At 43.0% G+C, this 57,671-nt stretch carries 44 protein-coding genes (2 of these 44 cut by a window edge); 20 read left to right on the forward strand and 24 right to left on the reverse strand.

The window, feature by feature from the left end:
* From ABMY41_RS02485 to ABMY41_RS02500, 4 genes are all read right to left on the reverse strand, one after another.
* A protein-coding gene (locus tag ABMY41_RS02485) for an SMP-30/gluconolactonase/LRE family protein (RefSeq protein ID WP_239962205.1) crosses the window boundary here: on the reverse strand, positions 1 to 315 show its 5' portion. Its footprint begins 570 nt before the window's first position; the window shows 315 of its 885 coding nt (coding positions 1-315); its start codon is at positions 313 to 315; its stop codon lies off the left edge, out of view.
* Positions 316 to 342: 27 nt separating this feature from the next.
* Positions 343 to 1,050, reverse strand: coding sequence for a sulfite exporter TauE/SafE family protein (locus ABMY41_RS02490; RefSeq protein ID WP_054562976.1), 708 nt, complete (start codon positions 1,048 to 1,050; stop codon positions 343 to 345).
* Between the two features lie 128 nt (positions 1,051 to 1,178).
* Entirely contained in the window at positions 1,179 to 1,958 is a 780-nt protein-coding gene (locus ABMY41_RS02495) for an SDR family oxidoreductase (protein ID WP_175082635.1), read from the reverse strand.
* Between the two features lie 45 nt (positions 1,959 to 2,003).
* Entirely contained in the window at positions 2,004 to 2,726 is a 723-nt protein-coding gene (locus tag ABMY41_RS02500; RefSeq protein WP_063527568.1) for a FadR/GntR family transcriptional regulator, read from the reverse strand.
* 261 nt (positions 2,727 to 2,987) lie between these two features.
* Between ABMY41_RS02500 and ABMY41_RS02505 the strand changes: the two genes are divergently transcribed.
* Complete coding sequence (locus ABMY41_RS02505; protein ID WP_055020596.1) at positions 2,988 to 4,616, forward strand: sodium:solute symporter; 1,629 nt, start codon at positions 2,988 to 2,990, stop codon at positions 4,614 to 4,616.
* Between the two features lie 43 nt (positions 4,617 to 4,659).
* Here ABMY41_RS02505 and ABMY41_RS02510 read toward each other — a convergent pair whose 3' ends face one another.
* Positions 4,660 to 5,688, reverse strand: coding sequence for a family 43 glycosylhydrolase (locus ABMY41_RS02510; RefSeq protein ID WP_251602819.1), 1,029 nt, complete (start codon positions 5,686 to 5,688; stop codon positions 4,660 to 4,662).
* 133 nt (positions 5,689 to 5,821) lie between these two features.
* On the opposite strand from ABMY41_RS02510, the gene ABMY41_RS02515 reads away from it, so the two are divergent.
* Complete coding sequence (locus ABMY41_RS02515; RefSeq protein WP_287204829.1) at positions 5,822 to 6,796, forward strand: arabinan endo-1,5-alpha-L-arabinosidase; 975 nt, start codon at positions 5,822 to 5,824, stop codon at positions 6,794 to 6,796.
* Positions 6,797 to 6,879: 83 nt separating this feature from the next.
* Here the strand turns inward: ABMY41_RS02515 and ABMY41_RS02520 are convergent, their stop codons facing one another.
* The 4 genes from ABMY41_RS02520 to ABMY41_RS02535 form a co-directional block, all read right to left on the reverse strand.
* Positions 6,880 to 7,305 (reverse strand): FKBP-type peptidyl-prolyl cis-trans isomerase, encoded by a 426-nt coding sequence (locus ABMY41_RS02520; RefSeq protein WP_175082638.1) that lies wholly within the window; start codon positions 7,303 to 7,305, stop codon positions 6,880 to 6,882.
* A gap of 10 nt (positions 7,306 to 7,315) precedes the next feature.
* Positions 7,316 to 9,760, reverse strand: coding sequence for a glycoside hydrolase family 127 protein (locus tag ABMY41_RS02525; RefSeq protein WP_289096911.1), 2,445 nt, complete (start codon positions 9,758 to 9,760; stop codon positions 7,316 to 7,318).
* A 77-nt stretch (positions 9,761 to 9,837) separates the two neighbouring features.
* Positions 9,838 to 11,175, reverse strand: coding sequence for an MFS transporter (locus tag ABMY41_RS02530; RefSeq protein ID WP_054562984.1), 1,338 nt, complete (start codon positions 11,173 to 11,175; stop codon positions 9,838 to 9,840).
* 272 nt (positions 11,176 to 11,447) lie between these two features.
* Positions 11,448 to 14,264, reverse strand: a complete 2,817-nt coding sequence (locus ABMY41_RS02535) for a TonB-dependent receptor (RefSeq protein ID WP_349274069.1) — start codon at positions 14,262 to 14,264, stop codon at positions 11,448 to 11,450.
* Positions 14,265 to 14,862: 598 nt separating this feature from the next.
* Between ABMY41_RS02535 and ABMY41_RS02540 the strand changes: the two genes are divergently transcribed.
* From ABMY41_RS02540 to ABMY41_RS02565, 6 genes are all read left to right on the forward strand, one after another.
* Positions 14,863 to 15,825: a glycoside hydrolase family 43 protein gene (locus ABMY41_RS02540; RefSeq protein WP_054562986.1), complete on the forward strand. Its 963-nt coding sequence runs from the start codon at positions 14,863 to 14,865 to the stop codon at positions 15,823 to 15,825.
* A 354-nt stretch (positions 15,826 to 16,179) separates the two neighbouring features.
* Entirely contained in the window at positions 16,180 to 19,599 is a 3,420-nt protein-coding gene (locus ABMY41_RS02545) for a LamG-like jellyroll fold domain-containing protein (protein ID WP_349274070.1), read from the forward strand.
* Positions 19,600 to 19,729: 130 nt separating this feature from the next.
* Positions 19,730 to 19,885 carry a hypothetical protein gene (locus tag ABMY41_RS02550; RefSeq protein ID WP_349274071.1) on the forward strand — a complete coding sequence of 52 codons (156 nt, stop codon included), beginning with the start codon at positions 19,730 to 19,732 and terminating at the stop codon, positions 19,883 to 19,885.
* A gap of 10 nt (positions 19,886 to 19,895) precedes the next feature.
* Entirely contained in the window at positions 19,896 to 20,030 is a 135-nt protein-coding gene (locus tag ABMY41_RS02555) for a hypothetical protein (protein WP_349274072.1), read from the forward strand.
* A gap of 468 nt (positions 20,031 to 20,498) precedes the next feature.
* Entirely contained in the window at positions 20,499 to 20,933 is a 435-nt protein-coding gene (locus ABMY41_RS02560) for a DUF4019 domain-containing protein (RefSeq protein ID WP_289096916.1), read from the forward strand.
* Positions 20,934 to 21,097: 164 nt separating this feature from the next.
* Positions 21,098 to 21,493 (forward strand): DUF4019 domain-containing protein, encoded by a 396-nt coding sequence (locus ABMY41_RS02565; protein WP_289096917.1) that lies wholly within the window; start codon positions 21,098 to 21,100, stop codon positions 21,491 to 21,493.
* 490 nt (positions 21,494 to 21,983) lie between these two features.
* Here ABMY41_RS02565 and ABMY41_RS02570 read toward each other — a convergent pair whose 3' ends face one another.
* The 6 genes from ABMY41_RS02570 to ABMY41_RS02595 all read right to left on the reverse strand — a co-directional run bounded on the left by ABMY41_RS02570 (position 21,984) and on the right by ABMY41_RS02595 (position 29,817).
* Positions 21,984 to 23,933: a family 43 glycosylhydrolase gene (locus ABMY41_RS02570; protein ID WP_235576231.1), complete on the reverse strand. Its 1,950-nt coding sequence runs from the start codon at positions 23,931 to 23,933 to the stop codon at positions 21,984 to 21,986.
* Positions 23,934 to 23,945: 12 nt separating this feature from the next.
* Complete coding sequence (locus tag ABMY41_RS02575; RefSeq protein WP_235591851.1) at positions 23,946 to 25,013, reverse strand: aldose epimerase family protein; 1,068 nt, start codon at positions 25,011 to 25,013, stop codon at positions 23,946 to 23,948.
* 215 nt (positions 25,014 to 25,228) lie between these two features.
* On the reverse strand, positions 25,229 to 25,813 hold the full coding sequence (locus tag ABMY41_RS02580) for a beta-phosphoglucomutase family hydrolase (RefSeq protein WP_287242025.1): 585 nt from the start codon (positions 25,811 to 25,813) through the stop codon (positions 25,229 to 25,231).
* Between the two features lie 136 nt (positions 25,814 to 25,949).
* Positions 25,950 to 27,449 carry an L-arabinose isomerase gene (gene araA / locus ABMY41_RS02585; RefSeq protein ID WP_237120212.1) on the reverse strand — a complete coding sequence of 500 codons (1,500 nt, stop codon included), beginning with the start codon at positions 27,447 to 27,449 and terminating at the stop codon, positions 25,950 to 25,952.
* Positions 27,450 to 27,472: 23 nt separating this feature from the next.
* Positions 27,473 to 28,168, reverse strand: coding sequence for an L-ribulose-5-phosphate 4-epimerase (locus tag ABMY41_RS02590; protein ID WP_063528078.1), 696 nt, complete (start codon positions 28,166 to 28,168; stop codon positions 27,473 to 27,475).
* Complete coding sequence (locus tag ABMY41_RS02595; RefSeq protein ID WP_349274073.1) at positions 28,165 to 29,817, reverse strand: ribulokinase; 1,653 nt, start codon at positions 29,815 to 29,817, stop codon at positions 28,165 to 28,167. Before ABMY41_RS02595 ends, ABMY41_RS02590 begins: the two co-directional genes overlap by 4 nt.
* Positions 29,818 to 30,048: 231 nt before the next feature.
* On the opposite strand from ABMY41_RS02595, the gene tal reads away from it, so the two are divergent.
* Positions 30,049 to 31,002: a transaldolase gene (tal, locus tag ABMY41_RS02600; RefSeq protein WP_349274074.1), complete on the forward strand. Its 954-nt coding sequence runs from the start codon at positions 30,049 to 30,051 to the stop codon at positions 31,000 to 31,002.
* Positions 31,003 to 31,121: 119 nt separating this feature from the next.
* Here tal and tkt read toward each other — a convergent pair whose 3' ends face one another.
* Complete coding sequence (tkt, locus tag ABMY41_RS02605; protein WP_289096920.1) at positions 31,122 to 33,122, reverse strand: transketolase; 2,001 nt, start codon at positions 33,120 to 33,122, stop codon at positions 31,122 to 31,124.
* A 426-nt stretch (positions 33,123 to 33,548) separates the two neighbouring features.
* On the opposite strand from tkt, the gene ABMY41_RS02610 reads away from it, so the two are divergent.
* From ABMY41_RS02610 to ABMY41_RS02630, 5 genes are all read left to right on the forward strand, one after another.
* Positions 33,549 to 34,364: a MipA/OmpV family protein gene (locus ABMY41_RS02610; protein WP_349274075.1), complete on the forward strand. Its 816-nt coding sequence runs from the start codon at positions 33,549 to 33,551 to the stop codon at positions 34,362 to 34,364.
* Entirely contained in the window at positions 34,364 to 34,747 is a 384-nt protein-coding gene (locus tag ABMY41_RS02615) for a DUF3019 domain-containing protein (RefSeq protein ID WP_165385111.1), read from the forward strand. Before ABMY41_RS02610 ends, ABMY41_RS02615 begins: the two co-directional genes overlap by 1 nt.
* Positions 34,747 to 35,286, forward strand: a complete 540-nt coding sequence (locus ABMY41_RS02620) for a response regulator transcription factor (protein WP_349274076.1) — start codon at positions 34,747 to 34,749, stop codon at positions 35,284 to 35,286. Before ABMY41_RS02615 ends, ABMY41_RS02620 begins: the two co-directional genes overlap by 1 nt.
* Before the next feature lie 198 nt (positions 35,287 to 35,484).
* The gene (locus ABMY41_RS02625; RefSeq protein WP_349274077.1) at positions 35,485 to 36,648 is read left to right on the forward strand and encodes an ATP-binding protein; all 1,164 of its coding nucleotides are present in this window, start codon (positions 35,485 to 35,487) and stop codon (positions 36,646 to 36,648) included.
* Between the two features lie 169 nt (positions 36,649 to 36,817).
* Positions 36,818 to 41,755, forward strand: a complete 4,938-nt coding sequence (locus ABMY41_RS02630) for a S8 family serine peptidase (RefSeq protein ID WP_349274079.1) — start codon at positions 36,818 to 36,820, stop codon at positions 41,753 to 41,755.
* A gap of 63 nt (positions 41,756 to 41,818) precedes the next feature.
* On the opposite strand, the gene ABMY41_RS02635 is transcribed toward ABMY41_RS02630, so the two are convergent.
* Positions 41,819 to 42,964, reverse strand: coding sequence for a heparan-alpha-glucosaminide N-acetyltransferase domain-containing protein (locus ABMY41_RS02635; protein ID WP_349274080.1), 1,146 nt, complete (start codon positions 42,962 to 42,964; stop codon positions 41,819 to 41,821).
* Complete coding sequence (locus tag ABMY41_RS02640; RefSeq protein WP_349274081.1) at positions 42,954 to 45,038, reverse strand: TonB-dependent siderophore receptor; 2,085 nt, start codon at positions 45,036 to 45,038, stop codon at positions 42,954 to 42,956. Before ABMY41_RS02640 ends, ABMY41_RS02635 begins: the two co-directional genes overlap by 11 nt.
* Before the next feature lie 177 nt (positions 45,039 to 45,215).
* Here ABMY41_RS02640 and ABMY41_RS02645 point away from each other — a divergent pair, with 177 nt between their 5' ends.
* A complete protein-coding gene (locus tag ABMY41_RS02645; RefSeq protein ID WP_349274082.1) occupies positions 45,216 to 45,680 on the forward strand; it encodes an energy transducer TonB in 465 nt (154 codons plus the stop codon).
* A gap of 85 nt (positions 45,681 to 45,765) precedes the next feature.
* On the forward strand, positions 45,766 to 46,011 hold the full coding sequence (locus ABMY41_RS02650; RefSeq protein ID WP_171037140.1) for a DUF3297 family protein: 246 nt from the start codon (positions 45,766 to 45,768) through the stop codon (positions 46,009 to 46,011).
* Between the two features lie 60 nt (positions 46,012 to 46,071).
* Here ABMY41_RS02650 and ABMY41_RS02655 read toward each other — a convergent pair whose 3' ends face one another.
* Genes ABMY41_RS02655 through ABMY41_RS02665 form a run of 3 tightly spaced genes read right to left on the reverse strand, consistent with a single transcriptional unit; the run spans position 46,072 to position 47,486 of the window.
* Positions 46,072 to 46,473: a MerC domain-containing protein gene (locus ABMY41_RS02655; protein ID WP_063530310.1), complete on the reverse strand. Its 402-nt coding sequence runs from the start codon at positions 46,471 to 46,473 to the stop codon at positions 46,072 to 46,074.
* A 45-nt stretch (positions 46,474 to 46,518) separates the two neighbouring features.
* Positions 46,519 to 46,986, reverse strand: coding sequence for a transcriptional repressor (locus ABMY41_RS02660; RefSeq protein ID WP_058586015.1), 468 nt, complete (start codon positions 46,984 to 46,986; stop codon positions 46,519 to 46,521).
* Entirely contained in the window at positions 46,983 to 47,486 is a 504-nt protein-coding gene (locus ABMY41_RS02665; protein WP_063530274.1) for a DUF2796 domain-containing protein, read from the reverse strand. The genes ABMY41_RS02660 and ABMY41_RS02665 overlap by 4 nt, the downstream gene beginning before the upstream one ends.
* Positions 47,487 to 47,624: 138 nt before the next feature.
* Here ABMY41_RS02665 and ABMY41_RS02670 point away from each other — a divergent pair, with 138 nt between their 5' ends.
* From ABMY41_RS02670 to ABMY41_RS02680, 3 genes are all read left to right on the forward strand, one after another.
* Positions 47,625 to 50,039, forward strand: a complete 2,415-nt coding sequence (locus tag ABMY41_RS02670) for a TonB-dependent receptor (protein WP_349274084.1) — start codon at positions 47,625 to 47,627, stop codon at positions 50,037 to 50,039.
* A 28-nt stretch (positions 50,040 to 50,067) separates the two neighbouring features.
* Positions 50,068 to 51,435 (forward strand): 5-methyltetrahydrofolate--homocysteine methyltransferase, encoded by a 1,368-nt coding sequence (locus ABMY41_RS02675; RefSeq protein ID WP_349274086.1) that lies wholly within the window; start codon positions 50,068 to 50,070, stop codon positions 51,433 to 51,435.
* 157 nt (positions 51,436 to 51,592) lie between these two features.
* On the forward strand, positions 51,593 to 54,808 hold the full coding sequence (locus ABMY41_RS02680; RefSeq protein ID WP_349274087.1) for a S41 family peptidase: 3,216 nt from the start codon (positions 51,593 to 51,595) through the stop codon (positions 54,806 to 54,808).
* Positions 54,809 to 54,875: 67 nt separating this feature from the next.
* Here the strand turns inward: ABMY41_RS02680 and ABMY41_RS02685 are convergent, their stop codons facing one another.
* The 3 genes from ABMY41_RS02685 to ABMY41_RS02695 all read right to left on the reverse strand — a co-directional run bounded on the left by ABMY41_RS02685 (position 54,876) and on the right by ABMY41_RS02695 (position 56,936).
* Positions 54,876 to 55,046, reverse strand: a complete 171-nt coding sequence (locus tag ABMY41_RS02685) for a hypothetical protein (RefSeq protein ID WP_349274088.1) — start codon at positions 55,044 to 55,046, stop codon at positions 54,876 to 54,878.
* Between the two features lie 82 nt (positions 55,047 to 55,128).
* Complete coding sequence (gene prfH, locus ABMY41_RS02690; protein WP_349274089.1) at positions 55,129 to 55,788, reverse strand: peptide chain release factor H; 660 nt, start codon at positions 55,786 to 55,788, stop codon at positions 55,129 to 55,131.
* Positions 55,785 to 56,936: an RNA ligase RtcB family protein gene (locus tag ABMY41_RS02695; RefSeq protein ID WP_175082664.1), complete on the reverse strand. Its 1,152-nt coding sequence runs from the start codon at positions 56,934 to 56,936 to the stop codon at positions 55,785 to 55,787. Before ABMY41_RS02695 ends, prfH begins: the two co-directional genes overlap by 4 nt.
* A 404-nt stretch (positions 56,937 to 57,340) precedes the next feature.
* Here ABMY41_RS02695 and ABMY41_RS02700 point away from each other — a divergent pair, with 404 nt between their 5' ends.
* Positions 57,341 to 57,671: the 5' portion of a serine hydrolase domain-containing protein gene (locus ABMY41_RS02700; protein WP_349274090.1), read on the forward strand. Its footprint extends 818 nt past the window's final position; the window shows 331 of its 1,149 coding nt (coding positions 1-331); its start codon is at positions 57,341 to 57,343; its stop codon lies beyond the right edge, outside the window.

The following is a 57,671-nucleotide window of genomic DNA, read 5'->3' on the forward strand; positions in this document are numbered from 1 at the left end:
TAAGCGGTTTTGTGAGGGTTCGTGATCGATTGAGTAAAGAAGTTCGCGGCTAAAGTCTTCACTATTGAGCTTATAAATGCCTTTGGCAAAGCCTGCGATTAATTCAGCTTGCTCGGTTTCCATCACCCAGCAAATCGGTTCTGGCATAGTAAACTGGCTAACTCGCATCGATTGACACTGCAAACGAAACAAACGCTGCCCTAAAATATCGACCCAAAATAAACAGTTATGTGCCTTAGCAAAATAGGCACCTTCGCCCAATTGGCATTGGCTAGAAATGATTACTTTAATGGTGTCATCGAGCATAGGCTTCATTACACAAACTGCTGAACTATTCTCATTCTATCTGTGTATGAAAATAAGTGCTAGACCAGATAAGCCAGCAACCAGCAAGATTATGCCGCGAATGGCCTTTTCATTGAGGTTATTGTTGATCACAAACGACAAGCCCCAGCCAATTAAAATAGCGGGTAAGCAGAAAAAGAACAGCTTCACATCGCCCATATCGGCAGAGCCTGTCAGCATCAATACAATAATGCCAAACAAGTTTATAAATACAAAAAAGGCACTCAGGTTTGCTTTAATTTTGTCTTTATCTTCAGCTTGATAGAGTAGCCCCATCGGCGCGCCACCGGCTGACGTTGTGGTACCTAAAAAGCCCGACGACATTGACGCAAGTAAGCTTGTAATGGTGGAAATTTTCGGTTTCATACCTATGATAGACAATGCCACCACTACCAAAATACTCACTCCTAGCAAGAGTTGATACTGCTTCGCATTGACATACCACATCACCACAGCAGCAAGGATAACTCCCACAGCACCACCAATAATGGAAATGCCTGTTTGTTTCATGTCTATCGCGCCGCGGTGTTTAATCATTAACACCGACGTTAAAAACAGCGCATTCAGAATCATTGGCCCAGGCACCAGCTCTGGCATCAGCCAGTAAAGTACAGGCACACATAGCATGCCTAAACCAAAGCCAATAACACTTTGCAGGCAAGCGCCAATAATCAGAATTAAATAAACAAGTACAAAGTCGGTCAAACTTTCTTACCACCTTCCTAAGTATGAGCTCTGTTGATTCTATAACCCATATTTTATTATTATAGTATCATTTGAATTATGTAAAAATTTTTATTGCAAGCTAGTTGTTTTGCGATTGTTTCGCAAAATTATGTCCAACCTGCATCCACTATCAATGATTGTGCTGTCATCATTCGGCTGTCATCAGCGGCCAAAAACAATGCCGCATTTACCACATGGTCTGGTTGAATTGTTTCGTTAATACACTGACTTAAACGAACATCTTCAATCATTTCTGGGGTTAGCCAATGAGTAATTTGGCGCTCTGTCATCACCCACCCCGGAACCAGTGAATTCACACGAATATTGTCTTTACCATATGAAGCAGCCAATGAACGGGTTAAACCTTCAATTCCTGCTTTAGCAGTTGTATAGGCTGGCATACCTGTTTGCTTAATGCGCCAGCTTACCGACCCCATATTGATAATGCTACCACCGCCTAAACGCTGCATGTGTTCAACCACAGCTTGCGATGAAAAGAAACATGGGCGCAAGTTAACGGCAAACTTATCTTCCCAATATTTCACATCCATATTTTCAGCGGCATGACGGGTGTCATCGGCTGCGTTATTAATTAACACACCTATGTCACCCTGTTGCTGACGAGTTTGCTCAATGGCCGCTTTTAAGGCTTCAACATCACGAATATCGCAATGGATAAACTGCGGGTCAAACTCATATTTGCCAGCTAATTTTGCGCATAACGCATCGCTTTGCTCAGTTGCAATATCAACAAAGGTGACTTTCGCGCCCTGCTCGCAGAACCGCGTTACCATTACTTCACCAATTCCCGATGCACCACCAGTAATAAACACACTCTTACCAGCAAGGCTTGGGTAAACTGTTTTTAGCTCGTTCGAATTTGGCATGATAACCTTTTGTTTTAAAGTAATTACAACGTCAAAAAGTGATACTTATTGAGCCGCTTCTTTTTCGGCGATTTCTTTTTCAATAAACGCCATTGCTTCATCAATCATGTACGTCATCATGTTTTTAGCACGCTCAGGGTCGCCGCTCGCAATCGCGTTATACACTTTAAAGTGCTCTTCAGCGATTGCCTTTTTATTGCCCTTAGCAGGTGTAGTATGCTGAATACTTACATGCAGAGCCGTGCTAATAAAATCACGTAATTGATAGAAAAAACGGTTACCACTGGCATGCAAAATAGCTGTATGGAAAGCAAGGTCTGGCTCATGCATTACGCCTTCTGGCTCTTCTGCTGCCGCTTGCATTTTATCGAGTGCCATTTTAATTTCTGCAATGGCTGCTTGGTCGCCTTTTCTTGCTGCAAGTGCTGCTGCTTGTGGCTCAATCGCCAAGCGCACTTGTAGAAATTCTTTAAGTACGTAAAGTGATGGGCTGCTTTCCAACAACCATTTTAATACGCTTGTGTCGTATAAGTTCCAGTTCTCCGCCGACTCAACACGAATACCTTGTCGTGGACGAGAAGAAATCAGTCCTTTTGCAGCAAGCATTTTCACTGCTTCACGAACAGCTGTGCGGCTAATACCATACACTTCACAAAGTTGTGCTTCGGTTGGTAGCCCCGTTTCAGTGTTATAATCACCAACAATAATTGCTTTACCAAGCTCATTGGTAACTTGTTGTGATAGGTTTAAATTTTCTAAACGCGCCATGTGTGTTCCTCAAAAGATCTGAGTAATATGATACATCTATAAAGCTATTCCGTCATCCTGGAAATAATTGATTAAAATCAATAACAAGCAAAAAACGACCTAATACAAGTGTCTGTATTTCGAACAATACAGTCACCATTTAACCTACAGACTGTCACCTTATTTTAACAAATCTCTTTCACTTAGCTTATTTATAATATAATATTTTTATTTAACAACTAAAAAAGCAAAATTCTCTTTCAAAATTAGGTGGAACACACGATGGTCGAACTAAGTACCTTAGACTGGGCAGTGCTAGCAGGATTTTTTGTCCTGTTACTAGGCGTTGTCGTGATGTCTATGCGACAAAAAGAAGAAGACACCGCTGATTACTTTTTAGCGGGTCGTAATGCAAGTTGGTTAGTGATTGGTGCCTCTATTTTCGCATCGAACATTGGCTCGGAACATTTAGTGGGCCTTTCAGGTTCAGGTGCACAATCGGGTATGGCACTGGCTCACTGGGAGATGCAATCGTGGATCATTCTACTGCTCGGTTGGATTTTCGTACCTTTCTATTGGAGTAGTAAAGTTTACACCATGCCTGAATTCTTAGAGCGCCGCTTTAACTCTAAATCACGTACCTTCTTATCTGTTATCTCATTGATTAGTTATGTACTAACCAAGGTTGCGGTAACGGTTTATGCCGGCGGTATCGCATTTAAAACAATCTTAGGTATTGAGAGCATTTGGGGCATCGATTTCTTCTGGATTTCAGCTATTGGCCTTGTCGTTATCACCGGTATTTATACGGTACTTGGCGGTATGAAAGCCATTATGTGGACCTCGGTGTTGCAGACCCCTGTACTCATTATTGGCTCCTTAGTCATATTAGTTGTTGGTCTAGATAAAGTAGGTGGCTGGGCAGAAGTTGAGCGTATCAACGATGCTAATATGCACCTTATTCGCAGTGCTTCAGATGCTGAGTTCCCATGGCCTGGCATTGTATTTGGTTCATTCATTATTGGTTTTTGGTATTGGTGTACCGACCAATACATCGTACAACGTGTTTTATCTGCAAAAGGCATTAAAGAAGCGCGTCGCGGTACCATGTTTGCTGGTTACCTAAAATTACTTCCTGTATTTATCTTCTTAGTACCAGGCATGATTGCATACGCATTGAATGTTAAAGGTATTATTAGCTATGAAAGTGCTGACCAAGCTTTCCCAACTTTAGTTGCTGAGCTATTACCAGCCGGCGTAAAGGGGATTGTAATCGGTGGTTTAGTAGCGGCTCTTATGAGCTCTTTAGCATCATTATTTAACTCATCAGCAACCTTATTTACCATTGATTTCTATAAGAAATTTAAACCTGAATCATCTGAGAAGCACCTTCTGAAAGTAGGCCGTATTGCCACTATCGTGATTGTTGTATTAGGTCTTCTGTGGATACCCGTCATGAGCTTAATTGCCGATGTGCTTTATGAATATCTGCAAAGTGTGCAGTCTCTTATTGCACCAGGTATTGCTGCGGTATTTTTACTAGGTTTATGTAGTAAACGCATCACTCCAACAGCGGGTTTTGTGGGCTTAGTATCAGGTTTTGTGCTTGGTATGATCCGCTTAGTGTTACTGCCATTTAAAGATGATTTAACAGGTTCATCATTTGCGTGGATCACCACAATGAACTGGTTATATTACTGTATTCTGCTATTTGTCGTGGTCGTTGCGATTATGATTGTGGTAAGTATTTTCACCAAACAAGCAGACGAAGAACAATTGAAAGGTCTTACTTTCTCAAGCCTAGATAAAGCAACTATGAAAGAAGTAGCTGCCGGCTTAGATAAGTGGGATTACATTCATACCGCGGGTATTATTGGTATTACTGCCTTTATTTACTACCGCTTCTGGTAATCGTTCGTTCCCAAAGTTGTAGGGCGCCAATTGGCGCCCTTTTTTAATCAGCGAGTTCTGGTGAAAACACTGGAAAACCGTTTTTATCCCACGTAATAATGCGTGCTCGCGCATGGCGATTTGGGTCTGTAAGCGGTGAGCCTTTCAGCTCTTTATAGTCACGGCTGTGATAAATCATTAAATCGGTTACACCATCTTCAGCTTTTACAAAACTGTTATGCCCAGGGCCAAAACGACCTAGCTCAGCATTGGTGGTGAACACCGGCTCAGCCTTTTTATGCCAGCTAGCAGGGTCAAGTAAGTCAGCATTCACATCTGCCCATAGCAAGCCCATCGCATATCGATGATCGGTGGCACTGGCTGAATAAGTGACAAATATTTTATCGCCATGAGTGATAACAGCAGCACCTTCGTTCACCTTATAGCCTTGCACTTCCCAATCAAGGGTTGGCTCAGTAATCGCGATAATGGGTTCTTTAATTGATGTTGGTGAGTCCATTTCAGCTAACCATAAAGCTGAGTTGTAAGTTGCAGGCTGGTTCTGCTGCGCCCAAATCATGTAGCGCTTACCCTTGTGCGTAAAACTTGTGGCATCAAGCGAAAAACTATCAAGGTGGCTAGTTACTTGCCCCATTTCTTGCCACTCACCTTGCATCGGATTAGCACTGTCGTTTTTAAGTGCATACATGCGAATACTGAACGGTTTTTCGATATCACCTGCGGCGAAGTAGATATACCAACTGCCATCAATCTTATGTAGCTCAGGGGCCCAAATATTGACACTCATTGGGCCTTTATCGCGCTTTTGCCAAATAACCTTCGGCTCAGCTAATTTCAAATCGTTTAAACGACAAGCTTGGCGTAGCTCAATTTCATCAAATTTCGGCGAACTACCTATAAACGTGTAACAGCCACTTTTATCATCACGAACTAACCAAGGATCAGCACGTTTGAGTACAATGGGGTTATCAATTGGCGCTAAAGTCTTGCTACTATTAGCATCAGCAAGGGCTGACAATGGCGAGGCACTTAACGCACTAAGAAGCGTTAGCCGAGATAATTTTTTGAGCATAATGTGTCCTGTATTTCGTCTCGATTTTATTGTTAATATTGTATTACATATTATATAGTAGCTGAATGAACACAAGAGTTAAAACAACAAAAGGTATTCAAGCATGAGACCCGTAAGTAAGGTGACACACGCAATGAAGTGGCTTTCAACAGGGCTACTTTTTTCTGCCGCAGCCGTTTCTGCAAAGCAAGTTGAAGTACACGATCCGGTGATGACCAAAGAAGGCGACACGTACTATGTATTTAGCACAGGCCCTGGTATTACCTATTATGAATCGAAAGATTTAACCAACTGGAAACTCACAGGCCGCGTTTTTAAAGACGAGCCAAGTTGGGCAAAGCGTATTTCACCAAGCTTTGATGGCCACTTATGGGCACCCGATGTGTATGAGAAAAATGGTAAGTTTTACCTTTATTACTCAGTCTCTGCATTTGGCAAAAACACTTCGGCAATTGGTGTAACGGTTAACGAAACCCTTGACCCATCATCACCTGATTACAAGTGGATTGACTACGGCATAGTGGTTGAATCAGTACCTGAGCGTGACGATTGGAACGCTATCGACCCTGCGATTATCGAAGATGACAATGGCACACCATGGATGAGCTTTGGTTCGTTCTGGGGCGGCCTTAAACTAGTAAAACTTGATGATGACATGGTGCGCTTAGCAAAACCTGAAAAGTGGCATCACATTGCGAGTCGTCCAAACACGGAACATGGCCCGATTGAAGCACCTTATATCTTTAAAAAGAACGGCTATTACTACCTATTTGTTTCGTTTGATAAATGCTGCCGTGGCGTAGAGAGTACTTACAACGTACGCGTAGGTCGAAGCAAAAACATCGAAGGCCCATATTTAGATCAACAAGGTCGCTCTATGGTTGATGGCGGTGGCAGTTTAGTTATTGAAGGTAATAAAGACTGGGCTGCTCTTGGTCATAATGCTGCGTACACTTTTGATGGTAAAGACTATTTAGTATTACACGCCTACGAAACAGCCGATAACGGCGTGCAAAAGCTACGTATTTTACCTATGAGTTGGAAAAACAATTGGCCGGTTGTTAACCCAGCTGACCTAAATAAGCTTAAAACCAAGCTTAAGAAGTAATTATTCAACACACAAAAAACCTGCAAAATTGCAGGTTTTTTATTTGCTTTAATGACCTCGTTTGAGGTTGAGAGTAGGTGTTATCAACTAAAATCAATCAAAGTAATGTCAACGAGCATGGGGCTTTGGCAGTCTTGCTGATGCTTTTCTTCAATAAATGCGCTGTACACATCACGCGCCAAATGCGCAGGTATTAGCACCTCAAAGCGGCTGCCTTTATTCATTAGTTGCAATGCTTCTTGCAAGCCCACTATCGCCTCTGCAATTTCGTACTCTACAGCAGCACCTTGCTTTCGAGTATCAAACAACACCCGACCATTTGTAAGGGTAACGCGTTGATGCACAGTCACAGTGGCATCCCAACTAGGTTTATCCCCCTGGCCTTGCTCAATCACTCTATAACCAAGCCCTGTCGGCGTTTGGTAAAAACTGTGTTGCTCAGCGCTGTTATCTAAAAGCGACGGTAAAACATGCTCTTTAGCCGTCGCAAATACATCGTTGCTTAACATAGCCAACTCTTTATTGTGCGTTGATTAAACGAATACCATAGATACCACCGGCAACAGAGTCTTTGTCGGCAGCAAAACGTAAGGTAAGCGTTTTCGACTTTTTCATTGCCTCTGTTAATGGGTAATCAATGGTGTAGAACTCATCAGTCGGCTTACCTACAGGCAAACTAACCGCAGCTAATTGCTCACCATTTAAATTAATTGAGAAATGACGATCTACATCGCCAATAAAATAGCGAACACGCAAAGCAACCGCTTTTTGTTCTGGGTTGTTAAGCTGATACTCAAACCAACCTGTCGCATCGCGCCAATGATGACCATTATTAACACCCGCACGAGTTCCTTCACCTTTAAAGTCGTGTTCGACTTCAGGTTGTTGCTCACCCGGCGTAATTTGATCAACGGTTAATAAACGAAGCTGCTCTTTCGCTTGCTCAGCCGCTTTTGCATCGGCAACAAATTGTGTGAACTCAGCTTCACTTTGCTGCGGCCAATACACTTGATAGCGACTATCGTGTAAGCGGAAGAACGGAATTAGCTCTGTGCTCTTAGTGTTATCGATACCTTGCTTGGCAATCGCCACATTTTTATCGGCGATAAATGCAAGCTCTTGGCCCGGTTTACGAGTGAGATCGGCAATAAATTTTTCTGGTTCACTCAGCATGATTGGCAGAGCTTCTGGCGGACAAGTCGGCCCCGCGGCGATGTGGCCCATGCGGCTATTATCGGCAACAAAGTTAAGCTGCTCATTTGCAAATGCTTGTACTTTGGTAGCCATTACAACAGGCCCATACATCACAGAGTAATAATGCTGGCCATCAGGTAGCTGCTCAGTATAAAGCTTAGGACTAAGCTCAAAGGCAAGCTTATCACCGCTTTGCCATGCATGGCTGATACTGTAATAACCGTCTTTTTCGGTTGCGCTTACAGCTTTTCCATTTAAAGTAAAGCTCAGCTCACCTTGCTGCCAAGACGGTTTACGAATATGAATTACCGACTCAGCACTTTGCCCCTCAGACAAACGATTCACGGTCAGTGAAACCTTGTTATCATCTGGAAATTGGCTGTCTTGCGTGATCTGCAAACCCTGCTGTTGCCAATTTAACGTGCTTGGAATAAACAAGTTCACCCATAGCTCTTTACCGGTATTGCTATAAATCAGCTCACCATATTTGCTGTGATTCTCAATACCTGAGCCTACGCAGCACCACATTGAATCTTGCACTGACGAATACATGCGGTAATGCCCAGGGCGCATTGAGGTAAAGTAAACAAGACCGCCATGCTCTGGGTGTTGTGACGATAAAATATGGTTATATGTGGCGCGCTCATAATAGTCTAAATAACGCGTATCACCGGTTTTTAAGAATAATAACTTACTAAGTTTCATCATGTTGTAAGTGTTGCAGGTTTCTGGACCTTCAACATCTTCAACCATCGGCGTGAAGTCACTTTTATCATGAAAATGCTCACGTACTGAGTTACCGCCAATTGATACTGAGCGCTCTTGGCTGACTGTTTTCCAGAAAAAGTCAGCACCTTGCTGCCATGCTTTGTCATCGCTGGCATTTGCGACCTTCAACATACCAATAATTTTTGGAATTTGCGTATTGGCATGCAGGCCAGTTAACTTATCTTCTTTGTGTAATAAGGGTTCAATAATGATGTTATGAGAGAACTGACGCGCTAGTTTTAAGTAACGCTCATCGTCACTAATAAAGTACATATCAGCAAATACATCATTTAAGCCACCATGCTCTGAATACAGCATTTGTTGAACTTGTTCATCAGTTAGCTTGGCAGTGGTCGCTAAGAACCATTCGCCTAACTTAAATAGCATTTGTTTGGCTTTATCACTGCCTGCTACGTCGTATGCATCACGCAAACCATGAAAGATTTTATCGATGTTATAAAGCGGCACCCAGCGGTCATTCAAGCTGAATAAATCAGCTTTGATTTCACCCTTTTCAATCTGCTGCCACATTTCATCGCCATTTGGGATACCGCCTAAGTAACCACCAGTGGCTTGTTGAGCGCGATCCAGCTCGCTTAGCATATAATCTAAACGCTGCTTTAATTCTTCGTCACCTGTGGCTGCCCACGCAAGGCTTAAGGCTGAAAGATAATGACCGCCAATATGGCCATCAAGGCCAGTACTTTCCCAGTTGCCATAGTTAGGCGCTTTTGGCTCAAGGCCGGCTTCACGCAGGTAAGGAGCAAGTAACTGATCAGGATGAAGTGCTAATAAATAACGCACATTCGTTTGCTGTGCATGTAAAAACGGGCTGGCGCTTAAACTTACTTGGTTTAGGGCAAATAAATGTTGTTCGCTGGTATGTTCAGCATGCTCCACAGCAGCAGTTTGTTTACTGTCTGTTGGCTGCTCACTGCAACCGGTCACAGTTAAAATTGCAGCGCAAACGCTTGCTAAATAGCTAACCTTGAATGTGTTCATACTGTTGTCTCCCAGCGAGTTGTTATTTTAAAGAGCAAAGCGCACACACTTATTTAGTGTGTGCGTTTAAAGAGTGGTTATTTTGGTAGGCGTTTATGAATAACCATATCCGTATAGTACTCATCGGTAATTTTGTATTTTTTCAAGATCAGACCTAGCAAGGCGTGGAATACACCAGGAATGATGGTTAGCATCAGTGCTAAGCCCATTAGGGTAAATTCGGTTTGCTCAACGTTAGGCTTGTACTCAAAAAATGCCAGTAATAAACCACCTGCTAAGCCCGCTAAACCGCCCCCGGCTTTTTGGCAGAATGAAATGCCACCAAACGATAGACCCGATGCACGAACGCCGTCTTTAATTTCACCGTAATCAACGGCTTCAGCAATGGCAGACCAGAACACTGGCGCATGTAAATCAACCACAAATGACAAGATGATATAAAGCACAAACGCCGTCATTACATCGCCCGGTTGCACTACAAAATACATTAGCAATGAGATGAATAGCACGGCGATTTGTGATTGACGGAATAGCTTCATTTTACAGTAACGCTGGGTGATCCACGTACTTGCCACCATTGAGACAATAGATGCTGCAATACCCGCACTGGTAAAGGCACCTGCTAAATCTGGTACACCTAAGTAATAGGTTGCGTAATACATAGCAACACTGCCACGAATCGCATAACCAAGCGTACCAAGCACACATGCTGCACACAGTAGTAACCATTGGTCGTTTTTAATAAGTACTTTTAATTGCGTAAGTACACCTTCGGTTTGTGGCTCATGGGTAATACGTTCGCGAGTAGTAAAGAAGCAAAACAAAAATAGTGCTACGGCACATGCCGATACCAATGCCATTGCCAGTTTATAACCATACGACAAGCTGCCATCTCCCCAATATGAGGCTAGTAGCGGCACTGAAAATACGATCACTACATTAGCAATCTTAGCGAAGAACATACGGTAGCCATTGGCCGACAAACGCTCTTTAGGATCGGCAGTTAATACACCAATGTAAGAGATATAAGGAATAGCAACACCGGTAAACATCAAGGTCGCAAACAAATAAGTGGCATAAGCCCACGCTAACTTCATGTTGTAGTCGAAATCAGGCGTGGTAAATAACAGTACGACCGACAAACCATATGGCACAGATAAAAATAAGAACCAGTGACGGAACTGACCCCAACGGGTTTTCACTTTGTCGGTGATCACCCCCATTAATGGATCGGTAAAGGCATCAACAAAACGCGCTACTAAGAACAACACACCCATATCAACCGGATCAAGTCCGTAGATATCGGTGTAAAAGAAAGACATAAAATAGAATAACGCTGCAACCATGACATTTACTGCCATGTCGCCGGCGCCAAAGCCGACCTTTTCTACAACGGATAACTTTTGAGATTCCATACAACAACACCCTAATTGGTCAATAATGAGCCGCCGCTCACTATTTCAAGCAATGCTAAAAAGCTTTCAACATTGCGTATCAAATAAATTTATAGCCCTAGATATTACACAGCTTGGCCATTGCGTTCGTTATTTTTGTAAATTTAATGCTAACCTAATTAATAGTATTATCATACTTATTAAATCGCAACTCTTTTCGACCGATGGTTTGGTTTATAAAAACCAATAAAAAACCCCAGCAAAGCCGGGGTTTTTAGGTCTATAAAAGAAATTTAGAAAGAATAACGTGCGCCTAGTGCGAATGTACGTGAGTAGATACCGTTACCAAAGTTAAATAGGTTGTCGTTACCTTCACCGTAGTAGCTCTGATATACGTCATCTAGGATGTTCGTTGCATCAAAGGTTACAACAAAGTCATCATTCACATTGTAGCTAAATTGGAAATCTAAGCTTTGCTCAGGACGATTCCAGAACTGAATTGGGTTAGCAAAGATTGCCGCTTCGTTCCCTGTGTAGAACTCAGAACGCCATACATAAGATAAGCGCATGTCGAATGAATCACGCTCGTAGATACCTACGATGCTGTAAGATTCATCAGAAACACCTGACATTTGCGATTTAACATATTCGGTTATTTCTCCTGCTTCGTTAAAGTCTGGAGTTTCTTGTGAAGAATCAAGCATGGTAAAGCTAGCTTGTAGGCCAAAACCATTTAACACTTCTGGTAAGTTTTCAGGAAAATAAACTGCGCCAAGCTCAAAGCCCGAAAGCTCTCCGTTTGAAGCATTCACAGATGTACTAATAACGTACGGTCTTGTTTGACCATCATTACCCTCTAGAACTTCTGTCTTACGCCCAGGCAATACTAAACCTTCAATTTCACGTTTAAAATAAGCAGCGTAAATAGAGCTTGTATCAGCAAAGTACCACTCAAGAGATAGGTCATAATTTTTTGACTCTGTCGGTTGTAAATTAGAATTACCACCCGTTCCTGTACCATAAGGATTGTCAGTTAATGGGTCTTGTAATCTTACAACCGTGTTCAGGTCAGCAAAGTTAGGCATTCGCAGTGTTTCTGTATATGCTACACGACCCACTACGTCATCCGTGATATTCCAGTTAACTACTAAGCTAGGTAAAATCTTATCTGTTTTATTTTTGCCTGTTGTTAGTTCACCATTTTTATCCTGATCATAGAACTTCATGTCTTGCTCATAGTTCACGTAACGTAAACCGAACTCACCACTAATATCATCAGTTAAAAAGAAGTTAGCTGTTGCATAAAATGCATAGGATGTTTCATCAATATCGAAAGTTTTAGCTAAATCCTCGACTTCAGCACCATAGACCTGACGAACAACATCTGCATTTTTCAGTAAATAACTACCATCAGCAGTAATAAAGCTATTAAATACATCGGCGCGACCATCAAAGTAATCATCTACTTGAAAAATTAAGCCACTTCCGTCTCCAGACGCCCCTGCAGCAACTAACTGCTCCATAAGGCTAGCAACTGAAGTGTTTCCAATACCTTCATCATCAGTTCTAGTAAACTCTTGTGCCGAGCGGTTTTCGAAACGACCACCGAATTTAACTTTATCTATGTAAGTACCACCAAGGAGATACTCACTATCTACTGTAAAACTAATCGAATCGCCGCTGTTTCCGCCACCATTGTCATAAATAGTACCAGCATTCCAGTTTTCGATAGCGGCCATATCTGCTTCGTTTACCGCAGTGTTTGGATCATCCCAAAACGCGATGCCTGGTACACCGTCTTTGTCGTTGAAATCTACATCAAGTCCTGTTGATACACGATCAAAACGCATTGCGAAGAAATCGGTTTTATACTCACTGTCTTGATAAACAACTTCAGTGTTAATAGTTAGGTAATCGCTTGCTTGCCACTCGGCACCTAGCGCATATAAGTAGCTATCTGTTTTACCATATGAAAAGTCACCACTTTGGAAACCACCAGCGCCAATCGCTTGCTTTTCTTTAATAACGTTAGTGCCATCAAACACAGTTGGGGTTTCAATAAAGCCGTTACCGTTTTCAAACGTATTTGAGAACCACATCGCATTTTGCGATTCGTTTTCGTAGCCTGTGTAGAAACCTTCAGCTGTGATTTCTAGGGTTTCATCTGGTGCCCACTGTAAAGATACAGATGCAGCAGGACGCTTACGAAGACCTGTAAATGAAGTACCAAAAATAGCATCACGTGCTAATAAATATTCCGTTGGAACTCCTTCAATATCAAGGGTAGAGCCTTGCGATGTAGGTAAGCCATTTTCTAAACCACCTTGCCAAATTAGGTTATCTTGCGAGTCACGATTTGGAATTCTAGAGTATGGCGAGTAGTTATAATGTGGTTTATCAGTAAAGAATGGGAATACAGCACCTGCTGTGATGGTGTCATCGCGGTAATGTGTTTCAGCGTATGAAATATTAACTAATGCACCAAATTCACCAGCACCGTCGATTTCCCAACGGTTAGAAAGTAACGCACTGATATTTGGATCAACTTCATCAGGTTGATCTGAGTAAATCGCACGTGCCGCTAAAACAATTTTTTCACCTTCGAAGTTGAAAGGACGGTGAGTTTTAATATCAATCGCACCTGCGATACCACGTTCGATTTGATCCGCCGAACGAGTTTTATAAACTGTTACGCCTGAAAGTAAACTTGCAGGAATGTCTTGCAGCGCCACATCACGACCCGCACCAGTAAAGATAGCACGACCATTAACTGTAGTATTAACATCATTAAGGCCACGGATTGATACCTCACTTACTTCACCAGCACCACGGCCTGTTGTTTGTACACCTGTCACACGTTGTAGTGCTTCAACTACGTTATTATCAGGGAATTTACCAATATCTTCAGCAACAATTGCATCCACGATTTGAACGCTTGCACGTTTTTCATCTAACGCTTTGTTTAAACTGCCGCGAATACCTGATACTTGAATAACTTCCATCTCATCGACGTTATTCTCAGGAGTGTTTGGTGCTTCCTCCTGTGCAAAAGCAAATTGACAGGTAAATGCCATAACTACAGCACTGGCTATGTGTGTTCTTTTAAACATAAGCGGTGTTCTCCAAATTATAGTTATATCGGTCCGCTGAACTTTCCCCATTCAGTTACCGAAGAGTGACCACTGCATTGTGCATCGTGTGTTGTCAAAACGGTGCGCGAGTGTGTCTATATTTTTATGTTAATACATTGCTGCCTGAACTTTAATCATATTGTATGATTATTTAACAGTCAACTCAAAAAGCTAAATTAAAATAACTGCCATTATGTTTACAAAAAACGTTGCAATTATAGCATGTTACAAACTCAAAGCATGCTGCGTTTTTGTTTTGGGAATTTATTAAGACCCATTATTATCAGCCACTTAGCGATTGTTCGTTTGCTTATTTAATTTGTCTTTCACTCATCCAGAGCAACAAAAAAGGGCTAACAAGTTATTTACCCAGCGTATTTTGATGCTACTATGATTAAAATACAATAATACAATATAGAGTTATTTTTTGCTGCACTTTTACTGGTTTGTTTCGATGTAAACAATCAGTTACTCAGTATAATCAGGCGTACACTGTGTATTATCTGGTCACTTAGAGAGAGCTCTGGGTCGAAAAAGCTGCAGTTCAAACAACAATTATTAGTTACTAAGGACACTCATGAAGAAATTGAAAGCGTTAGCGCTACCATTACTTTTTTCGAGCAGCTTAGCTGTTGCACAAAACCCATTATTTACCGATGTATTTACTGCAGACCCTGCTGCACTTGTTCACAATGACACCGTATACCTTTATACAGGCCATGATGAAGCACCTAATAATGACGTGTTTTTTGAAATGCATGACTGGTTAGCCTTTTCATCAACAGATATGGTGAACTGGAAAAAACACGGCCCAATCATGAAAGCAACAGACTTTAAATGGGCTAAAGGTGAAGCATGGGCTTCACACATGATTGAGCGTGATGGCACTTTCTACTTCTTTACAACCGTTCGTCACAACGACACAAAACCAGGTTTTGCAATTGGTGTTGCAACTTCTAAGTCACCAACAGGTCCATTCAAAGATGCGATTGGTCACGCACTGGTTACCGATGACATGACCAAGCATACGCCAAATGATTGGGACGACATCGACCCTGCTATTTATACAGAAGAAAACGGCGATACTTACATGTTCTTTGGTAACTTAATGCCAAAATACGTAAAGCTAAGCGACGATTTACTCTCTCTTGATGGTGAAATTAAAACGCTAGACTTACCTAACTTTACCGAAGCGTTATGGGTTCATAAGAAAAACGACAACTACTATGTATCGTACGCATGTGAGTTCCCTGAGAAGATCTGTTATGCCATGAGCAAAAGCATTCATGGCCCGTGGGAATATAAAGGTATCTTGAATGAGATCGCAGGTAACAGCGAAACCAACCACCAATCAATTATCGAATACAAAGGTAAAGACTACTTTATTTACCATACTGGTGCCGTACCACCAATTGATGGCAAACCAAGTGGCGGGCGTTTTCGCCGTTCAGTGGCGATTGAGCCGCTTTATTACAACGAAGATGGCACACTTAAACGTATTATCATGACCACTGAAGGTCTAAGTAAACAAGACAAGTAATCTCAAAAAGGGCTCTTTAAGAGCCCTTTTTAGTGCTCAAATGTAATACAAATAAACAAATTTACCGGAAAATCCTCACTTGCAGATCAGCAAAAAACTTCCCTAATAGAGCAAAAACAGCGAAAAAAACGCCAAAACTGGCAACTTGAAAAAATTAAAATCACGCTGTACACATTGTAAACACTGACACTTCATGTTTACATATCAATTACCTTTGCAAAAGTATTTGCACATTTTAAATCGTACTATAAAATTACAATACTACGTTCTTATTAGTTTGATATAGGCGCGCGGCAATTTTATTGACAACAATCGAATAAAAAAATGAATCCCAGTTTCAAGAGGACACATAAAATGAAATTAAATAAATTAGCCATGGTCATAGCCTGCTCTTTGGCTGTTACAGGTTGTGGCAAAGAAGATGGTACTAAGCTTGACACAGCACCAGCGGTTGCCGACCCGCAAAGTGCGAAACCGACAGTAAGCAGCAGTGTTGAATACACTGAATCAGGTAGCGTAATGGTTACCAATGTAAGCGTGCACGATCCTTCTGTCGTTAAAGTTGACGACACTTATTATATTTTTGGTTCACACCTTGCTGCCGCTAAATCAACTGATCTCTTGAACTGGGAAATGATTTCTAGCCTTTCAGCTAACGCAGCCGTTAATGAAAGCCCATTATTTGATTACAACTACACAGGTGAAATTGCCGAAGGTATTGAATGGACAGACGGTTTTACAGGAAACTGGGCTGCCGATGTAATCAAAGCGCCAAATGGTAAATTTTGGTTCTACTATAACCATTGTGCACAAGATAACCCAGATACACCAGATGTTGTTGATGAAGTGTGCTGGAACCGCTCTTACCTTGGTTTAGCTGAAGCTGATAATATTGAAGGTCCTTATACAAACAAAGGTATTTTCTTACGCAGCGGTTATCGCTCAGAAGCTGAATTTGCAGCTTACCCACTTGATAATGGCCAAACAACATGGAATGGTGCCGTTGATCCTAACGCCATTGACCCTGCAGCTTTCTATGATGCTGATGGCAAACTTTGGATGGTTTACGGTTCATACTCTGGCGGTATTTTCGTGCTAGCAATGGACGAAGAAACAGGTATGCCAGAAGCTGGTCAAGGCTATGGTAAAAAGCTAGTAGGCGGCGACTTCCGTGCAATGGAAGGTGCATTTGTCATGTACAGCCCAGAAAGTGAATACTACTACCTATTCTTCTCTGTTGCTGGTTTTGATCTTAATGGTGGTTACAACATCCGTGTTGCTCGCTCTAAAACACCAGATGGTCCTTACCTAGATAATGCAGGTAATGACATTGCAGCTATCGGCGGCCTGGAGGTCGGCGAAAAACTAATGGGCGGCTTTGAGTACACGCAAGAACTTGGCGAAACAGCACCAGCATGGGGCTACCAATCACCGGGCCATAACTCTGCTTACTACGATGAAGCGACAGGTCGCCATATTTTAGTAACGCATACGCGTTTCCCGCAAACATCGACTGAGTTCCCAACCATTTCAGAAGCGCACCAAGTTCGCGTACATGAAATGTTCATTAACTCATTAGGCTGGCCTATGGCCTCTCCACAACGTTATGTGCCGCTTGAAGGCGACAACATGGTTGTGGCAGATGAACTTTACGGCTATTACAAATTTATCAACCATGGCAATGATGTAAATACAGATGCTATTCGCTCAATGCATATTGCTTTAAACGAAGATCACTCAGTAACCGGTGATGACCCAGGTATCTGGTACATGATTGATGACTCAAATATTAAACTTGAGTTAGATTCAGGTACTTACTTTGGCGTGGCTAAATGGCAATGGGATGATGCAACTAAAGCAATGGCTGTAACTGTATCAGCTACATCAAGCGAAGGCGCTACCATTTGGGCAAGTAAACGTGATGAAATCACAGATACGGCTAACGTGCTTGGCACTGTTCAAGAAGCACTTGATATCAAAACTGAATTATCAATCGCTGACGAAGGCTACTCATTACCAACCAAAGGTAAAGATGGTGCTGCAATTAACTGGGAAAGTAGTGATGAGTACTACATCACCAGTGAAGGCTCAGTATTCATTCCAACGCCAGATCGCGGTGATAAAGCGGTTACTTTAACGGCTAATATCTCTTTAAACGGCGAGAGCACAACCAAGACATTTAATGTAAATCTAGAAGCGCGCCCAGAGTTTAAAAATGCGATTGCACACTATGCATTTGAAGATTCACTCAGTGATGGTTTAGGTAACCTAGATGATGCGGGTGTAACAGATAACAACCTATTAAATGTGGGTGCTGGTACAGCTGCATACGCAGAAGGTCAAACAGGTAAAGCATTTAACTTTGACGGTGCAACGGGCGTACGTTTACCTGATGAGTTAGTAACAGGCGATGAGTACACTATTTCGTATTGGTTTAAGCCAACAGTACTAACTAACTTTACGCCTACATTCTTCGCATCAACGTCTGATGCACGTTGGATGAGCTTGATCCCAGGTAGTACACACTTTACGTCAACACCAATGCTATGGAGCCGTTATTTAGATGATGATGGCACTGATATGTGGAACCAAATCATTTCTGACTCTCCAGCGGTAATGGATTGGAATCATATTGCAATCACTTATGCTAATGGCACTGCAACACTTTATCGTGATGGTGTACGTGCAGGTTCGATGCCTCGCCCTGACTTCTTTAGCGAACAAACAGGTAACTTTGCCCTTGGTGTGAACTACGGTTGGGACTTACCTTTCCAAGGTCAAATTGATGAATTCATCGTTTATGACTACGCGCTAAACGGCCTAGATATTAATGGTGCGGCTATCAATAACCTGACAGATCCGACTGAATTTGAGACCTTCATTACTGATGCGCTTGATTTAGGTGATGTATCGGCAGTACGTGAAAGCTTTGAGTTACCGCGTGTAGGTCCATTTGTATCTGGTATTAGCTGGACGTCAAACAACGAAGAGTACTTAAAACCAGTTAATGGCACAGCTGTTGTTACTCAACCTAGCGCCTCTGCTGGCGACCAAGTAGTGACATTAACTGCAACTATTAAGTACAAAGACTTTACTGATACTAAGTCATTCGATGTAACCTTAAAATCACTTGCACCTGCTGAATACAGCTTCGAAGGTGACCTAAGTGCATTAAACGGTGCGTATGCAGCGGGTAAACCAACGGGTGGTTTCATCAACAATACTGGTGGTAACGTAACTTTTGTTGACGGTATCATGGGTCAAGCAGTATTCCTTGAAGGTTCAGGTGTTCGTCTACCGGATAACTTAATCACGACCAATGATTACTCAGTATCTATGTGGTTAAAACCTGAAACCTTCACTGATTACACTACAGCGTTCTTCGCAGGTGCAAGTGCAGGCTCTTGGTTAAGTTATGTGCCATCTATGGCAGGTACAGGCTTAACTCGTTTATGGGCAAATAACGGTGCCTTCTTCGATAATGCAGAACTAGATAGCCGTATTCCAGCAAAAGAATGGACACATGTTGCATTCACTGTTGATGGTACTAACGGTGATGTGTTGAAGATGTATGTTAACGGTGAATTACAGCTAGAAACCGATGGTTTCCCGCGTGTATTCACGGTTCCTGGTGAAACAAATGAGTTTGCAATCGGTGTTAACTACTGGGATACACCTTATAACGGTGCTATCGATGAACTGAAAATTTTCAACGGTGCGATTAGCGCTGAAGAAATAAAAGCACTCTTTGATGCAGCTGCTGCACAAGAGTAACAAAGTGAGGTGAGCTGCCTCACCTCAACTATTTGTTGTCTGGAAAGGCCGGGTGAAAACCCGGCTTTTTTCTAAAGCTTTAGTACCCCTTGCCGATACATACATATCATTCACTTTCATCGCTCTCATTATGGCTATTAACTCATTAGCAAGTGCGTTAACTATCTCAAACGCAGATACAGCAGTTAGTAATACCAACTCAAAAGTAGGCTACAAACTCAGCAGCCAAGAGATGAACAAACTCTCTGGTCGTGAAGTAGAGCCCGCTCAAAAACCAAGAAGATGAAGCTGTAAAAGTGCAAGTTGAAACACAGACCAAGATGGTTATGGAAATCCAAACGCAAATAATGACTCTTAGTCAATCAATTAGCGAAGCGCTAAAAGAAGCTGGTATCAGCGACCCTGGAGTGCTAATGAGTGTACTGGTGTGATGGAAGCTGTAAGTTTTGAGCTATAAGCTTTAAGTCTCAGGCTTTACTCTTGCAACTTTACCCTCGCTAACTCCCTCTCATGCTCACTTTACTCTTGCAACTTTACCCTCGCTAACTTCTCTCAAAAAAAACCCAAAAAAGGGTCAAAAACCCAGTAACTATGCGGGCTCTGAAATATCGAGCACGTAAATACGAAACTTCCTGAGTAGTAAAAATAAGAGTTATTTAGGGTCATTGTCGTTACATTTTGTAGCTATTAAAACGAATTAATTTGTTTAATAAATCAACAATATAAACTTAATAATCTAATCTACATCGCCACTTTAAGAACTCAGTTGCAAAGATCGCTAAAATAAAAGACAACACTTAAATCCCACTAAAAAGCCTTGTCTAGTACTTTTTCAGTATAGAAATTAACCAACTCATTCGTATTATGAATTCACCCTATGAACGAAGTGAGGGCGTCTTATGCGTCAAATTTTATTACTTTCTGTAAATGGATTTACGCTACAAAAACTGTTTTTACTGGCATCGTTATTGGTGTGCTTTTTCACCTCAGCTGAAGAGACAAGCCCTATTTCAACAGCGAGAGCATGGTTAACCTTGGTTGATTCTGGAGAATACCACGAAAGCTGGAAGCAAGCTGATAAAGTCTTTCAAAGCACCACGCCAAAAGCTCGCTGGCAAACGGCATTAAATCAAATACGCGTTCCTTTAGGCCGAGTTATGTCTCGCACCTATTTTGGCACAGCAGAATACAGTTCATTACCCGGCCTTCCAGACGGTGAATATTTGGTCGTTAGGTTTCAGACCGAGTTTATGAATAAAGAGGCTGTAGTTGAAACGCTAAGTCTAAGTAAAACAGCAGACGGCTGGCAACCACTGGGTTACTTAATAAATTAGGGCAAAACTCCCTTTGGTGTTGTGCTGTAAAATTTATCGGCAGTCAAAATGCTTATCTACGGGAAAATAAACCGCACAATTGATGAATAGTATTTATTGTTCGTCGCCGTAACATAAAAACACTTCAAGACGAATTCAATAAACAACAAGTAAATGGAATTGCTATGAGAAAAACGCTCTTACTAATCATTTTTTTAAGCTGCTTTTGTGCAAATGCTGAAGAGCTCGAAGTTATTCATCGCGCTAAAAGCTGGCTTACGTTAATCGACAACGGTCAGTATCAGCAAAGTTGGCAGCAAGCAGATTCATTATTTAAACAAGCGATGCCACAAAGCAAATGGAGCGGCGCTTTAGAGCAAGTTCGTGTACCGCTTGGCAAGGTGATTTTACGTAAGAATTTAAGCCTGATGAATTATGACTCTTTACCCTCTCTGCCTGATGGTGAATACGTGATCATTCAGTTTCAAAGCCAATTTATGAATAAAGAGCAGGCCATTGAAACAATTAGCCTCAGCAAAAGTAGTGGCCAGTGGCAACCTATCGGTTATTTTATTAATTAAAAGATTTGCAGAGGCTTAGATGGATTATGTTGGGTTTCGCTTCGCTCAAACCAACCTACCCGAAGAATGAGCAGGGCAAGTAGTGTGGTAGGCGTCACGCTTGCTTGGCGCGTCATGAAATCAACAACCTACGAGCAGACTGACATATCACCAACATCCAACACCGCTCAGCTGAAGGCTGATAGCTCCCAAAACGTCGCGCGAAATAAATTTCACGCCTACAACAACACGTCGGCATGAAAAGGTGTAGATGGATTATGTTGGGTTTCGCTCCGCTCAAACCAACCTACCCGAAGAGTGAGCAGGGCAAGTAATGTCGTAGGCCTCACGCTTGCTTGACGCATCATGAAATCAACACCCTACGAGCAGATAGACAAATCACCAACATACCCCACCGCTCGGCTAAAAACTGACAGCTGAAGGCTGACAGCTATAAAAAAGCCACTCATAAATGAAGTGGCTTTGGTTGAGTCGATTTTTTACTTATAACTTAATTTGGTTCACGCAGATGGAACACTTGGCACTTATTCCCTAAATCAGGTTGTTGTGCGAAGTTAGTGTTTTCAGCTAAACCACAGTTACTTAAACCAAGCGCTTGTTTTGTGTAGCGGTTGATAAGCATAACACCACCACCTTCTACTGGAGCAATGCGCCACTGTGCTGTTTTCGCTGCACAAGAGGCCATTTCTACGTTGGCACCTGGTACTAAGGCGTTATCAGCTACCGCAGCACAGAACTCGCTGTCAGCGCTTTGTTTAAGACTTACATAGCCAGTATCTGTTGGTGTGAAGAACCATTGCTGTGCATCTTTATGCGTGTAAGCTTGTTGCTCAACATTGGTACCTGCTTTAACTGTATCCGCCACGCTAAGTGCTTTACCACTTTGTTGGCTTAATACTACAACACTACCCATTGGGCGTAATTGCCAGTCACCACACGCTGTTGCGTCGCTTTGCTGTAAAACCGCTTGGTTTTGCGCAGCAGAACAACCAGCAACCGCTAAAGGCTTGCCTGTGTAACGGTTAGTAATAGATACATTACCATCTGTGCTTGGTGCTACTTTCCATTGCTGGCAGAAGTTATTGCGCCATGCTGCAGATTGTACTTTAGCGTTATCTGCGTCATTACAGCTTTCAAGCTCTAAGAACTTGCTGTCTTCACGGTTAGCTAAACGAACAAAACCATCTGTTGTTGCATCAATAACCCATTGACCATTGGTGCTTGCACACTGACGTTGCACAGCACGTGCATCTTGTGGATCAGCTGCGATGTCTAAACATAAGCCGCTAGTTGCATTCACTAATTGGTAGCGCTGACCTTGAACTCGCGTTACCAGTGGACCGTATTCACCTGATGGCGGAGCTACTTCAACGCCTGGTGTTAATGGTTTACCAAAGCTTGGCGTGCCATCGTCGTTCCAAGTAAATTTTTGCGCACGTAATGAACGAGTCGCACTACAACCGTGCTCTACCGAATCATTACCGTGATAAACTAACCAGTCTTCTGTACCGTCTGGCGATGTGAAAAAGCCGTTGTGGCCTGGGCCAAACACTTCTTCTGTACGCTCAAATACTGGCTTGTCGTATTTTTTCCAGCTACTCGCTTTAAGTGGGTCGTCACCAACAAGCTCAAGCATACCTAGTTTGTAATCAGGAGTATTACAGAAGCTTGCTGAGTACGTCATAAACGTACGACCATTGTGCTGTAAAATTTCAGCACCTTCAGTTACTTTACGACCACTGATTTCCCAATCTAGCTCAGGACGCGTGATCACCGTATGCGGTGAGTTCTCTTTCAGTGTCCACGGATCTTCCATTTCAGCAATAATGTTTAATTGCTGATCGCCTTGCCATTGTGAGTAGATCACATATAGCTTGTCTTTGTATGTTAAGTAGTTACCGTCGATGTTCCATACGTTAGGCATTAATGCGCCCTTGTATTCGTATGGACCCATTGGGTCGTCACCAGCACTTTCTAATACATTTAAGTGTTGGTTATCTAAAGTGCCATCAGTACCGGCTGTGTACATCATGTACCAACGGTAGCCGTTTGGTCCTTTTAGGCGGTGGAACTCAAACGCCCAAAAGTTACAACAGCGCTCAGGGTTTGAATCAGACCAAACATTGACTGGTGTTGCATCAGCAAGGCCAGCTAGTGTTGGTGATTTACGCATCACTAACTCAGATGTCCATGTTGTTGTGGTTAGGTAATAGTTACCATCCCAGTACTCAAGCCATGGATCGGCGCCATTAGGAAAAAGTGGGTTGGTAAAAATACCATTATCTTGAATTGGCGCTTTTTCTGTGGCTGCCACGTCAGTTTTCTTAGCTGTGTTGTCTTCAGCTGTAGTCTGACAACCAGTCAGTGCACCAAACGACAAGGCAAATACGCTGGCTAAGCCAGCCTTTTGCATTGCGCTTTTAAGCTTTGTTGTTTTCACGATTGTGTTCCTTTATTTTGTACCAAATTCGTACACGATGCGTGTTGAATACACGTCACCCGGTAATAATGTTGTGCTTGGGAACGTTGGCTGATTTGGTGCATCAGGGAAATGCTGTGGCTCTAAACAAAAACCACTTCTGAAATTATGCACTAAGCCAGACGCTTGCTGAGTACTACCGTCTAAGAAGTTACCTGAATAAAACTGTACTGCAGGCTCTTCTGTGTAAACTGTTAACGTACGGCCAGAGTTTGCTTCGTAAACCGTAGCAGCTTCAATAAGTTCATTGCTTGGCGTGTCTTTAAGCACAAAGTTATGGTCATAACCTTTACCAAGTTTCAGTTGTTCGTTGCTAGCTTTGATGTCTTGGCCGATTGCTTTAGCAGTACGGAAGTCAAACGGTGTGCCTGCAACATCCATCAACTCACCCGTTGGGATCAAACCACCATCCACAGGGGTAATTGCTTTTGAGTTAATTTGCATTTGGTGATCAAGAATGTCGCCTTTACCCGCTAGGTTAAAGTAGCTGTGTTGCGTCATATTGATAATGGTAGGCTTGCTTGTTGTAGCAATAAACTGCATATCTAACGTGTTGTTATTCGTTAGCGTGTAAGTTACTTCAGTCGTCACTTCACCCGGGTAACCTTGGTCACCATCAGGGCTCACTAAGCTTAAGGTAACACCAGCACTGTTTTGCGTCGTGAACGGTGTCATGTTCCACACTTTTTTATCGAAACCTTGCACACCACCATGTAAGTGGTTGTCACCATCGTTGGTTGCTAATTGGTATTCAGTGCCATTTAGCGTGAATTTACCGTTTGCGATACGGTTACCAAAACGACCGATAATTGCACCGTAGTAAGTTGTCGCCTTTGTGTATGCTTCTAGGTTATCTAAACCCAGTACAATATTACCCATTTCGCCTTTTGCATCTGGTGTTTCAATACGCGTGATAATGCCGCCATAGTTGATTACATCAACGCTAATACCATTGCTGTTTGTCAGCGTTACTTGATTAACCGGCGTTTGATCAGCCAGTACGCCATAGGCCGTCATTGATGCTGAAGGGGAAGTAGTCATATTGTCTCCTTGATGAGCACAAGCTGGTGTAAGGGCAATCCCACATGTCACCAACAATGCATAAAGCCCGCGCGACTTTTTCGTGTTCGAACTGGCTGTTTGATGAGTTGTTTTTAAACCTTGGAAAACACATTGCAATGACATATGAATAACCTTTTTGTAATTGTATTTATAGTTTTATAATACAAATAAGGGTGTCATTGCAACTTTAATCGCTAAAGTTGAATTTTTCCGTCTTTCACCATAATGCAATCCATTCCCGCACTTTTGGCAGCTTGATAACCAATTTGCGTGTCTTCAAACACCACGCATTGGCTTGGCTCAACACCTAACTGCTCTGCTACTTTTAAGAATGTTTCTGGGTTTGGCTTACCTTTACTTACATCACTTGCAGTTACTATGGCACCAATTTTATTAATTAAATTGGTATCAGTAAGATGATCAATTGCATGTTCGCGGTCAGCGCCCGTGCCAACGCCCATAGGTAATACACCATGGTACTTTTCAAGTACTGCGACGGTTTCGTCAATCACCAGCGGTTGGTGCTGTAAATCAACCCAAAACTGGTGTTTATCTTTTGCCACAACCAGAGGGTCGTGTTCTAAACCAAATTTTTCGTTAAGCATTTCAATTGTTTTAACGGTCGGAATGCCACCTAAGCTGTACATGTAGTCGTAATCGAATGGGTAGCCATAGGCTTCGCAAGCTTTTTGCCATGCCTGTAAGTGACTGCCCATTGAGTCAATTAAGGTGCCATCCATATCAAAAATAATGCCTTGGTAGGCGCTTAAATCGATCATATCTACTCCTAAAATGTTTCGCTTCATAATAGCATAAGCCAGCGAAGAGCGAGGCTCATCACTGGCTTAATCGACAACAAAATTTGGGGTGAACGTGCTCAAACACAGCACGTTCTAATACATAAAGTACTAATTCTTACACGCCACGTTTTAGCATGTAGTAAGCTGCGTTATGACGAAGCTCTGTTTTGAAACCACGGATCGTCGTATCGTTATCGATGATCATAGTTTCAACGCCAGCCATTTCAGCAAAATCGATAATCATATCGGTTGTTACTGCTTGGCTGTATGCAGTGTGGTGTGCACCACCGGCGTGGATCCATGCAGCTGATGCTACAGATAGATTTGGTTTTGGTTCCCAAAGCGCTGAAGCAACCGGTAAGTGAGGTAAATCAGCTGGCGGAGCCACTGTATCTACTTCGTTGATCAGAATTCGGAAACGGTTACCCATATCAATTGGTGATACGTTGATTGCAGCACCCGGTTTTGCAGTAAACAATAAACGACCTACATCACATTTCACACCGATAGTGTGCTGGTGAACTTCAAGACGTGGTTTTTGTGCTGCAATTGAAGGACACACTTCTAACATGTGCGCGCCAAGTACTTGGTCAGTCTCACCCATGTTGTAAGTGTAATCTTCCATGAATGAACAACCGCCGTCACGGCCTTCACCCATTACTTTCATGATGCGAACCATAGCAGCTGTTTTCCAGTCACCCTCACCACCGTAACCATAGCCTTTCGACATTAGGCGCTGTGTAGCAAGACCTGGAAGACCAGAAAGACCTGATAAGTCTTCAAAACAGTTTGTGAATGCTTTAAAGCCGCCTTTCTCTAAGAAACGCTCCATACCAAGCTCTAAACGTGCTTCGTTGCGTAGCATTTTCACTGCGTAATCGTCTTGTAGAGTTTCGTCAGCAATTACGTAGTCTTGCTTATAAAGCTCTAATTGTGCATCGATTTCGTCTTCTGTGATTGTATCAACCACTTTTACAAGCTCAGCGACACCAAACGCGTGTACTTCATAACCAAAAGTAATTTGCGCTGAAACTTTGTTACCTTCAGTAACTGCAACTTGACGCATGTTGTCGCCAAAACGCGCAACTTTAAGTGTTTGGCTTTCTGCCCAACCTTTTGCCGCACGACACCAGTCATCTAACTGCTGTTGTACGTCAGCACGTTGCCAGTGACCTGCAACAACTTTACGCTCTTTACGCATTACAGTACCGATGAAACCAAACTCACGGTCACCGTGTGCACTTTGGTGCGTATTCATGTAGTTCATGTTGATGTCAGACCAAGGAAGGGCTGCATTGAACTGAGTATGAAGGTGTAACCAAGGCTTACGTAATTCGCTTAGGCCAGCAATCCACATTTTCGCAGGTGAGAAAGTGTGCATCCATAATACTAAGCCAACACAGTTAGGATCCGTATTTGCCGCTTGGCAAACAGCGTGAATTTCTTCAGGTGACTTAACGGTAGGCTTACATACCAAGTTTACTGGTAGATTAGCTTCGCTGTTTAAGCCCGCTACAATTGCTTCGCTGTCTTTGGCAACCGTTTCTAACACCTTAGGACCATAAAGATGTTGTGAGCCGGTAACAAACCAGACTTCTTTCGTCATCGTCGTCATGTTAATAATCCTCTAAATTCTTGCTATTTGCTCTGACCGTAATACGCGTTTTTACCGTGCTTACGTAGATAATGTTTATCCATCACTGCTTTTTTAAGTTCAGCTGCGTGTGGATCTAAAGTGCGTGTTAAATACGCCATGCGTGCAATCTCTTCGAGTAGCGCGGCATGGTATACAGACTGAGCGGCATCTTTACCCCACGTGAAAGGCGCATGACCCGCAACAATCACCATAGGTGCAGCTTTCGGATCGCGGTCTTGATACGCATCAGTAATTTGAATACCGGTTTCTAATTCATAATCGCCATTCACTTGCTCATCGGTTAACTCACGAGTACAGGTGATATCACCGTGTACATAGTCAGCGTGAGTTGTGCCAAGGCAAGGAATGCTTTGTTTTGCTTGCGCCCATGCAGTTGCATAGGTCGAATGCGTGTGTGTTACACCGCCAATTGAATCAAAGTGGCGATATAAATGAACATGTGTTTTTGTGTCAGAAGACGGACGCATAGAACCTTCAACAATGTTGTTTTCAAGGTCTACGATCACCATGTCGTCGGCTTTCATTTGGTCGTACGATACACCACTTGGTTTAATCGCAATCACGCCTTTGTCACGGTCAATTTGCGATACGTTACCAAAGGTATAAATTACTAAGCCACGACGTTGCAGCTCCATGTTCGCTTCATAGACTTCACGTTTTAGTTCTGTAAAACTCATGCTTTGTCTCCGTTTACATAGCTTGCAAGTGCTTGGTAGTTGGCATAAAGCTCGTCATACACAGCAACGCGCTCAGGGTTTGGTAAATACTGATGACATACAGACGACGCCATAACTTTTTGAGCATCTGCCACTGTTGCGTGCTCACCCGCAGCAACCGCAGCCATAATTGCCGCACCCAATGCACAGCTTTGCTCACTTTCTAAAACGTCGATTGGGCAATTCCAAACATCAGCACAAGTTTGCATTACGTAGTCTGATTTTTTAGAGATACCGCCGATAACAACCACTGACTCGATTGGTACGCCTTCACTACGGAAGCGCTCAGTGATAGCACGTGCGCCAAAGGCAGTTGCTTCAACAAGTGCTTTGAAGAACTTAGGTGCATCAGTGCCCATCTTTAAGCCTGTTAATGCCATGGCAACGCTTTGGTCAGCATCTGGCGTACGACGACCATTTACCCAATCAAGCGCAGTTACATCGTTGCTTGTTACAGGCAGTGCTGCCGCTGCTTTTGATAGATCAACTAAGATTGAATCTTCTAGCTTGTTAACTAACGCTTGTTCAGCGTCAGATAGATTTGTAAGTTGGCGAGTTGGCCAAAGTACTAGGTTTTTGAACCATGCGTATAAGTCACCGAATGCAGATTGACCGGCTTCTAAGCCAATTAACCCAGGGATTACTGAGCCATCAACTTGACCACAAATACCTTTAACGCAAGTATCACCTAGTTGTTCTTTAGACGTTACTGTGATGTCACACGTTGAAGTACCCATTACTTTAGTTAGAACGCCAGGACGAACATTGGCTGCTACTGCGCCCATGTGACAGTCAAATGCACCGTAACCAATCACGATACCTTGTGGTAAACCTAGCTTCTCGGCCCACTCTGCAGTTAAGTTGCCAGCAACTTGGTCGCTTGGCTCTGTCGTTGCATTTAACGTATCAACAACACCATCTAATAGTGGATCGATATTGCTGAAGAAACTGTTTGGTGGGAAACCGCCCCACTGCTCGTTCCACATTTGTTTGTGGCCCGTTGCACAACGACCTAGCTTTAATGCTTCAGGGTGTGTAGTGCCGCACATTAGCGCGGTCATCCAATCGCAGTGCTCAACCCATGAATAAGTGGCTGCTTTAACACTGCTATCAACGCGGAAAATATGTAATGCTTTGGCCCAGTACCACTCAGAAGAGTAGATACCGCCCATATGTGAAAGGTAGTTCACATCGTTGTTAGTTGCAGCTTCAGTGATTTCATTTGCTTCTTTAATAGACGTATGGTCTTTCCACAAAATGAACATTGCATTTGGGTTTTCTGCAAATTCTTCAGTTAATGCCAGTGGTTTACCTTGGCTATTAATTGCAACAGGTGTTGAGCCTGTCGTATCAAAGCTCATACCCACTACTTTGTCTGCAGTACCTGCTGGAACTTGTGACCAAAGACCATTAACTACTTCTACAAGGCTATCAATATAGTCTTGTGGATGCTGACGAAACTGATCTTTACTTGGGTCACAGTATAAACCTTGTGCCCAGCGCGGGTAGTTTACTAAATGGCTGGCAAGTTCTTCACCAGTCGCAACATCAACGAGTAATGCTCTTACCGAGTCCGACCCGTAGTCTAATCCCAACGTATAACGAGACATAATTACCTTTCACTAATTGCTTACTAACATTGTTAGTCATTATCTTTATTTGTATGATAATATCAACAATACCAGATTGTAAAGGTATTATAAAAATATTATTAACAGGATTATTTGCTGCTGGCGGGCGATTTATTGCGCAGTTTCTCTGGTAGATTAGATTGTTTTTTCAGCACAAATAATAGGTTAAAGCCACTACATTAACTTTTGTATGATAAGAATGGGATAACTATGTCTAGTCAATTAGAACAACTTAAAGCAGTAACAACCGTTGTTGCTGACACGGGTGATTTTGAAGCAATCAACGAATATAAACCGCAAGATGCAACAACAAACCCATCACTAATCTTAAACGCGATTCAAATTGAGAAATATCGCCCACTTGCTGCCGAAGCCGTATCATGGGCAAAAGCACAAAGCAGTGACGCAGCTGAAGTTGTAACAAAAGCAGCTGATAAACTAGCGGTATTAATTGGCTCTAAATTAATGGAGCAAGTGCCAGGTTTAGTTTCAACAGAAGTTGATGCGCGTTTATCATTTGATACTCAAGCAACTGTTGATAAAGCACTTGAGCTTGTTGCTTTATATAAAGAACAAGGTATCGACACATCGCGCGTGTTAATCAAAATTGCTTCAACATGGGAAGGTATTCAAGCAGCTAAGGTACTTGAAGCGCAAGGTATCCGTTGTAACCTAACGCTGGTATTTGCATTTGCTCAAGCACGCGCTTGTGCCGAAGTAGGTGCTTACCTAATTTCACCATTCGTTGGTCGTATTCTTGACTGGTACAAAGCACAAGATGCAAGCGCTGATTTCGACGGTGCTAACGATCCGGGCGTTAAGTCAGTAACGCATATCTACAACTACTTCAAAAAGCACGGCTATGACACGATTGTAATGGGCGCAAGCTTCCGTAACATCGGTGAAATCCAAGAATTAGCAGGTTGTGACCGTTTAACCATCAGCCCTAAGTTACTTGCTGAACTAGCTGCAACTGACGCACCATTAACTCAAAAACTATTACCAGCAACAGAAAAAGCAGAAGCGCCAACTGCAATGACTGAACAGGCTTTCCGCTGGGAAATGAATGAAGATGCCATGGCTACTGAAAAGCTAAGCCAAGGTATTCGTCAGTTCGCAATTGACCAAGAGAAACTAGAGTCAATCTTAAGCGAACTAGTTTAAACCGATTGTTTAAGCAGCAAAAAGCCCGCAAACCAAAGTTTGCGGGCTTTTTTATTGCCTGCCTTTTAGTAAAAGCAGGCTTATCGTGTTGCGATTACGATAATTTTTTACCAGTCACATTATTCAGCAAGTAATGCGTTTGCTTTTGCAACTAGGTTTGCCACTGTGAAACCAAAGTGCTCAAGCAATACTGCGCCTGGCGCTGACTCACCAAATGTGTCCATGCCTAGTACATCACCATCTTGGCCAACATACTTGAACCAGAAGTCACGGTGTGCAGCTTCAACAGCAATCTTAGGTATACCCGCTGGTAGCACGCTTTGACGATATGCTTTATCTTGGCTATCAAACTGATTCGTTGATGGCATAGATACCACGCGAACTTGCTTGCCTTGTGCTTTTAGCTCAGCAGCAGCATTCACAGCTAACTCTACCTCAGAACCCGTTGCAATAAGGATAAGCTCTGCAGTTTGTTCGCTATCAACAAGTACATAACCCCCTTTTGCAATGTCAGCAACTTGCTGTGCATCACGTGCCATTGCTTTGGTACCCTGACGGCTGAAGATAAGTGAACTTGGGCCTGTCTCTTTTAATAACGATTGACGCCAAGCTACTGCTGTTTCAGTTTCATCACACGGACGCCATGCAGTCATATTTGGTGTCATACGAAGGTTAGCGATTTGCTCGATTGGTTGGTGAGTAGGACCATCTTCACCTTGACCGATTGAGTCATGGGTATACACAAAAATGCTTTGCGCTTTCATTAATGCTGCCATACGTACTGCATTACGTGCGTATTCCATAAACATTAAGAAAGTTGCGCCAAATGGAATGAAGCCACCATGTAATGCAATACCATTCATGATTGCGCTCATACCAAACTCACGTACGCCATAGAATACGTAGTTACCATCAGCTGCATCTTGTAAACCTTTTGCTTCTGGCCATAACGTTAAGTTAGAACCGGCAAGGTCAGCAGAGCCACCCATTAATTCTGGAAGCTGGTTAGCAAAGAAAGTGATCGCATTTTGTGATGCTTTACGTGTCGCAATGTTTTGCATGTCGGCTTGGCATTTAGCAATGTACTCATCAGCTAATTCAGCGAAGTTAGCTGGTAATGCTTTTTCAAGAACACGACGTGTATATTCTTTTGCAAGTTCAGGATGTGCTTTGCTATAAGCTGCAAACTTTTGCTGCCATGCACCTTCAAGCTCTTGGCCTTTTGCTTGGGTATTCCACTCGTTATAAACTTCTTGTGGAACTTCAAATGCAGGGTGCGGCCAGTTTAGCTGCTCACGTACTGCTGCGATTTCGTCGTGACCCAGTGGTGCACCGTGACAGTCGTGGCTACCTGATTTGTTTGGTGAGCCAAAACCAATCACTGTTTTACAACAGATTAGTGTTGGTTGAGTAGTGTTGCTTTGTGCCGCTTCGATTGCACCCGCAATTGCATTCATATCGTGACCATCAACATCACGAATAACTTGCCAACCGTAAGATTCAAAACGTGCAGGCGTATCGTCGGTGAACCAACCTTCTACTTCACCATCGATAGAGATGCCATTGTCATCCCAAAATGCGATTAGCTTGCCTAGGCCTAACGTACCTGCCAGCGAACATGCTTCGTGCGAGATACCTTCCATTAAACAGCCATCACCCATAAAGCAGTAAGTGAAGTGATCAACAATATCAAACTTTGGCTTATTGAATTGCGCTGCTAAGGTTTTTTCAGCGATTGCCATACCAACTGCGTTAGCAATACCTGAACCTAATGGGCCCGTAGTTGTTTCAACACCCGGTGTGTAACCGTATTCTGGGTGACCCGGTGTTTTAGAGTGAAGCTGACGGAATTGCTTAATATCTTCGATGCTTACGTCATAACCGCTTAGGTGTAACAATGCATATTGAAGCATTGAACCATGGCCATTTGATAACACAAAGCGGTCACGGTTAGACCAGTCTGGGTTTAATGGGTTATGGCGGTGAAAGTTTTGCCACAATACCGCTGCAATATCAGCCATACCCATAGGCGCACCTGGGTGGCCTGAGTTAGCTTGTTGAACGGCATCGACAGCAAGTATGCGAATAGCATTTGCAGATTGAGAACTAGGCAGAGTCATCTTATTAGTTTCCTGTTAATATTATAATATAAATAATATCGCAAAAACTCACCCAAATAGCAACTTAATAAACCGCCATGCCAGTAATGACGTGTATTTAGGGCCATTTTGTACCGCTAAGCGCAGGTTTTAACACCATTTTATTGTTAATAACTTTTTCTAACTAAAGAAATGACGACACCGCTCAAAATAACCAAACCAAATTAGTAAAATATGCTTATTTATCAAGCAATTTACTTAACTAATTTAGGTTATAAAAACCAGACCTTGCTACAATTTGGTACATTATTTCATTGTTCAAGCCATTAATAACAACTTAATGTTAACAGGGTTTTTCATTAAGGTTGTTTATTTGTGACTGTTCTGGGTAGTTGCTCACTTGGGCTACGAGTTTTATTTCTAATTAGTGCATTTTGCCTTTCACCAATGGCAAGCAGCACTAACTCTGCGTATTTAGCAGATGAAGGAGTAAGCCTTGGTTTAAGCTTAGGTTATGGTCAACTCGACAACCCGGTTTATAAAAAAGACGACATTCCTCTTTATGTCCTACCGCGAATTGAGGTATTTGCCGGTGACTTTTCATTTGCAAATACTCAGTTTGCTTGGACACCCGTGTGGGGCGATAACTATCAAGTGTCGTTATTCACCCAACTTAATGAAGATGGGCTGTATTTTGCTAAACACTCAGCAGCACTGACCGCGATTAGAACAACCGGCGGCCGCCCCTCAATGACACCGCCACCACCTGGTTCAGGTATCGAAACACCAGCGCTGACAAAGCGCCGCGGTGATATTACTAAAATATCAAAACGTAAACTGTCTGCCATGAGCGGTATTGAAGCTATTGTTGACTGGCAAAGCTGGCGTTTTAGCGCGTATTGGTCAATGGAGCTCACCAACTATCACAAAGGGTTACAAGGCGCATTATCTGCACAGCGCTTGTTTTTGTTTGATCAGCATCTAGTTTTGCTCGGCGCAGAAATACAACATCTAAGTGCTGGTTTAGTGGATTACTACTATGGCAGCGCACAACAAGAGATACGAGCCGGATTTAGCCCTTTTTTAGGTCGCTCTAGTCAAAAGTACAATCTAAAAGCCAGTTACCAATATCAGTTTAATCAACAATGGCAATTTATCAGCGATATAAAATACCAACGTTTATCATCGGGTATTGCCGATAGCCCCCTTATCGATGACAGCAACTTACTGTCTTTTTATGCTGGCTTTGCATGGAATTACTGATGATGTTGCGTACGAAGCTTTTTTCACTCTTATTCATTTGTAGCCTCGCGTTTGTTGGCAGTACATTCGCACAAGCCGGTTATATCGAGGCAACACCAGAAAACTGTGTAACGATAGAGCAAGACTGCGTGATGGATGTATCGATTAATTGGTATACCGAAGTCAGCGAAACGGTGTGCATTCGTGTTACTGATCAACAAATTAGGCTGTTCTGCCAAAAGCCAAATCAAGGGCAAAACTTTGCAATCACAGTGCAAAACAATCGTAACATTGTATTAGAGCTACTTAGCGAACAGCTAGAGCCATTAGAAAGCACTGAAATTAGTTTATTCCACCAGCATGTTAAAAAACGCCGACGTGATATCGCATGGAGTATTTTTTGATGAGCCAGCATACTATTTTATATATTGAAGATGATTTAAAACTTGCCCAGCTAGTTTCTAATTATTTAACTGACCATGGCTATACCATTGAGCACTTTGAAAGTGGTTGCCATGCCTGTTACCAAGCAAGCTGCAAAAAATACGACCTAATTTTGCTTGATATCGGATTAGGATCAGAAGATGGCTTTGAGGTATTTAAAGAACTAAAACAATATCAAGATACGCCAATTATTTTTATGACCGCAAGGCAGAGCCAAGTCGATCATATCACTGGCCTCGAACTAGGCGCCGATGATTACCTAACCAAACCTGTTTCCCCATCCATTTTATTAGCGCGAATAAATAACACGATTCGCCGCAGCCAAGCTATAAAGCCAACAAGCACCACTCACAACGCCCATAATATTCGCTTTGGCTCGTTGAGTATTAATACTATTCAGCGCGAGGCTTACCTGCATAGCCAGCCACTTGAACTGACCAGTGCAGAGTTCGAAATTTTGATTCAACTTGCTAAATCAGCGGGTCAATTGGTCAGTTGAGACCAATTATTTGATGGCACTATAGGCCGTAAATATGATGGTCAAAGCCGCACTATAGATGGCCGCATTAGTCGCTTACGCAAAAAACTCGGTGACGAAGCGGTGCCGGCACAAAAAATCGTCACTGTTTGGGGTAAAGGATATATTTTTTCTCCACAAGCGTGGGGTTAATGCAGTTTGCTACGCCTGTTTTGCTATTTGTATTTAACCCTAGCAGTTTGTCTGGGGAGCGCCGCTTGGTTACTAGAAACCTATTTTCCAAGCCCACCGAGTTACAGTACAGAGCAGCAATTAGCAGAAAGCATCTTAAGTCTTGCCCCCAATAACCCTGATATTAAACAAACACCTCTGGCGAACTTTTACCTTGGTGAACAATTACAGGCATCACTTTTAGCAGGTCAGGTAATTAGCGTTAACGATGCCAATAACAACCTTTACTTTCATAAACTTGCCGATGATAGAGAGACCTTATTAAGCATTGGCCCCTACAGCCAGCCTGCTGATCAGGGTTATCAGTCTTTAGTAAGCCTTCTGTTTTACTCTAGCCTTGCCTTAGCTGTGGTGATTTTTACAGGCCCACTGCTGTTTGACTTAACTAAGCTACGCAAAGCCAGTAGTAAAATTTCAAATGCCGACTTTACAGCACAAGTGCACTTCACACGTTTTAGCTTGCTAAAGAGCATTGGCGATACTTTTGATAATATGGCATTAGCGCTTCATAACCGTAATCAAAGCCAACGTGAATTGATCAATGCTGTTTCCCATGACTTTTTAACGCCTCTTTCGCGGGCTAAATTCGCCCTCGAAGCGGTCGTTGATAACAACGCTTATCGGCACAGTGTGTTGCAAGACATTATTGAACTTGAGCTATTAGTCGAAGAGTTTTTAACCTATGCCGAGCTCGAACAATGCGAACCCACCTTATTAGTGAAAAATTACTGCCCAGACGAGCTATTACAGCCCTGCATTACTAAGTTTCAAAGCTATAGCCCTTTGGCTATTCGTCTTGACTGTGAAATAACAGCAATTTGCGTTGATAAACAAAGCTTTCAACGCTTATTGCAAAACTTACTCGGGAACGCGGTTCGCTTTGCTAAAACGCAAATTCATATCAGGCTTTCACAATGCGAAAGCGGCACTTTATTAGTAATTGAAGATGATGGCCCAGGGATCCCTGAACACATGCGCGCAAGCCTCATGCAGCCATTTTCAAAAACCGCTTCGGTGCACCAAACAGGCTACCAAGGTGTTGGCCTAGGCTTATCAATTGTTAAGCAGCTATGCCTGTGGAATAACGCAAAATTTAGCTTAGATAACGCACAAACCTTAAGTGGTGCGAGAGCAAGCATCTTGTTTCGATAAACAGTTTTTCGGTAAAAATGTACCAAGCTGTAACAGTGTGTGCCAATTGTTTACATTTCATTGATGTTATAGTCACAAATCAACACTATCCCTACTGATTACAACCGTTCGCCACTAGCGCGAGTTCATAATTATAATCCTTCGAGGGAAGTTAGATCACATGTTCAATATGAAGAAAGTATCAGTGATGGTCGCATCTGCACTTTACTTAGGTGTAGGTACGTCTGCTGCTGCGCTAAATGACCAAGCATGGCCAGAACAGCCAGCAGGCTATGCGCCAAAGCAAACCGTTACCAATGAATTTGTGTGGGAAGACAAGGTTAATAACACAGTTAAAAAACAAAGCCGCGTTTTCACACCAGAGAAAGATATTAGTGGTATTCAAACTTATATCGTGCAACTGGACGATGCACCAATTTCAACTTACCAAGGTGGTGTTAAAGGGCTTGCGAGCACTAAAGATGTGGTAATGCAGACGCAACAAGCAGCAACGCGCTCAACGCTTAATATGGCGCAGCCTGCTATCGCAACTTACGCTAACCACCTAGCAAGTAAGCGCCAATCAGTACTGAGTACTGCGATGAGTCAGCAAGGCTTACAGCTAAATGTTGAGCGCACATTCAATGTGACATTAAACGGTTTCACCACCCAAATGACACAAGATGAAGCGAAGCGCCTTGCTAAAGTGGCTGGTGTTAAGAAGATCACTCGCTCAAAAATCTACAGCCTAAATACGTTTAATACCATTGAGCAAACCGGTGCTTCTGCACTGTGGAGCACAAGTGCTAGCAACCCGAGCAGCAACAAAGGTGAAGGCACGGTTGTCGGTATCATCGATACGGGTATCAATACCGATCACCCATCATTTGCAGCTGTAGGCGGCGATGGCTACACTCACACCAACCCTCTAGGCGACAAGTACCTAGGTGACTGTGCAACCGCTGAATTTGCTGATCTGTGTAACGACAAGCTAATTGGTGTGTACTCATACCCTGAGATCACCGCAGCCTACGTTGATACTGTGTTTGAAGAGACTCGCCCAGAAAATGGTGAAGACTATAATAGCCATGGTTCACACGTTGCAGGTACAGCGGCAGGTAATATCCTTTACGATATTCCTTACAAACTGACAGAGTATGAAAGCCAATCATCTGGTTTAGAAACCAATGTAACTTTCCCGCAAGTATCAGGTATGGCGCCTCATGCCAATATCATTTCATACCAAGTATGTTGGCCGGGTGGTTCTGGTGACCCTTATGCAGGCTGTCCAACAAGCGCAATCTTAGCTGCTGTAGAACAAGCTGCTATAGATAATGTTGACGTACTGAATGCTTCATTAGGTGGCCTTGAAGAAGATCCATGGAGCGACCCAATTGAGCAAGCGTTCATGAATGCGGCCGAAAGCGGTGTATTTGTGGCGGTAGCGGCAGGTAACAGTGGTCCTGAATATTCAACGGCTGACCACTCATCACCTTGGGTAACCACAGTTGCAGCTCATACGCCTTCAACCAAAGTCAACTTTGGTAACAAACAACTTAAAAACCTAACTGGTGGCGATACTGCAGCGCCAGGACCATTCACAGGTGCAGGTGTAAACTTTAACGAGTTAACAGGTTTAATCGTTGCCGCAACTGACTTTGAAAATCCAAATGAAAGCTCAAGCTATGCACTTGCCAACTGTGACAAGCCATTCCCTGAGGGGACATTTGATTTAGTTGATGACCCAGCAACTGCTATCGACGAAAGTGCGCAAGATGTGATTGTCGTATGTAAACGTAGTTCTTACCCGCTGTACTCTAAATCGCTAAACGTAGAAGCTGGCGGTGCAGAAGGTTTAATTATTTATAACCATGTATCATTCTACGATCGCTACACGATTCCTTCAGTGACTTACCCTATTCCTACCATTCATATTAAAAACGTCGATGGTACGAGCTTACTTGACTGGCTAAGCACAGGCGACAGCCACGTGGGTACCATTGAAGCAACTGAAGGTACTGTAGATGCTGTAGATAAAGACCGCATTGCTTACTTCTCTGGCCGTGGCCCATCATACTTTGGTTTTGACACTTTACTTGTAGACCTTGCGGCTCCGGGTGTTGATATCTATGCGCCATCATCAGACGATCAACCATTTACTAGCAACCCAGCGACTTCAGACTGGCAGTCTATGTCTGGTACATCAATGGCAAGCCCACACGTTGCGGGTGCGGCAGCATTGTTAAAACAATCTCACCCTGATTGGACACCAATGCAAATTCAATCAGCATTGATGTTAACTGCAAACAATCAAGTTGCTTTAGCACAGTACCTAAACAACTACACCGATGATGGCTTTGATGCTGCCCTTGCTGAAATGGGTTCGGGTAAAATGCAAGTTGAGCGTGCTGATAAAGCAGGCCTATTGCTTGATGAAACCATTGCTAACATGAATGCTGCTAACCCAAGCCTTGGTGGCCGTGAAAAAGCACTAAACACAGCTTACATGGTTGATAATGACTGTGGCTTTAAGTGTACGTTTATCAGAACCTTTACGGCGACAGAAGACGCAAGCTGGACACTTCATACAGAAAACTGGATTGGTAATAGCAAAATTAGTGTTGAGCCAAGCAACTTTGATATTAAAGCAGGTGAGACACAAAGCATTGTTGTTACGGTTGAAGCAAGCCAACAAGCAACACCACAAGAAATTGTTGATTACACAGGTAACCAAGGTCAAATCGTAATGACCTCAAGCAACCCTGAATCACCAATTTTAGAAATGCCTGTATGGACTTTCGCTGGTGATACCGGTTTACCTGAGTATATTCAAATTGATGCTCACCGCCGTTCTGCAACGATGAAAGTGGGTCCATTCAATACTGATGAAATTAGCAACCTAACCACACAATCGTACGGCTTAGTAAAAGGCCAAGTTGAAACAGTACACCTATTCAACGACACCACACCAGGCGACCCATTCGATAGCGTTGAGGTCGAAGGTGAAGGCGAAGCTGTGAACAACAACCACATTCAGTGGACGACAGTGCCAGAAGACGCAAAAATGCTAAGCGCAAGCGTCATGAACGACACGTCACGTGTACTTGTATTCATGGGTAAAGATAGCAACGGTGATGGCATTGCGTCTTATGAAGAAACGCTATGTATGTCAACGAGCTACACCCTAACTAACTTCTGTAATATTGTTGACCCTGAAGCGGGTGAATACTTTACGTTATACATGAGCCTACAGACTCTATCGTATGGTGAAGTTGATGAAGGTATCGAAGTATCGTTTGCAACAGCTGTGACCACTGAAGACAATGGTTCATTAACCGTAACAGGCCCAAGCAGCGTACCTGGTTATGACCAGCTTGAGCTTGACCTTGCTTATAACCTACCTGATATGGAAGTGGGCGATATCTACTTTGGTGGCTTTGATATTGGTAGCAACCCAGAAGATGCGGGTAATCTTGGTTTTGTTCCAGTGATCATCGAGCAAGTTGATAAAGACGTGACCTTTACAGCTAACAAAGACAAAGCATTTGTGGGTGATTTAGTTGACTTCGAAATCAGCGTCATTGCTAATAACGAAGATGAAGCGCGTCAGTTTGCTCTAAACACTGAGTTCCCTGTGGGCGTAGACATTGTTCCTGACAGCATTGTCGCATCTAACTCAACGCCAGTAACACCAATGTTAGATAGCAACGCTCTAGCACTAGTTGGTGTTCAAGAGACGACTAAAAATGTTGAGCGTAATTATAACATTACCACCAACATCACAGACGAAATGTGTTCATTAACATCGGCGCATTCACCAGATCCTCACTACCTAGAACTACGTGAGCTTGGCTGGCGTACACTAGAAGGTGTTGAAGGTCGTTACTACAACGAGTTTGAGTACACATTTAAAGAAATCATGAACACTAACCTTGATGTGTCATTCCCATTCTTTAACAAGTACCACTTTGACTCAATTAAACTTAACCCAGCAGGCTTAGTCACATTTGGTTCGCAAGGCCGTACAACGCCATTCCACGTTGAACTGCCTGAGGGTTACACTCAGCCGCCACCACCGCCTTACCTAATCGCACCTTTCTGGGTTGGTGACAACATGATCCCAGAGCGTGTTGACGGTGGTTACGGTAACTATGACGCCAACGCCGGTATCACACCAACTTACACGGTATCTCGTGAGTGGTTAGTACTTGAGTGGGATAATATCCAGCGTTCAAGAACTGAAGGCCAATCTGTTGATGTTGAAATGTTCATGCGTATGGGCATTGACTATGAGCCAGGTGAATACGAGCTACTATTTGCTTATGACAACCTAAGCTTAGTTGATGCACAAGGTTCTATCGGCTTGAAAGCTGCTGATGGTCGTGGCTTTATCAGTGGTGATATTCCAATCGATTTAAACATCGGTAACAAGTACGGCTTCGACAATATGGACGAAGTACTACACGACAAACTGGTTGTGTGTCTTGACTACACAGGCCCTGAGATTTCTAAGTTTGACGTGAAATTCCAAGCGTACATTGGAGAACAAGCGGCGAATCAAACGCATCAACTATCACTTACAAATGGTTTAGTTGGCGCAGATGATGAAACCATCACCCTTGACCTAGAAGTTATCGGTAACCTAGAAATGGCAGCCTTAACTGATATGTCGGTGGCAGAGAACGAAACGATTAGTTTTGACGTGCTTTATGCTGACGAAAACCAAGTGAGCAACCAAATCGAAGTGTTAGGTGAAAACTTCACTTATGAAGTATCTGGTCACACATCAGGTAGCACTGTGACTATCACGCCAGCGGCGCACTTCCATGGTGATATTGATGTAACAGTAAAAGTGAGCGACAGCGTTAACCCAACTGATGCAGCAATGAGTTCATTTGTATTATCGGTCATGTCTGATGGTGAAGAGCTTGGCTGTACTGATAGCTCAGCAACTAACTATGATGAAAGCGCCAATACTGACGATGGTAGCTGTACTTTCCCTGAGGCGGTGATTCCAGAAGCAGAGATTGAAAAAGACAAGAAATCATCAAGCGGTTCATTCGGCTGGTTACTACTAGCAGTTGCACCTCTGATGGCACTTCGTCGTAAAAAATCTCGAATTAACTAAGGATTAGTTAATTAGGATAGTAAGTAGGTAATGCCGATATGCTTAGCATATCGGCATTTTTCGTTATAAATACTTTAACCAAGGCTTGTTAGCCTTACGCTTGTATTCACTAAACTTCTTGGTTGGCCAATAAAGCCCTACTGCCAACAACAAAGTAATAAACCATATACCTGATATATCACTGACTCCTAAATATTGCCCTTGATTTGCCCCCCAGATCAGCATGCCTATTTGATACATAAATAGCAGTACATAGAGGTGGAAAATATAAAAGAACATAGGCACAGAGCCATACACTCGAAGCGCATTAGTAAAGCGGTTGAGTGGTCTTTCAAATAACCACAAGCCTACAAACATGCCTGCTAACGTGATCAGCAAAAAGCTCAGTGATGGTGGGTACTTAGTCACGTTAAATACCGACATCATGGTTTCGGTTGTGGTACTAAACGTTTGCCATGGCAAAGTTTCGCCATAAATATTAAAACCACGCAGCAGCGCAAATAATCCCACACATAACAGGGCTAACAGCAGTAATGCTCGTTTACGCGAATCTGCCGATTGAGTGTGTGCATATAAAGGACCTGCACAGTAACCCAACAAAATTACGCCAATCCAAGGCAGCACTGGGTAGCTAATTTTGACGTCGATTAAACCACCTTGTGATAGATAGCCTCGGTCATGCAAAATCGTCCACAGCGAGTAACCAAACTCATCGGGCGTAAAGCTGATTGGAGTCAGTAAGTTGTGACCAAATACAATAACTAAACCAAGCACCAGCAATAGGTTGCGTGGCAGCTTAATCAATGCTGCTAACACCAGCATACAAAGGCCAATCGCCCACATCACTTGTAGCCAAATGGTATGGTAGTAACCCATCCACGAAAAACAAATCAGGGTCACTTCGAGGGCGATTAAAAACAGCCCTCGCTTGATTAAAAAGCTTCGTGCTGAGCGCTCCACGCCACTTGCTGGGTGACTATAAAGCCACGCCGACAAACCGGTTAAAAAGATAAAGGTTGGCGCACAAAAGTGCGCAGCAAAGCGGCTCCAAAAAAGCCCTGGCGAAGTGGTATCAACCACCATGGGATCGGCCACCTGCATGTGCAAGAAAAATCGCTCTCGCACATGATCAAGTAGCATCAGCAGAATAACGACACCACGCATGATATCGATACTGTGAATACGGCTTTTAACTTGCTCAGAAGTCATAGTTTACGCCAAGTTTAAATTGTGTCGGCGCCCCTGGGTAAGCCCACAATGCATTGTAAGAACTAGCGATATACTGCTCATCAAACACGTTATCGACATTTAATGATACCGTAGTACGTTCAGTCGCTCGCCATTTAGCAAATAAACCAACAGTTTGGTAACTCGGTAAACGGAAATTGAGATCAGCTGGGTCGCCTAAGCGGTCAGACACATATTGATAATGACCACCAATCTTTATTTCTTGTGCGAATAGATTTAGGTCATGGTTTAAGCCGATCGAAAGGTTATTCTTTGGTACGTTCACAAGTGGGCTGCCCTTAGGAATTGGCACTAACCAATCAACATTTAGACTGTCTGTCGCAGTCTCGGCATCAACATAGGCATAAGATAGGTTGTACTCGGTATTGTCACCCAATGAACCTGTTAAATCTAACTCAAAACCTGTGCTATTTGCTTTACCTACAGGTGTTGAATAACCCACATTTACTGGGTCTGCCACCAGCATGTTGCTCTTGCTTGCATCAAAATAAGCAAGCGTTCCGCTGATATTGGCGTAGCTAAATTTAACACCCACTTCAAACGAGTCACTTTCTTCAAAACCGAATGGATTACCTTCAGCATCGGTGCCGCTCAGTGGTAAAAAGCCTTCTGAATAGCTTGAGTAAAGGTTAATGTCGTCATTAAGTGCGTAAACCACACCAAAACGTGGACTAATACGGTTTTCTTTGCTGTTTGATGCCACACCAGACTTAGTCTCAAAAATATCTTGTTCAATTTCATCAAAACGCAGACCTAACATCACTTTTAAGTTATCGGTTAGATCTAGTTGGTCTTGCAGGTAAATACCGTACGCATTTTGCTGTTCGTTATTTTCGTACTGCATGCCCACTTCAGGGCCTTCAGTAGTGCTGTACTCTGGCTCATAAATATCAATGGTGTAAGTGCCATTACCACCACGGTAGCGATAAAGCCCAGTGCGCAGCTCATAGTCGTAACCATCAACACCAATCAATACATGGTTGGTGATACCGGCAACATCAAAGTGACCGCTTAATTCAAAACGCAGCGATAAATCATCAGACTCATAGTCACGGTATCTGTGCTGGCGAGTTAAAGTTCTATCATCATCAAATAATGACTGACGCGATAGTGAAAGCTCAGCATCTGACGAATAACCCGTTAGCGTTGCAGTACGGTAACTAGCACCTAATAACAAACTCCAAGCTTGGTTTAGATCGTTGCTGTAATTTAATTGATGACCGCGCGAGTGCACCTTAGTTGGTGCATCATTTGGGTTACCTAAAAAGCGTGATTCAGGCACGGTATCAAAATCACCATTTAACACCACAATACCGCGGTCATACATTTGCTGTTGGTCAACATACTCAAACTCATAGGTCAGCGATGAGTTATCGTTGATTTGATAATAAAGCGAAGGCGTAATCACGAATTTGTCGTGGTGTACATAGTCTCTGAAGCTGTCACTATCTTGCCATGCGCCATTGATGCGAAACGCTAAATCATCACTTAAACCGTTAGTGTAATCACCTTGAATACGCTTGTGATCATCGCTACCGAACTCAGCTTGAAGTTGCCCTTGCTGATAAAACTGTGGCTTTTTAGTAATAATGTTTACGGTACCACCTGGCTCCGAACGGCCATAGAGTGCTGAGCCAGGTCCTTTTAATACTTCGATGTATTCAATGTTTGATACATCACGTGGGCCTGCAAAGCCGCGACCACCACTAAAACCGTTAACTAAGTACCCAGACGGCATATTTTCGTTACCTGACAAACCACGAATTGAATAGCTATCCCACAGTGCTCCACCATTATTCTTACGAGTAATACTGGCAGAAAAATCCAGTGCATCACGAAACTTTGTAATACCGTTATCAGTCATCATATCTTTACTTAGTGTGGTGATCGATTGCGGTAAATCTTTTGTTGGAATATCACCACGAAACGCCTGTTTATGTTCAATGGTGATCGTTTCGATATCGCTGTTATCAGCTGCATGTGTATTCGCTGCAAACGCCGCAGCTAAGGCTAAACAAAGAGTTGAGTACTTCATAAGGTCTGATTGTAAAAGTTAAGAGAAATGATTTGTTATAAAATAACATAAATAAAAAACAGGTTATAGTATAACAATACGTTTATCCCTTAATTTTAGCCAAGCCTCTAGTTTACAAAGATAATTTTTAACGCTAAATTTGGACTAGATTAAAAAACAAACAAGTTAAGGAAAACTATGTATAAATCACTTTTAGCATTAACGCTCGTATGCGCATCAAACAGCTCATTCGCAAACCCTGATTTATCACGTAAATTTCCATTTGTTGATATTCAAGCGCAGGTACTCGATACCACTACAGATAAGCCTAGCTGGCAACGGCTGCCACCAATGCACCATGTACAATACCCGACAGGGCTGCTAAATCGACAAGGCAGTGGCTGCGCTATTGTCAACTTTCAGGTAACGCCAGAAGGCAATGTGAAAAACTTAAATATTGAAAATTCAGCACCTAAGCGCTTTAGTAAAGACGTTAGAAAGGCAGCAAGGCAAATAGTGAGAGACTGGCAATGGCCAGAGCGCACGGATGAACAAGTGATTGAGTTAACCATGCGTTTTGACTACTGCTTAACGCACGACTTCGACAAAAAGAGTGAAGCCGTTGCCATGTGCGTTGAGCATTCAGAACAAGCCTGCGAGTAAACAATAAATTTGCCGTGTAGATACTTGAGCCAATGCCAGCTATTGCCTACAATGGCGCACAATTTATTCAATGCAGATCGCAACTATGACTGATACACAAAAACCAGAATTACCAAACCAACTTTCTATCAATCCACGTAGTAAATTTTATGTGGAAGAAGTTTTCGAGCATGAAATTGGTGTAAAACTTAACGGCAAAGAGCGTTTTGACGTTGAAGAATATAATATCAGCGAAGGCTGGATCAAAGTCGCTTCTCCAAAAGCCCTTGATCGCCGCGGCCAACCTTTACTATTAAAAGTAAAAGGCACTGTAGAAGTATTCTACAAGTAATTCAGTTTTGCTGAATTAGCTTGTTGGCCAACACAATGGTTGGTCAACAAGTTTATATCTTTACGAGCTTAGACACTCAGCCCCTCGTTTTTTCCCACACAAGCGAAAGTTAAACCAATGCCCGGTGACTACAAAGAGCGAACCCAATAAAGTAAGTACTTTTTCGCCAACCTCACCAATAACATTTTCGCCAAGCAGCACCGCTGCAGACAACAACACCAGCCCTGCACCACCTAGCATCAATAATCGATAACGTTTATGTTTTTTACACCCTAAAAATAGTGCTAATAAGCTGCTTGGCAGTACCGCAACTAACATCCAAAAATGAAATTGCTCGTTACCTAAACCCAGTGCTGCAGCACTTGGTAATAAAACCAATAACACAGGCACAGCTAAACAGTGAATAGCACACATAGCTGATAACCCGATGGCAAACTTGTCCATTATTTCTTGTAATTTCACTGAATAATTCCTACAAAATTGAACACATGAATTATAAAAAGTGCATCAAGCAAGTTTTGCTTGGCACTCATTGCATACTCCCAGCATTTCAAATTGCTTTGTTTGTGAGGTAAAACCTGCATCATCAAAATGAGGGAAAAGCTTTGCAACGTCACTCTGTGAAACCGCTAAAGTCTCAACTTTTTGGCAGTGACGGCAAATCAAAAACAAAGAAGTCTCACGCTTAAAAACCTCACTGTCGGTACCGTAAGCGATATATTTGTTAGCACTATTAAGCCTGCGAACAAGGTTTACCGACTCCAAAAAGCTCAAGATTCGATAAACAGACATAACAGATACACTTGAACTTGTACGCAGCTTGTAGCAACTGGCCAATTCGTAGGCCGATAGCGGCACGTCGGTGGTTAGTAATATTTGCAGTATTTGCTTGCGCTGAATGGTGAACTTTCTGCCATGCTCAAGGCAAACCTGCTTCGCTTTATTAAGTGTGCTGGTTAATCGCTGTTTATTCATAGCGGCCACTCAATATAAGGTTTTGTTGCTGTCAGCTCTGCTATCCCTTGCGCTTGCTCTGTGATCCACTGTGCTTCGATAACAGATATTGCTTCAGCCCATGCAAATAAAGTAACTGTGACTTTAGAGACGGGCTTATCACAGTTAAACGAGTATTCAACTTCTAAGTCTTGATGTGAATCATGAGTGTGATGCTCAAATGGGTTTTCAAAATTTGCTTGAGTAAGCTTACATTCGCCGTTAAATGTCACTAACTGCTGTGAATTTGCTAATTGGGCTAACGTTTGTTTAATAGTTTGCTTTTGCTCAGCTGTTTCGGGCTGATGCTCAAAGCCAAAAATATCTCCAGCCGGTAAAATGAACTTAACCTGCCATTTGTCTTGATCATGAACCACAAAAAGCACTCCCTCACCATGTGAATGATGATGGTGTTGATGCCCTTGAGCTGAAAAGATACATCCAACCATAAAGCATATCACTGCTAATTTTGCTGCTTTCATAACCCCAATCACTCCATTTACCTCACTTTAAACATGCTGTTACAAAAAAGAATAAGACTCATTCGTCGATTCACACTTGATACATTATAACAATTAAAGCACAATTGATACATTATAACATATCTATAATGGTGAATAATGAATAACATCTCAAGAGTGGCTGTCGTCATAGCAGCGTTATTACCAGCCAGTGTTTTGGCACAATCGATCAAAGGCGTTGTTTTAAATAACCAAGGTAAAGCGCTGGCTAATGCCACAGTTGACCTTGAAGGGTCTGATCAAAAAGTAACAACTAACGACAAAGGTGAGTTTGAAATCAGCGGCTTAAATAACGGCTTAAAAGAGCTACATATTTCAGCGCCAGGTTATGCTCACTTACATCGAGATATCACACTTGCCAATGACCAAGACCACAGCGCAACCTTTAATCTAAAGCGCTCACCGATTGAAGTGATTGATGTTGAAGCAACGCCGATTCATATGTCGGCAATGGAATCTGCCTCACCTGTTAGTGTGTTATCTGGCGAACAATTAAGACGCCAACAAGCATCAACGCTTGGCGATAGCCTCGAAAAGCTGCCGGGCGTTAACACAAACTTTCATGCCAAGGTTGCCAGTACGCCTGTGATCCGTGGTTTGAGCGGCCCACGTGTTTTAATTACGCAAAATGGCTTAGATGTAAGTGATGTGTCACGTGTTGGCCCTGATCACTCAGTGGCATCGGAAGCCTCAACAGCGCAGCAAATTGAAGTATTACGTGGCCCAGCAACTCTTTTTTATGGCAGCGGTGCAATTGGTGGTGTCGTCAACGTAGTTGACAGTCGCGTACCAACAGACAGCACAACACGCGGTGAGTGGAATCTAGAACATAACTCTGTAGATGAGCAAAAAGTTGCTTCGTTTAATGCCACCACAGGAACAGAGTCATTTGCCTTTTATGCTGATGCATTCTGGCGTGAATCAGACGATTACGAAGTACCTGTTGCCGCCGATATTGACGACACAGAGCACAGCTCAAAGTACGTAGTAGAAAACAGTAATGAAGACTCAGATGGCTTTACTGTAGGCACTAGCTACTTATTTGAGCAAGGTTACCTTGGTGTTGCGGTTGAGCAATTTAACCGCCAATACGGTATTCCTGGCCATACTCATGGTGAAGAAGAAGAACATGATCACGAAGAAGAGCACAGCGAAGAAGAAGCTGTTTTTGCTGATCTTGAACAAACCAAAATCCAGCTACTTGGTGAATACAATATCGACAGTGAGTGGCTAAGCAAAATTAACTTACGTGCAGGCCACACAGACTACGAACACGCTGAAATCGAGCACGGTGCTGTAGGCACAACTTTCAAAAACGAAACCAATGAGCTGCGCGTTGACATTCTGCATAGCCAATTTGATGAGTGGAATGGTGGCGTTAGTTTTCATTACAAAAAAAGTGATGTAGAAGCACAAGGTTCTGAAGCCTTCACCCCTCCTTCTGTTACTGAAAGTATTGCTTTTGCAATTATGGAAGAAAAGCACTTTGGCGATTTTTTAGTGCAATTAGGTGGCCGTGTTGAGCGAGTTACTATTGATGCTAATAATGTGCTGTTACCTGAGATCGATGCCCATGCACATGATGAAGACGGTGATGAGCACGACCATGATCATGACCACGAAGAATCAAACTACACACGCGTATTTGATGTTGCCCAAGAGTTTATACCGGTAAGCTTATCAACAGGTGTGGTATGGGATTTTACACCGGGTTATAACCTAGGTTTATCGGTATCGCGTTCTGAGCGTGCTCCGTCTGCTTCTGAGCTGTTATCTTTCGGCCCACACATTGGTACTGCAACTTATGAAGTTGGTGCGCTATTCGACACTCATGATGGTCATTTTGAGCTATCAGAAGAGGCTATCGACTTAGAAACAGCAAATAATATCGACCTGACATTCCGTAAAACCGAAGGTGATATTGGCTTTATCTTCAATGCCTTTTACAACCAAGTAGATAACTATTATTACCAGATCAACACAGGCCTATACGCTGAAAGCGGTCATGATCACGACCATGGCGACGAACATGATCACGAAGAAGAGCACGATCATTCATCTGAACTACCGGTTTATTTATTTAAAACAGACGATGTGATTTTACATGGTTTTGAAGCGCAAGTTGCTTGGCAGCTAACCGACGAATTTAAACTCGACTTATTCTCTGATTATGTACGCGCGCGCCTAAAAGACGGCGGAGATTTACCACGTACTCCACCACTGCGTTTTGGTACTGAGTTTAGCTATCAAACAGAGAATCTAACGGCAAATATTCACGTTACGCGCTACCAAGAACAAGACCGCATAGCACAAGAAGAAACCACAACAGACGGCTATACCCTTGTTGATGCCAGTATTTCTTATGACTTATCGGTATTGAACCAAGACCTATCGCTTTATTTAAAAGGCACAAATTTAACGGACACAGAAGCCCGCGTTCATAGCTCATTCTTAAAAAATATTGCACCACGTCCTGGGCGTAGTTTCGCGCTTGGTGTTCGCGGCTACTTCTAAAACAAAATTACAATTAAAGGAAACCTACATGACACACTTATTTAGATTAAAACTATTGGCACTGGCAATTAGTAGCACCCTGATCACCGCATGTGGTGACGCAGAAACAAATATTGTTGAGAAAGACCCTATCGAGGTTCCTGACGACAGTGGTGATGACCATGATCATGATGACGGTTATACCATTGACTCAATGGGCCGTTTAGCGGTTTTAGCAGCTGATAGCAACGAAGCGAATATCTTTGATTTAGATGACGACTCATTACTAGAAACGTTTTCGCTTATCCATGATTCAAGCTCACTAAATGTTTCACCAAGCTACCGTTATGCAGTTATTGCTAACCGCAGCCAAGATTTCTTAGGCTTTATCGATGGCGGTTTATGGCGTGAAGATCATGGCGAGCATTTACATGATTATAAACAAGGCCCTGCATTTAGTGACTACGAGCTAACAACGGGCAGCCGCCCTACTCACATCGTTAAACATGATGGCCAAATGGCCGTGTTTTACGATGGTAATGCCGATGCAGGTACAGTTGCCTCTGTAGAAGTGTTAACCGATAACGACATTGCTAACGAAACCGCGACACTTGCTGGTATTCAGTACGACATCAATATGCATGGTGTTGCTGAGCCACGTGGCGAGCACCTAGTTGCAACATTGCGTCGTGCGGATAGCGAAAGCACTTCAAACGCTAAAATCCTGCCGGATCAGGTGGGTGTTTTCCACCTTCATGACGGTGAATATGAGCTTGAACAAACATTTGAAGTTACTTGCCCAGATTTACACGGTGCAGCGCAAAACCATGATTATGTAGCATTTGGCTGTGGTGACGGTGTACTGGTAGCCCACCAGCATGATGATGAATATCATGCAGAAAAAATCGCCAATATTGATGCTCTAGGTGATACACGTATTGGCACATTATATGGCCATGAAGGTAGTGAAAGCTTTATTGCAATTGCATCAGGTGTATTTGTAAGTATCAATCCAAGCGAAGCTGAAATGGAAGTACTTGAGTGGCAACTTGATGAAGGCGCAAGTGCTGTATCTTACTCATTCTCAGCAAGCGGTGAGCACTTTTTAGTACTTGATAGCTTAGGCTTTTTAAACGTGCTTGAAGCCCATGAGCACGACGGCCACATGCACTGGGAACTTGCCGGTAAAGTAGATATCACTGAAGAAGACGTAACAACGATGCCAGAGGGCATGAACTTCAGCATGACTGTGTCACAAAATAGTGAGTTTGCTTACGTTGCTGACCCTATCGCTCAGCACGTACTAAAAGTACATATCGAAGATCTTGAAATTGAAGGTGATCTTGAACTGACTTTTGCACCAAGCGCCATCACTTGGTTAGGTATCGCAGAAGAAAGTGACGATCACGACCACTAAGAAGTTATGTTTTATGGTATGACATAGCTCGCAAAGGTTGGCATTTACTGCCAACCTTTTTTTATTCATATTTTGTAACAGACTTTCATCGCATCAGCATCGCTATTTGAAACTGAATAGTTATGATGTAACAGTTCCCAAAATAGGATGTAATCCCATGAAAAAACTAACAACGTTGGCACTGGCCATGGCTGCGACACTGGCACCTTGGGCATCAGCTTACGAAACTAAAGACACGCGCTTACTGCGCTTTCCAGATATTCATAACCAAAGCGTTACCTTTGTGTACGGTGGTGATATTTACATTGCTAATACGCAAACAGGCGAGAGCAAACGCTTAACCGACCATATTGGTTTTGAAACCTTCCCTAAGTTTTCACCTGACGGTAAACGCATTGCCTTTGCAGCCGAATACAATGGCAGCCGCCAAATTTATGTAATTAACAGCGATGGCTCTGACTTAAAGCAACTGACTTACTACAACGATGTTGGCCCAATGCCACCACGCGGCGGTTTTGATTATCGTGTTCTCGATTGGACAGCGGATGGCAAAAATGTGGTATTTCGTGCTAACCGCACACCGTGGGGTAAACGTATGGGTCGTCCATACATGGTGCCTGCTGACGGTGGCCTTGAGCAGCCTCTGGCTATTCCAGAAACGGGCGGCGGTATGCTTTCGCCAGATGGTAGTAAATATGTTTACACGCCAATTGACCGTGAATTTCGTACTTGGAAGCGTACCCGTGGCGGTCGTGCACAAGATGTCTGGGTTTACGATCTAAAAAACAATACCTCAGAGCAGCTAACCACTAACCGCGCTACCGATCAGCAACCAACCTGGGTTGGCGACAACATTTACTTTGTATCTGACCGTGATTACACCCTTAACCTGTATCAATACCAAAAAGGCGCTGAGCCGAAAAAGCTAACCAACCATAAAGACTTTGACGTACTGTGGCCATCAGCTGGCCCAAATGCTGTTGTTTATGAAAACGGTGGTTACCTTTATCGCTTTGATCCAAAAAATCAAAAAAGCAGCAAGCTAAGTATTAACATTGCTGGTGTGCGTCAATACGCAATGCCGTACACAAAAAATGTGAGTGACTTTATCGACTCAATGTCGATTTCTCATGATGGTAAGCGTGCACTCTTTACTGCCCGCGGTGAGCTATTTAGCGTACCGGTTAAACAAGGCCCAACACGTAACTTATCTTACACAGCAAAAGGCCGCGAAATTGACGCAAGTTGGTCGCCAAATGGCCGTTATATTGCTTATATGAGCGATGAAAGTGGCGAATACGAAATTTACTTAAAAGACCGCAGTAAAAATAATGCCACCAAGCAGCTAACCAGCAACGGAACTATTTGGCGTTTTACACCTATTTGGTCACCAGATAGCTCAAAACTGTTATTTGCAGATAAAAACCACACACTCTGGTGGATAGATGCAAAATCAGGTAAGCAACACAAAATTGATACCAGCATCTACGATGAAGAAGGCATTCGCCAATATACTTGGTCGCCAAATAGCGAAGACATTGTGTATGTGAAAAACAATGAAAACCGCTATGCCTCACTGTGGCACTACAATGTTGATAAAAAGAAAGTGACTCGCTTAACGGATGAAATGACCAATGAGCAAAACCCAACTTTCTCTCCTCATGGTCAATACCTGTATTTTAGTTCTGAGCGCGACTTTAACTTAGCCTTCAGCAGCTACGAGTTCGACTACATGTTTAATCGTGCAACGCGTATTTATGCCGCTGCCGTAAATGACAAAATCAAACCACTTATCGCACTACAAAGTGACGAAACAGCGATCGTCAGCGATAAGCAAAAAGATGACGACAAGAAAAACAGTAATAGCCTGCAAAGCAGTGGCTTTATGCAGCGTGTAACCGCTTTAAATGCGCCAGCTGGAGATTATCGCGGTTTAACGGCAGTAAAAGGTGGCGTGCTAACACTGGCTAATGGCGGCCTACAATTAATAGGCACAGCTCACGACAGCGAGCTTGAAACTGTGGCTAAAGGGGTAAGCAGCTACACTATTTCGAGCAATGGTGAGCACCTGTTAGTGCATGCGGGTAACGATTACAGCTTAATTGAGCCTAAAGCAAAACAAGACCTAGCAGCGAATAAGCTTGATCTTAGTAACATGACCTTAAAAATTGAGCCACAAATTGAATGGCAGCAAATGTATGTTGAAGGCTGGCGTACATTACGTGATTGGTTCTACGATGAAAACCATCACGGCCAAGATTGGGACGCAATTTTAGCCAAGTATCAACCTATGGCTGATGCTATCTCACACCGTAGTGACCTAGATTACATTCTCAGTGAAATCGCAGGTGAAATAAACTCAGGCCACATTTATGTGCAGTCGGGTGATATGCCAAAAGCAGAGCGTAAAAAGCACGGCTTATTGGGTGCAAAACTTGCCAGCGATCCGTCTGGATACGTAAAAATTGAGCAAATCTTCCAAGGTGAAAACTGGCATGAAGACTTCCGCTCACCACTTGGCACAACAGGGGTAAAAGCACATAACGGCGACTACATCATTGCCGTAAATGGCCGCTCAGTAAAAGACGTAGCTAACTTCTACGAATTACTAGAAAACACCCAAGGCGAGCAAGTTGAGTTAGTTCTTAACAGTAAACCGCGCAGCAAAGGTGCATGGCAAGTAACCGTTAAGCCTGTAGCCAGCGAGCAAGGTTTGCGTTATTTAGACTGGGTTAACTCTCGTGCAGCCTACGTTGATAAGCTATCAAATGGCCGCATTGGATATGTTCACTTACCAAATACAGCCTACGAAGGTAACCGCGCCATGTTCAAAAACTACATGCCGCAAACCACCAAAGACGCCATGATTATTGATGACCGATACAATGGCGGCGGCTTTATTCCTGAGCACATGATCACCTGGCTTGCCCGTAAACCGCTTAACTATTGGAAGCGCCGCGGTGTTGAGCCAACGAAAACACCACAATTTGCTCATGATGGTCCAAAAGCCATGCTGATCAATGGTTATTCAAGTTCAGGCGGTGACGCTATTCCTTACTACTTCCGCCAAGCGGGGTTAGGTAAGCTTATTGGTACCCGTACTTGGGGTGGATTAATTGGTATTTCGGGTAACCCAAGCCTAGTAGATGGCGGCCAAGTTATCGCTGCAACATTCCGCATTTTAGATAACGATGGCAACTGGATCATCGAAAACGAAGGTGTCACTCCAGATATCAAGGTTGTTGACCGCCCAGAGCTAATCTACCAAGGTAAAGACCCATCGATTGAACGTGCCGTAGAAGAGCTTTTAAAAGAGCTAAAAGACAATCCGAAAAAGCCACTCACCGTGCCACCAGCACCGACTAACTTTTAATACTTAACTGGTTGTTAAAAAACAAAAAACCCCGCAGCAATGCGGGGTTTATTTTTAATCAAAAGAGCTACCATTTAACTTGTATATACAAGCAATCATCGACTGACTGCTTTAAAGTTTCAATGAGTGCCTCATCCATATATTGGTACTCATCGGGTATATCGAGTACCTGAATCGGCTTGTATTGTAATAAACGGCTAAACTGCGCTTTAATGCGTTGTTTATGCTTATGTTCCATCACAAAAATTATATCTGCCCAATTAATATCAGCAGTTGTTACCGTGTGCCTTGCTCGTGGGCTTGTGTCTGCAGAGCGGGCTTTAATGCCATTGTATTGATTGAATACCTTTTCCGTTGTGAGTCTGGCTAAATTCAGGGCCCTTAAAAGTACGAATCGGATTACCCCGTTGCAGCTCATTGTGTTGTTGCCACCGCGACTTTTGCTGCTGGCTAGCAGCCTGCTGAGCTTGTTCTGCCAGTTTTTGCATTAGCAAAACTCGAGCTAAACGCTTATTCGCATGCTGACTTCTTTCACTCTCTACGCGAACAGTAGTTCCTGTCGCAACATGGGTAGCACGAACAGCCGAATCAGTGGTGTTTACATGTTGGCCTCCCGCGCCACTTGCGCGGCATTGCTGAAAGCGGATCTCGCTATCAAATTTTTGCTCTGCTATTTCAAATAGTTGACCGCCAAAGTACCAGTTTTTACGCTTATGCCTTGCTCTGAATGGGCTTTGACAAACCCACAACATCGAGCCATGCCATTGCTGAGCAAACTGTTTTAAAATTCGCGGCTCAGCACCGGTTAATTCAAGTAATACCGATTTGTAGCAGCCTGAAAGTTCAGCTTGCTCTACAGCAAGAGCATTCACCTTAATAGCTAATGCTTTAGCATCACACTCAAGGCGCTTAACAGCCATAGCCACCGCTTTACAGCACTCTAAAGGACCCGCCCCTGACGATAATTGCACTAAGATCATCCGCACGTTCCTTGTGTTTTAAAGGTAAGCACAGGCTTTAATTTGGCAATTACAGTAACCAGCCCAGCATCAACAAGGTCATCAATAACTGTTTGGCAGTCTTTGTAAGCTTGTGGTGCTTCATCATAAAGCAGCGTTTTATCATTACAGATCACCCTGCTACCAAACGCAGTGCGATATAAATCTTCCTTTTTAAACTTGTGACTCAAACGGCCTTGGCATTCTCCACGCTTCCATTTGCGACCAGCGCCATGTGCAAGGGAGCGTAAGTTTACGTTTTGCTCAGCCGTTGGCTTAACTAAGTAACTGTAATCACCGCGAGAGCCCGGGATCATAACAGCCCCTTGATCGCTGGATGTAGCACCTTTTCGATGTAACCAGCCTGCTTGTCCTGCAATCTGTGATTGACTTACAAGGTTATGATTTACATCTAAAACCTCTTCGCCACCAGCACGAATAGCTTGTAAAAAACGCCGTGCGATCAGTTCTCGGTTTAACTGTGCCCAACGCAGTGCTTCGTCATGTTTAGCCATATAATCTGTAAAGGCATCACTCACGACCTCAAGGCCATCATGGTTATGCTCTGCAATATGCTTAACTAAAATAGCTTGCCCTAACCCTCTAGAGCCAGAGTGCACCAATAGCTGCAATTGTTTAGGTTGTAGGCCTAAAGCAAGCAAAGCTTGTTGATCAAACACTTCTTCAATCGCCTGAAATTCAGCGAAATGATTGCCACCACCTATGGTGCCAAGGGCGCTATCAAAACCAGTTTGTGTGATAGCCAGTTCATGTTTTCGCTCGCTAATCAATGTGTGCCAACTTTCATCTAGCGGCTGTTCAACATCGCTTAAGCGTTTTGCGAGCTTATCTACATTTAACTTGGCTAACTTAGTATTGGTTTGCCAAAGCGACATACCGCAGCCAATATCATTCCCCACTAAAGCGGGGTAAATTCTACCTTCTGTAAAAAAGGCAGCCCCAATGGGGTAACCTCGACCTGGGTGTAAATCGGGCATACCCGCTACAGCGTGCATACCAGGTAATTCAGAAGTTTTAATTAATTGTTGTATTGCTAGCCCTTCAATCCACGACTCTTTAGACGCAATAAGGCTAACGTTATCAGTAAGTTTTTGGACGGACTTGCCCATAATACCAATTCCTTTCTCTGCAATAGAAAAATGCTAACGAAAAATGATTTGGCAGGTCTTTGATTAATTGATCAGGCTTAGCTTTGAAAAGCTAATAAAGAAATAGCTTCGAGCTAGGCAAGAAAACGACCTGCAAAGGAACAAGTTGTATAAGTCATATTGTTTACTCCTCTACAGTGTGTGAATGGTTAAAATCGCAGCGATTGTAAACAGCTTAAAAAGTGAAAGCAACTAAAAAATAATCAATCGCTATTATTTATGCTCTTTTTAAATGTTCATCACAACGTGAAAAATGTGCAATTAAGCGCCTATGGGTTGTCATCTAGAGAAAATTTGAGCAATCTAAAAATGCCTTAAAAATAATAACAATAGTGACTGCAAGGTTACTCAAAAAGGATGCCGCCATGCTCAAACACCGTATAGCTCGCTCGCTCATCAGCCTACCTCTATTGATGGCTGCCCATGTCACTAGTGCAGCTGAACTACCACAAGCGATTGATGCCGCCTTTCAATCGGCGGTGAGTGCGAAAACAGTACCGGGCATTACTGTCGCAGTGGCCGATAAATCAGGAATAATCGCGGCAAAGGGTTATGGTTTTGCCGATATCGAAAACCAAGTCTTAATGAGTCCCGAGCATAAGGTTCGCATTGGCAGTGTCTCTAAACTTATTGCCACTGCCGCTATGATGCGCCTTTACGACAAGGGGTTGATTAACTTAGACAAACCTGTAACCG

The sequence above is a fragment of the Pseudoalteromonas sp. BZA4 genome (assembly GCF_040104395.1).
Lineage (GTDB): Bacteria > Pseudomonadota > Gammaproteobacteria > Enterobacterales > Alteromonadaceae > Pseudoalteromonas.

Bases quoted from the DNA above. Each gene is read 5' to 3' on its own strand.
- ABMY41_RS02580 (WP_287242025.1), bottom strand. From the start codon at position 25,813: ATGATCGATTTAAGCGCCTACCAAGGCATTATTTTTGATATGGATGGC.
- ABMY41_RS02595 (WP_349274073.1), bottom strand. From the start codon at position 29,817: ATGTCTCGTTATACGTTGGGATTAGACTACGGGTCGGACTCGGTAAGA.
- ABMY41_RS02640 (WP_349274081.1), bottom strand. From the start codon at position 45,038: ATGAAGTACTCAACTCTTTGTTTAGCCTTAGCTGCGGCGTTTGCAGCG.
- ABMY41_RS02630 (WP_349274079.1), top strand. From the start codon at position 36,818: ATGAAGAAAGTATCAGTGATGGTCGCATCTGCACTTTACTTAGGTGTA.
- ABMY41_RS02535 (WP_349274069.1), bottom strand. From the start codon at position 14,264: ATGTTTAAAAGAACACACATAGCCAGTGCTGTAGTTATGGCATTTACC.
- ABMY41_RS02575 (WP_235591851.1), bottom strand. From the start codon at position 25,013: ATGACTACTTCCCCTTCAGCATCAATGACGGCCTATGGCGTACTGGCT.
- ABMY41_RS02620 (WP_349274076.1), top strand. From the start codon at position 34,747: ATGAGCCAGCATACTATTTTATATATTGAAGATGATTTAAAACTTGCC.
- ABMY41_RS02530 (WP_054562984.1), bottom strand. From the start codon at position 11,175: ATGGAATCTCAAAAGTTATCCGTTGTAGAAAAGGTCGGCTTTGGCGCC.
- ABMY41_RS02675 (WP_349274086.1), top strand. From the start codon at position 50,068: ATGACACACTTATTTAGATTAAAACTATTGGCACTGGCAATTAGTAGC.
- ABMY41_RS02565 (WP_289096917.1), top strand. From the start codon at position 21,098: ATGAGAAAAACGCTCTTACTAATCATTTTTTTAAGCTGCTTTTGTGCA.
- ABMY41_RS02680 (WP_349274087.1), top strand. From the start codon at position 51,593: ATGAAAAAACTAACAACGTTGGCACTGGCCATGGCTGCGACACTGGCA.
- ABMY41_RS02540 (WP_054562986.1), top strand. From the start codon at position 14,863: ATGAAGAAATTGAAAGCGTTAGCGCTACCATTACTTTTTTCGAGCAGC.
- ABMY41_RS02550 (WP_349274071.1), top strand. From the start codon at position 19,730: ATGGCTATTAACTCATTAGCAAGTGCGTTAACTATCTCAAACGCAGAT.
- ABMY41_RS02670 (WP_349274084.1), top strand. From the start codon at position 47,625: ATGAATAACATCTCAAGAGTGGCTGTCGTCATAGCAGCGTTATTACCA.
- ABMY41_RS02610 (WP_349274075.1), top strand. From the start codon at position 33,549: ATGGCAAGCAGCACTAACTCTGCGTATTTAGCAGATGAAGGAGTAAGC.
- araA (WP_237120212.1), bottom strand. From the start codon at position 27,449: ATGACGACGATGACGAAAGAAGTCTGGTTTGTTACCGGCTCACAACAT.
- ABMY41_RS02525 (WP_289096911.1), bottom strand. From the start codon at position 9,760: ATGAACACATTCAAGGTTAGCTATTTAGCAAGCGTTTGCGCTGCAATT.
- ABMY41_RS02505 (WP_055020596.1), top strand. From the start codon at position 2,988: ATGGTCGAACTAAGTACCTTAGACTGGGCAGTGCTAGCAGGATTTTTT.
- ABMY41_RS02615 (WP_165385111.1), top strand. From the start codon at position 34,364: ATGATGTTGCGTACGAAGCTTTTTTCACTCTTATTCATTTGTAGCCTC.
- ABMY41_RS02500 (WP_063527568.1), bottom strand. From the start codon at position 2,726: ATGGCGCGTTTAGAAAATTTAAACCTATCACAACAAGTTACCAATGAG.
- ABMY41_RS02660 (WP_058586015.1), bottom strand. From the start codon at position 46,986: ATGAATAAACAGCGATTAACCAGCACACTTAATAAAGCGAAGCAGGTT.
- ABMY41_RS02695 (WP_175082664.1), bottom strand. From the start codon at position 56,936: ATGGGCAAGTCCGTCCAAAAACTTACTGATAACGTTAGCCTTATTGCG.
- prfH (WP_349274089.1), bottom strand. From the start codon at position 55,788: ATGATCTTAGTGCAATTATCGTCAGGGGCGGGTCCTTTAGAGTGCTGT.
- ABMY41_RS02520 (WP_175082638.1), bottom strand. From the start codon at position 7,305: ATGTTAAGCAACGATGTATTTGCGACGGCTAAAGAGCATGTTTTACCG.
- tkt (WP_289096920.1), bottom strand. From the start codon at position 33,122: ATGACTCTGCCTAGTTCTCAATCTGCAAATGCTATTCGCATACTTGCT.
- ABMY41_RS02665 (WP_063530274.1), bottom strand. From the start codon at position 47,486: ATGAAAGCAGCAAAATTAGCAGTGATATGCTTTATGGTTGGATGTATC.
- ABMY41_RS02495 (WP_175082635.1), bottom strand. From the start codon at position 1,958: ATGCCAAATTCGAACGAGCTAAAAACAGTTTACCCAAGCCTTGCTGGT.
- ABMY41_RS02510 (WP_251602819.1), bottom strand. From the start codon at position 5,688: ATGCTCAAAAAATTATCTCGGCTAACGCTTCTTAGTGCGTTAAGTGCC.
- tal (WP_349274074.1), top strand. From the start codon at position 30,049: ATGTCTAGTCAATTAGAACAACTTAAAGCAGTAACAACCGTTGTTGCT.
- ABMY41_RS02515 (WP_287204829.1), top strand. From the start codon at position 5,822: ATGAAGTGGCTTTCAACAGGGCTACTTTTTTCTGCCGCAGCCGTTTCT.
- ABMY41_RS02635 (WP_349274080.1), bottom strand. From the start codon at position 42,964: ATGACTTCTGAGCAAGTTAAAAGCCGTATTCACAGTATCGATATCATG.
- ABMY41_RS02590 (WP_063528078.1), bottom strand. From the start codon at position 28,168: ATGAGTTTTACAGAACTAAAACGTGAAGTCTATGAAGCGAACATGGAG.
- ABMY41_RS02685 (WP_349274088.1), bottom strand. From the start codon at position 55,046: ATGGAACATAAGCATAAACAACGCATTAAAGCGCAGTTTAGCCGTTTA.
- ABMY41_RS02650 (WP_171037140.1), top strand. From the start codon at position 45,766: ATGACTGATACACAAAAACCAGAATTACCAAACCAACTTTCTATCAAT.
- ABMY41_RS02645 (WP_349274082.1), top strand. From the start codon at position 45,216: ATGTATAAATCACTTTTAGCATTAACGCTCGTATGCGCATCAAACAGC.
- ABMY41_RS02560 (WP_289096916.1), top strand. From the start codon at position 20,499: ATGCGTCAAATTTTATTACTTTCTGTAAATGGATTTACGCTACAAAAA.
- ABMY41_RS02545 (WP_349274070.1), top strand. From the start codon at position 16,180: ATGAAATTAAATAAATTAGCCATGGTCATAGCCTGCTCTTTGGCTGTT.